This is a genomic window from Micromonospora arborensis, assembly GCF_003205615.1.
Classification (GTDB): Bacteria; Actinomycetota; Actinomycetes; order Mycobacteriales; family Micromonosporaceae; genus Micromonospora; species Micromonospora arborensis.
On record NZ_PYBV01000005.1, the window covers coordinates 174,069 to 231,739 of the forward strand.

A 57,671-nucleotide genomic window follows, 5' to 3' on the forward strand; every position below is an offset into this window, starting at 1 on the left:
CCCAGCAGCCGCAACCACACCGGCGTGAAGAGGCTGGCGTAGAGCGGGAACAGCCCGACCCGGGCCATTCCCATCAGCCGCTCGGTCGTCCAGACCTGCCACGCCACCCGCCCCTGCACCGGGTGGTACCCGGCGCGCAGACCGATGCTGAGTGCCCGGACCGCCCCGAGCACCAGCAGCGCGTAGCCCACGACGTAGGTGACGGTCGCCACCGCGACGGCGGCCAGCACCGCGCCGACCGTCGGTCGGACGACGAGCGTCCAGCCGAGCAGGGCCAGCGCCGGCAGTGCGGCGACGACCGGCAGCAGCCCCAGCAACTGGGCGGTCATTCCATACGCGACGGGCCAGAGGCGTGCCCGCGTCCGCGATCGCGGCGGACGCTGGCTGGGCCACCCGGCCGAATCCTTGGCAGCGGCGGGTGCGGCCGGTGACCCGGCCCACCGTTGGTTCGCCGGTACGGCGCCGGCCACCGTCGAGCCCGCGGCGATGCGCGCACCCTTGCCGATTCGAGCGCCCGGCATCAGGGTGCTGCGGGATCCGACCCGGGCGCCGGCACCGACGCGTACCTTGCCGATGTGGACGACATCGCCGTCGACCCAGTGGCCGGCCAGGTCGACCTCCGGCTCGATCGCCGCGCCGCGGCCGAGCTTGAGCAGACCGGTGACCGGCGGCGCGGAGTGCAGGTCGACGTCGTCGCCGATCTGCGCGCCGAGCGCCCTGGCGTAGGTGATCATCCAGGATGCTCCGGCGACGCTGGTGGCGCCGGTCAGCTCGGCGAGCCGTTCGGCGGCCCACAGCCGCAGGTGCACGCTGCCCCCGCGCGGGTAGCTGCCGGGGCGTACCCGGCGCAGCAGCAGCCGCGCTCCTCCGGCGGCGAGGGCGATGCGGCCGAGCGGGCTGAACAGCGCCGCCCAGCCCAGCGCCACCCACCACCAGGACACCGTCGGCGCCCAGGGCGCCGGAGCGAACAGGGCGAGGACGTTGCCGAGGGCGGCCAGGACGGTCAACCAGCGGAGGCCGACCAGCGCGAGCATCGGCACCATCAGCAGGGCCTGGATCAGCCCGGTGCGCCGCGGCGTCGGCCGGACCTCGCGGCGAACCTCCGCCGTGCTGTCCAGCGCGTCGAGTACGGCCGCGAGCTGCGACAGTCTCGGGTGAAGGTAGATGTCGGCCACCGAGACCCGCGGGTGCCGGCGTCGGATCCACGCCACCAGTTGCGCCGCGTTCAGGCTGCCGCCGCCATGGTGGAAGAAGTCCGCATCAGCCTCGGTGGGACGTACGCCCAGCACATCGGCCCAGCCACCGGCGAGCCACTCCTCGGTCGCGGTCAGCTCGCCCGCCGTGTCGTCGGCGTCGGCCAGCGGCCAGGGCAACGCGGCCCGGTCCACCTTGCCGGACGTCCGGGTGGGCAGCGCGTCCACCACGGCCAGCAGCGGAACGAGCGCGGCCGGTAGTTGCTCACGGATCCGCAGCGCCGCCGTCGCGGTGTCGAACGCGACGCCGTCGTGCGGGACCACGTACCCCACGAGCAGTTGGTTACCCGCAGCGGTCCGTTGCACCGCGGCGGCGGCACCGGCGACTCCCGGCAGAGCCTGCAGCGCGGCGTCGATCTCACCCAGCTCGATCCGGCGTCCGCCGAGCTTGACCTGCTCGTCGCCGCGACCGACGAACACGAGCCCCTCCGGGTCCGCCCGGACGATGTCCCCGCTGCGGTAGGCCCGTTGCCAGCCGAGCGCCGGCAGCATCGCGAACTTCTCGGCGTCCTTGCCCGGGTCCAGGTAGCGGGCGAGTCCCACCCCACCGATCACCAGCTCGCCAGTCTCGCCCATCTCGACGGGAACGCCGGAGCCGTCGACCACCGCGAGCTCCCAGCCGGCCAGCGGCAACCCGATGCGTACCGGGCCATCGCCGGTCATTCGCGCCGCGCAGGCGACCACGGTCGCCTCCGTCGGCCCGTAGGTGTTCCAGACCTCGCGGCCCTCGACGGCCAGGCGCTGGGCGAGCTCCGGCGGGCAGGCCTCCCCGCCGAAGATCAGCAGCCGGACCTCCTCCAGTGCCTCGACCGGCCACAGCGCAGCGAGCGTCGGCACGGTCGACACCACGGAGATGCGCTGCTCGGCCAGCCACGGACCGAGGTCGACGCCGCTGCGGACGAGCGACCGCGCGGCCGGCACCAGACAGGCGCCGTGTCGCCACGCCAGCCACATCTCCTCGCAGGAGGCGTCGAATGCCACCGAGAGCCCGGCCAGGACCCGGTCCTGCGGGCCGATCGCCTCACTGGCCTCGTCGGCGAGGAACAACCGCGCCTCGGCGTCCACGAACGCCGCCGCCGCGCCGTGGCGGACCGCGACGCCCTTCGGGGTGCCCGTCGAGCCGGAGGTGAAGATGATCCAGGCGTCGTCGTCCGGGCCGGGCCGGCCGGTCCGGCTCCCAGGGGTACGCCGCAGCGACACCGTCAGCTGGTCACCGAGGACCGCGGCGACGCCCGCCTCGGCGAAGACGAGTTCGGCGCGTTCCTCGGGATCGTCCGCGTCGACCGGAACGTAGGCCGCGCCCGCCGCGAGCACCCCGAGGATCGCCAGGTACAGCTCGGCCGTACCCGACGACATCCGTACGCCCACCCGGTCGCCGCGGCCGATCCCGTGTTGCGCGAGCGACACCCGTACGGCCTCGATCTCGTCGGCCAGTTCGCGGTACGTCAGGGCCGTGGCCCCGTCGTCGAGAGCATCGGCCGCCGTGTGTGCGCGTACGGTCTCGTCAAGAATGTCGACAAGCGTGCGGCGGGCCGGGGCCGAGGAGGAACGGTAGATCGCGGCGGCCGCCGGGGCGGTGACGAGTGGCGCAAGCGCGCCAGGCTGAGGATCAGTCGTCACGGTCACCGGGCGTGCACCATCTTCACCTCGCGGGTCAGCGTCAACCAGGCGTGCGGCATGCGGACCCGCCCTGGGCAGCCCTCAACGCTACGTCGCACCATCGGCAAAAAGACGGCACCGCAGCGGATTCGTGTCCACCACCACAGCGAATCGCTCGGAATACAGGGCATTCGCGGCGTGCCACCCCGGGGTGTCGTCAGGGGAGCAGGCCCTGGCCGCGGTACCACGCCACCGCGCTGGCCAGGCCGTCCGGTAGGCGGTATGCGGGGGTGAAGTCGAGGTCCGCCCGTGCGCGGTCGGTGGCGCACGTCCACGCCAACTGCCGGATCTCGTGAGCGCGGTCCCGGTTCATCGTCAGTGCCGGCCCACGACGCACCGGGCTCAGGTCGCACAGCCAGCCGGTCGCGTGGACGAGCGGGCCCGGCACCGGGACGAAGCGCGGGCGGGGGCGGCCGATCGCGGTGGCGAGCTCGCGGCAGAAGTCGCTCCAGCCGTACACCTGGCCGTCGCTGATGAGGTACACGCCTGCGTCCCCGCCGTCCGGTGGCAGCGTCTCGCCGCGGACGACGGCCGCGATCAGGGCGGCGCACAGGTCGTCCACGTGGACGAAGGAGTACTCGCGTTCCGGGCGGGTGGGACGCAGTTGGGTGCCCAGGCGGGCCATCGGCAGGAAGGACGGCAGGAAGTCGTGGTCGCCCGGGCCGTACACGATGGTCGGGCGGAGAACCACCGTGGGAACACGAGCGGCGCGGGCGATCTCCTCGGCGGCGAGCTTGCTGCGGCCGTACTCCGAGACCGGCGCGACCGGCGTGGACTCGTCCCGTGGCCGGCCCGGGTCCGACGGCCCGGCGGCGGCCAGGGACGAGCACAGCACCAGCCGGGGGAGCGGGTCGGCGTCGGCGACGGCCGCGACCAGCCGGCCGGTGGAGTCGGTGTTTCCGCGCCGGAAGGCGCTCGGGCGGCGGGCCTTCACCTGGCCCGCCAGGTGCACCACGGTGTCGACGCCATCGATGGCCGCGTGCACGCCCGCGCCGGTGTCCAGGTCGGCGACGGCGACGCGCAGCCCGGGGATGCCGGTCAGGAGCGTGCGGTCGGAGGTCGGTCGGACCATCGCGACGAGGGTGCAGCCCAGGGCCGCCAGTCGCCGCACGAGCCGCACGCCGATGAAGCCGGTCGCCCCGGTGACCAGGATGGTGCGCGATTCGATGCCGGGCCAGCGGTGCCGCTCGGTGGTCGTCATCGGCCCGAGCCGACACCGAGCGCCGCGAGGTCTCGCCGGCCCTCAGCGGCACGGTCGGGCAACAGCAGGAGCGTGCAGGCCCGTTCGAACCGGGCACCGATGCGCTCCCACCCCGCCACCGCGGCGGTGAGGGCGGCGGTGTCCCCGTACCGGCGGCCTCGGGCGCGGGCGGTGCAGGCGGCGGCCCACGCGCTCTCGTGCCGCTCGGCCGCCGACAGCAGGTCCGCGGCGTCCGGGAGTTCGGCGACGACGGCCAGCTCAGCGCCGACCGCCCGGGAATAGGGCGGAGACCAACTGCGGGTGCCGTTGAACGTCAGGCGGACCAGCGCGGCGGCGTCCTCGACCCGTCCGGCGTGTACGGCGAGCCGCGCGTCGACCATCGTCACGAACGTGGAGTGCGGGGGTAGCTCCCCGATGACCTCGATCGCCCGGGACCGCCACAGCGCGTACCCCTCGTCGTCGCCGCGCAGCCCATGGACGAGGGCGACCGCGGCCATCGGCGGCGACATCGTGCCGGTGCGCGGACGGCCGGCCCGCCGCCAACCCTCCCACGCGGTGCCGGCCATCCGCAGCGCCTCGTCGAAGCGCCCACTGAGCACCAGCGGCGTGATCAGGAGAGCGGCCGAGTAGTAGGAGCTGCCGGCGAGGTCGTCGTCCATGGTTCGCCGGCCGATCGACAGGGCGGCCGGCAGGTCACCGACGCCGAGGGCAGCCAGGTGGGCCATCCGGTACGTGTCGACGATCTCCGGGGCGGCGTTCGGATCGTGCCGGGACATCGCGGGCAGCAGAGTCAACCGTTCGTCCATGATCCGGCGAAGGTCCGCGCCCCGCCCAGCCACGAGGTCGGCGGTGGCCACCGTGTCCAGAGCCGCGCTGATCAGCACCGGATCACCGGTGGCCCGGGCGGCTGCCACCGCGGTCGCGGCGAGCTCCGGGTCGGCCTCGTGCCCGTCGGAGGTCGCGGCCCAGGCCACCGCCTCGGCGAGGCGGGCCGCCACCACGGCGTCACTCGACCCGTCCGCTGCCGACGCCGCCTCGTCGAGGAGGTCACACAGGCGGTCGTACGGAACCTCGGCGGCGAACCCGGCCGGGTGCCGCCGCGCGGTGGTGACCGCCTGCGCCAACGCGATGGCCGTGGCCCCAGGATCCCCGGCTGCCCGGGCCAGTCGCGCGGCGGCGAGCAGCAGGTCGAAGGGCCGTTGACCGTCGTCGCCGATCGCATGGGAAACGGCGGAGGCAGCGCGCAGGTCCGTCGCGGCCTCGCCCGGCGCGGGGGCCCGAACGGCTGCGGTCCGATAGTGGCCGAGCGATTCCATCAGGAACCGCCGCGTGTAGGCGAGGTGTGCCAGTGCCCGGGCCAGTCGGTGCGGCAGCTCACCCGGGCCGTCGGGGGCGACGGCGAGGGCAGCTCGCAGATCGTCGGCGACACCGTCGAACTCTTCGTACCACTCGTCGCCGTCCAGCCTCGTCTCCAGCTCCGAGGCGACCTCCGTCGCCCAACGCAGGTGCCGGTCCTGGACCTCCGGCCGCTCACCCGACACGTCAAGCTGCTCGACGGCGAACGCGCGCACCGTCTGCAGCATTCGCCACCGGGCCGCTCCACCCCAGCGGTGCACGCTGACCAGGCTCTTGTCCGCCAGCCTGCCGAGCACGTCGGCAACCACACCGCGGGTGCTCCCGGCCGGGCTCACCCCGGCGGCGGCGGTGAGGTCGAACGCCCCGGCGAAGACGGCGAGCCGCCGGAACAGCGCCCTTTCCTCGTCATCGAGCAGGTCGTGGCTCCAGCCGATGACCGCGCGCAGCGAGTGGTGCCGCTCGTCCACACCCCTGCCGCCGGCCACCAGCCGTAGCTGGTCGTCGAGCGCGGCCAGCAACCCGTCCTCGCCCAGGGTGGCACTGCGGGCGGCGGCCAACTCGATCGCCAGCGGCATGCCGTCCAGTCGCGCGCACAGCTTGGCGACCACCACGGGGTCCGCACCGAACCCGGGGTTCGCGGCGGTGGCGCGGTCGACGAAGAGCCGCTCGGCGTCGGACTCCAGCGGCAGCGGACCCAGCGGTACGGCACGCTCACCTCGTACGCCGAGGCGTTCCCTGCTGGTGGCGAGGATGTGGGTGCCCGGGCAGGCGGCCAGCACACGCTCCGCGAACGGTGCCACCACGTCGATCACATGCTCGCAGTTGTCCAGCACCAGCAGCGATCGGCTCTCTCCGAGTCGCTCCACCACCGCGTCCTCCAGCGACTGCTGGGGGCGCTCGCTGACGCCGAGCGCACTGGCCACCGCCTGTGCGACGTACCCGTCACGCGCCGCGACGAGGTCGACGAACGCCCCGCCGGCGGGAAAGGAGGGTCCGGCCGCCCCGGCGATCTGGCCGGCCAGGCGGGTCTTCCCCATCCCGCCTGGTCCCACCACGGTCACGAGTCGGACGCCGCGCAGCGTCTCCATCAGGTGCTCGCGTTCCGCGCTCCTGCCGACGAACGTGGTGAGCGCCGATGGAATCCCGGCCAGACGCCCCGGTACCGGCGCCCCCGCCTGCACCTGTACGGCGAGTTCGCCGAGCGCCCTCCGGTCGGCCACGCCGTACTTGCGCAGCAGTGAGGAGACGTGGTTCTCCACGGTCCGCACGGAGATGTGCAGCCGGCCGGCGATGTCGGCGTTGGACAGGCGCGCGCCGAGCATGACGAGCACCTCGATTTCCCGCTTCGACGCTCCGGCGGGATGGGTGACGTCCATCGCGCCATCATGCCCGACGCTCGATCACTGGTGCGTAGTCCAATGAGTGGTGGATTGCGTGGCCGCCACCGATGCCCGTCGTACCCGGCGTGTCGCAGGCTCTAGCTGAGCTACCGAGACCATTGGGAGACACCATGGGGCGCATCGTTCTGTCCATCTTCACCAGCGCCGACGGGGTCGTCGGCGACCCGCAGCGGTTCACCTTCCAGTTCGTCAGCGAGGACTCGATGCGGACCGGGCTGGCGCAACTGCGGGCCGCCGACGCGCTGCTGCTGGGCCGGGTCACCTATGAGGGGTTCGCCGCGTCCTGGCCGACCATGACCGACGAGGCCGGCTTCGCCGACAAGATGAACACCATGCCCAAGTACGTCGTCTCGACGACGCTGGACCGGGGCGAGTGGAACAACACCACCGTCATCAGCGAGAACGTCGCCGAGGCGATCGCCAAGCTGAAGGCCGAGGTGGACGGAGACATCCTGGTCTACGGCAGCGTCGCGCTGGTCAGGTGGCTGCTGCGCAACGAACTCGTCGACGAACTGCGTCTGGTCACCTACCCCGTCGTGATGGGCGGTGGCGTGCGCCTCTTTGCGGAGTCGAACGAGCCGGCAGTCCTCCGACTGGTCGACGCACAGGCGTTCGACTCGGGCGTGGTCGTGCTGACCTACGCCCCCACCAGGGACAAGCTCGTCGGGTGGGGGCAGGAGCCCGAGGCCCCGGGCGGTGAAGACTGAGGCGGGGTGGCGCTCGACCCTCGCCTACGACACGATCTGCAGGCCCGTGCTCTCCAGTGAACAGTGATGAAGGAGAAGACCGTGAACGACGATGTCACCCAGTACATCAACAAGACGCAGCCGTGGCAGATCGACGTCTGCGAGAAGCTACGGGCGATGATCGGACAAACCGTCCCAGGTGTCGAGGAACAGTTTCAGTACGGCAAGCCGCACTACGTCAAGAACGGCAACTACGCGGCGGTCATCGCGGTAGCCAAGTCCAAGATCTCATTCATGGTCTTCAACGCGAAGGACATCCCTGAGGTCAAGGGATTCCTGCGGGCAATGGGCAACGGCGAACGCAAGACCGTCGACATCACCGAGGGGCAGGACGTCGACTACGACGCACTCGCCGGCATCCTCGCGAAGACCTCTGCCGCGCTGTAGCCGCCAGCGGGTCTGCCGTGGCCGGGTCTGATCGGTCTGATCCGCGTCAGCCGGGGTCGGTGCCCACGAAGTCTGACCCGTCCGCGCTCGTGGCCGCCGCCCGGCAGGCCGACGTTCAGTCTGTGGCCGTCAGCCGGCCGGTCTCGTCGCCCTGGGCGTCAAGGAGCACCAGGACCTCACCGCCGAGGCCGGCCCGTCTGGCCGTCGTGAGCCACTGGCCGACCGGCACGCTGTCCGTGCAGAACGCCAGCGTGACCCCTCTCGCAGTGGCGAGCAGGGCACCGCCGGCACCGCTGATCCACCGACCGCTCTCGCCGTTGCACCCGTCGGAACCGCGCCACTCACCGTCTGCGGTGAACTCCACGTACGCCGCCTTGTGCCCGCTGAGGGGCACCCAGCGACCCACCAGCCGGCCTTGATCCGTGGGAACAAGCGTCACCGGTAGTGCGACAGCGGGTGCCAGGGCTCGCCGAGCCTCATCGGTAACCAGCGGTGGTGCCAGCACCGAGTCGGCCAGGTTCGGCTCGGGGGTCGGTGTCGCCCCGGGAACCAGCCGGGCAACCGGTTGCCTCCCCTCGTCCAACAGGACGGGTAGCCCCTTGCCGTCGAACTGGTACGCCGTCACACGCCGCAGCCACCCGGGCGTCTCCTGACTGGCCTTTTCGCAGCCAGGGATGCCTTCGACGGCGTCAGTGGAAGCCTGCCAGATGTCGGCGAGAAAGGCACCTTCGCTGTTGGCCCGCCAGGTCCCGCCCAGGGTGCCGCAGCGGGTGCCGACCAGGTGCAGCTCGCCACCTGCGAGGTGCAGGATCTTGCCCGCGCCGGGGTCGGCAACGTCAACGAGCGTCCAAGCCCCGATCAGCGACTCCGGCGCCAACGGCACCACGACACCCGCGGTGCCCGACAGCGGCGGCCGTGGAGCCACGGGCTCCGAGTTGCCCTGCCGACCGCATCCGCTGAGCAGCAGACTCAGCACGGCCAACGTCGCCAGGCGGCCCTGACCAGCCATCTCGGTTCTCCTTCCCGGTCTCCCGGCACCCCCGGCGGGGCCGTACGGCACACGCGGTGGGTGCCTGCACCTGCTCCTCCCAACGGCTCGTCGGGGCGTCGGATGCGCCGGCGAGTTCGTGGGACCGCCACTCCGTCACCTACCCAACGCGGCGGGAGCCTGGACGGGGGACGAGCCGGAAGTCGTCCGAAGTCGAACACCAGCCGTTCACGCTCAGGTCTCGCTGGTGATCGGCTGCCGGAGGATGGTGCGCCGCCTGTCGGGTGCGACCTTCCGAAAGTCGCTGAGATAGATCTCGTGGTGGGTGCCGGCCATGCGGAGGCGGTGTCCGGGGATGAACTCCTCATGCAGTCGTGCGAGCACGTCGGCCTCCTCGTCGAAGGAACCGACGTGCAGCGTCTGCACGCAGCGCCCCTCGGTCAGCGTCTGGAGGCGGACGTCGTCCAGGCGCGCTGGTCGGTGCTTCGCCCCGGCCTGCTCGACGGCGGCGGCGAACATGGTCTGGTCGATCCAGACCGGAACCATGAGCATCAGCGTCCAGTCCCACTGGGACTTGTCCCGGTCGGTGGTGAAGGAGGCCATGTCCTCGGCCCACCACAGGCCCTCCAACGGCGGGACGACGTAGTCCCGCATGAGGGTGCGCTTGCTGGCGAACTTCAGCTTGTACGCCACGGGGTAGAGCGTCTCGATCGCCTCGGTGAAGGCGGGCGAGGTATTCGGATCGCCGTGGCCGTCGACCATGAGGTACTGCAGATCGGGTACGTCGACCATCCGGAACTGGCCCCGATGCGCTTGATAGGCGTCGAGAGTTATCTTGAAGTCGATCTTCTCGTCGCCGGTCACGAGGTCTCCGGCCGCCGGGCGCCGGGGGGACGCCGGGGTGGGTCCTCCCGGGTTGGCACCGCCTGCTGGCCCCGCTCGGTCGACCGTGCCCCGGGCCGGGTCGGCATCCGTGGCGCCTCGCCGGTCTCCGTGGCCAGGTGCTCGGTCTCCTGCACCAGATAGTGCGGTCGGCGCTTGGTCTCGTAATAGATCCGGCCGATGTACTCCCCGATCACTCCCAGGATCGTCATCTGGATGCCGCCGAGCCCGATGACGCTGACGATGATGGTGGTGTAGCCGGGGACGTCGATGCCCTTCTCGACGGCGTCCGCGACGACCCAGATCATGTAGGCCAACGCGATGAGGGTGAGGAACAGGCCGCCGTAGATCGCCAGGCGCAGCGGCCGGTTGTTGAACGACAGCAGGCCGTCGAACGCGTAGTTGAAGAGCTTGCTGAAACTCCACCGGCTCTGCCCCGACTGCCGGGTCTCGTTGTGATGGGCCACCACCACCGTCCGGAAGCCGATCCAGGAGAACAGCCCCTTGGAGAAACGGTTGTATTCCGGCATCGCCAGGATCGCGTCCACCGCGAGCCGGGACAGCAACCGGAAGTCACCCGCCCCGTCCAGCAGGCGCACATCGATCCACCAGTTGATCACGCGGTAGAAGGACCGCGAAGCGACCATTCGCACGAACCGGTCACCGCGCCGGTCCCGGCGGGCGATCACCTGGTCGAAGCCCTGCTGGTACAGCGCCACCATCTGGGGCAGCATCCGCGGTGGGTGCTGCAGGTCGGCGTCCATGATGACGACCGCGTCGCCGGTGGCCCGCTGCAGACCGGCGAGCATCGCCGCCTCCTTGCCGAAGTTTCGGCTCAGCGAGGTGTAGCAGACAGCGGGGTCGGCGGCGGCGAGCCGGCGCAGCGCCGCGAGGGTGCCGTCCTCGCTGCCGTCGTCGACGTACACCACCTCGACGTCCACGTCGGGCAGGTCGGCGAGCGCGGCGCTCACGGTCTCGTGCAACCGCTCCACCGACGCTTCCTCGTTGAAGCACGGCACCACGACGGACAGTCGCACCCTCGTCACCCGGCCCGGCCCGTGGCCGGGCACCTGCCGCCGGCACGCCCGGCGCACCCCTGGTCAGAGGCGGTAGAGCAGCGTGCCATCGAGATCCTCCCGGGTGATGCCCAGTCCGTCGATGGAACGGGCCTCGATACCCTCCCACGGCGTGCCCCCGGCACGGCTCGGCACGACCATCACCGACCGCACGCCGATGCCCCGCAGGTATGCCACGCTGCCCTGGTCAGGGAACGATGCCACGGCCGTCCGGGTCTGCGCCTGGCTGACCGGCTCGAAACCGGCCAGCCCGTTGGTCACCCGTGGGAACCCGTCGGTCGACCACAACATGTACGTCAGGTCGCCCACACCGCCGGCGGGCAGCACCAGCAGCGGCTCCTGCGCCGCCCGCATCGCGGCCGGGGCCTGCGGCACGGTCGGGTGGGGTGTCCGGTTGACGCCCTCCAGAGTCACCATGGTCAGCGGCACCAGCAGGACCAGCGGCATGACGAACCGCGTCCAGCGGCGGGTCGAGGGCTGGCCCGACGACTCGGCCAGCGCCGTCACCGCTCCGGCGGCGAGCACCGCCAGCAGCAGGCTGGTCCAGTGCATCATCCGGCCCGGTGTGCGCAACGCGTCCCAGCCCGGCAGGTGCAGCGACAGAGTCAGATAGCCCGGATCCCCGTCACCGCCGAGGGTGGCGCCCAAGCCCAGCAGCACCGTGCCGAGCACGCCCAGCCCCAGCGCCACCTGGTGCCGAAGCCGGAACACCGAGAAGAACAGCCCCGCGGCAGCCAGCCCGATCAGCGTCATCCCCGGCAGCAGCGCCATCTCCGGGGGCCAGGACAACTGTTCGCGTGCGGCCGCGTGCGGCTCACCCCACAACCACGAGTCCGCCGGCGCGGTGACGAACCCGATCAGCGGAGGCGAGAACATCTTCGTCCAGTCCAGCGTCCGCTCGGCCTGCGGGTTGAGGTCGACGACGCGCAGGTAGACCAGGCCGAGCAACAGCGTCACCGCGCCGAACACGGCCCCACCGGCCAGATCCGCGAGCAGCAGCCGCCGGCCGAACGGCGGGCGTTCCCGCTTGCGCCACCAGGACCAGCCGTAGCAGCCGGCCGCCACCAGCACCGCGGCCAGCAGGAAATACACCAGCGGCAGGCCGATGCCGAAGCCGAGGGTGATCTGCCAGGCGGCGACAAGCCACCCGGCCAACGCCCAGCCGGGCCGTCGTCGCTCCGGCCGGTACCCGTGGCGCAACGACCAGCCGTGACCACGGGCCAGCATCGCCAGGGACAACGCGATTCCCGCGCTGGACAGGATGTTCAGGTGACCGGAGTGCGCCAACCGCCACGGCGCGTACGCCCACGCGACCCCCGCGACGGCCCCGCCCCACCGGTTCGCCCCGAGTTGCCGGGCCAGCGCGTACGCCCCGAGGGACGCCAGCGCGTGCAGCAACACGTACAGCACGTTGTATCGGATTATGGCGGCCTCGACGCCGGAGCCGAGCATCCCGATCGGGGCGTACCCGAGCAGGGTGTCGCTGTAGGCGTACGTGTACTTCTCGGGGTAGAACGTGTTCGAGTGCCAGAGGTCGAGCGGATTGCTGAGAAGCGCGTGCCCAGACCAGGCGACCTGCCACGCCTGCAACGTGGGGTCGCCGAGGTCGCCGGGGATCGTGCTCGCCGGATGCCGAAGCGTCGGCCAGGTCAGCACCACCGCCAGCAGCAGGCTCGCCAGTGCCGCCAACGTCCATTCGTGCCGGGCCCAGCGCCACCGGCCCCGCCCGCCCGGAGTCGGGTCGTCGGAGGTCTGTTCGGGGCTCGCGTTTTCGGCATCCTGCCGGGCGACGGTGGAGCGGGTATTCACGGAATAGATCCTCTCCGATGACCTGCACCTTGTCCACCGGTTGTCCGAACGGTGGATCCTCGCGCCGACCGTTCCGATGATGTCGGAGCGCCCTCCGCGGAACGAGGGATCTCCTGCCCCAGCAACGGCCGAGTGACTGTCCGGGTGACAACTGGTACGAGCAGCGGCGCGCAACCACCGTCGCTGGAGGCGGTCACTGCTGGAACACCAGGACCCAGTCGGCGACACAGGCGGGTCTGGTCTCGCCCTCGATCTCCACCCGCATCTGCACGACGACCCGGCACCCGCCGGCCATTCGGCGGGCCTCCAAAAGGGTCGCCGCGCCGCGCACCCGTGCGCCGGCCGGAACCGGAGCGCGGAGGCGCACCTTGTTCAGCCCGGCGTTGATGACCAGGCCGACGCCGTCGACCTCGACCAGTTCGGACAGGAAGGTGGCGCAGAGCGAGAGCGTGAGCATGCCGTGCGCGATTGTCGTCTGGAACGGGCTCTCCGCTGCCGCCCGCTCCTCGTCGACGTGTATCCACTGGTGGTCGCCGGTCGCCTCGGCGAACGTGTTGATCCGGGCCTGGTCGACGAGGTGCCATCCGGTCGTGCCGAGTGGTTGGCCGGCCCGTTGGAGCAGAGCGTCGATGTTGTCGTATCGGGTCATGCTGTCCACCTTTCCGGCAACGGCTGCCTGCCGTGACCCCGCCGCGGCACCCAGGCTTCGACAGTGGTGTCGCGGCGCCGCGGTCAGCTGACCGGCCCCGATGCCTCGTCTTCCCGGGAGAGGCGGCCACCCTTCCAGGTCACCGTGGTCAGCCGGGCACCGAGCAGCTTCCGCGCCCTGGCGACCTGACGCGCGTTCGCGTTGACCAACACCGCCTGCCCGGCGGCGGCAAGGACGGGCAGATCCGACAGTGAGTCGCTGTAGGCCACCCGCCAGGGCGGCGTCACACCCTGGGCGGCGAGCTGCACCACCTTGGTCGCCCCGTAGTTGTGCACGAGCAGCTTCGGCCCGTGGATGTGCGAGGCCACGAGTTCGACCTCGGCGAGGCCGATCGCGTCGAGCACCGCGCGCGCCAGGGTGTGTTCGCAGCCGGTGACCACGACGACCCGGTCGCCCGCGTCGAGGTGGGTGCGGATCATCTGCAGGCCGGGTGCAATGATCCGCTCGGGCTCGGCACCGAGGTCCGCTCCGAAACGCCCAAGTTCCGCCCGCAGCCGGTCCGCGCTGCGGCCCCGCAGGCCGATTCGGCTCATCCACCACGCCGCCCGCGGGCGGTAGGCGGGAATGGCGACCATGGGTGCGAGGAGGACAGCCAGGATGACGGCAACCGGCAATCGGGCACCCGCGAAAACAATGCGTCGCAGGAAAAGCCCGAACGCATCCCCGCGCAACAGTACGCCGTCGAAATCGAAGATGACGGTGGCGGCGGACGGTGCCCGCATTGGTCTATCGGCTCCCGCGCCACAGGTGATTCGACACGCGTCGATTGTACGGGTCGGGTTACGACAAGCGGTGGCCCGCGCAAGCAGGGGAGCGAGCGTGTGGATGGCTACCGGCTTGTTACCGGACCCGATGATGCCGACTTCTGCGCCCGTATCAGCGGCCTTCTCGACCACACGACGGTCGGAAACCGAGATGACGCGTGTCGCCCACTGGTGGACGGTGTAGTGGTGGCAACCGCGGATGACCTGAGCGACGACGAGAACTGGGCGGGCGGGTTCTACGAGGTCATTCTCGTCCTCGGCGCGACCGACGACGCCAGACTCGACCGAGCCGTGCGGTCTCTGTGGCGAGCCGCCGGTGTCCGCGAGTGCCGCGTAGGGCCGGAACTGGTCGACGTCGAGCCTGGTGCGGCCGCGTTTCAGGTGGGTGGGCACCTGCGCGGGACGCTGACCCTGCCGTCCGGCGGCCGGGTGGTCTGCGGTGGCTTCTCCTCCCGGTACGAGGGAATCGACAGCCTCGAGCTCTACCTACCGCTCGGTGCGCTGGCCCGGCTCGACGAGCGGATCGGCGGGTACCCCTTCGATGAACGGAGCGGGGTCGAATCACTGACCTGGCGTGCCCCGCTCGATCGGTGGCTCGCCGACGTGGCCGTCGCCGTGCACGCCGACGTGCCCATCCAACGTGCCGTCATCGGCTTCGAGGTCGACGAGGACGCGGACATCACCGCCGACGAGAGGTATGCCGCCGTCCTGCTGCCCGGTCTCGACGGCATGGACTACCGGCCAGCAACCGCGTGACCGTCTGACGAGGCCGTGCAGCGGTGCCGACGGCCACCGCCGCGACAACGCGGGCCGCGACGGCTCTGACACGGTGACGCCCACGCCGGTGCGCGCGGGCGGCACCGACCGTCATGCGACCGGGATGGCCTGTAGGGAAGTCACACCGATGGTGGTGACATTCTCCGTTGGGCCTGATGTCACCGCCGTGCGGGTGCCACCGTTGACTCGCCACACCTGGGGCGAGGCGCCCGACCGGACGAGCGTGCCGTCCTGTGGCTTGCTAAGGAGACCGAGGGCCCACCTGGTGGGGACCCCGATGCTCGGCACGGTGCCGTAACCGGCCTCACGGAGTTCCTCCGGAGTGGGGAACCACATCGCGGCGCCCCCCGCAACGACGGCGACGCCGCCGGTCTCGTTCCTGATGAGGGTGCCGTTCTGCGGTATACCGGGTAGAGATACAGCCCAGGCGGTCGGAACGCCGATACTGGGCGTCGTGCCGTACCCCGCGTTACGGAATTCGTCCTGGTTGGCGAACCAGACCGCCGCGCCGCCGGCGATCACGGCGACGCCGCCAGTCTCGTTCCGGATGAGCGTGCCGCTCTGCGGCATGCTGGGCAGAGAGGCGGCCCAACTGGTGGAGACCGGAACAACCGGCGTGGTGGCATAACCCGCTGCGGCGAGCTCCTGCGGGCTGGCAAACCAGATGGCCGCGCCGCCAGCGAGGACCGCGACGCCACCCGTCTCGTTCCGGATGAGGGACCCGCTGAGCAGGGTCCCGCTCGACCAGACCGGCGCCAGGTCGCTGTTGCGGTAGAGGACCAGGTTGCCGTCGTTCTGCAACCGCAGCGTCGACGGTCCGTTGCCGAAGGTGCCGGTACTCCAGACTGCGCTGCCGTCGGCACCGTAGAGCACCACGTTGCCGTCCGACTGGTTGGCCAGGCGTGCCCCGTTGGTGGTGCGGGTAGCCCAGATGGGGAGGCCACCCACGTACAGCACGAGGTTGCCGTCCGCCTGGAGTAGGAGCGAGAAGTGGTCGTTCGCGGAAGCCAGAGAGCGTGACCTCGAGCAGTTCCAGCACTCGCCACTCGGCATGGAGGACTGCGTCTCCGCAATCCTCTGGCGGACCCAGTAGCCGATGTCGTCCAGGCGAGTCTCGGTTGCGCCCTGCCGCGTCTCGGTTTCGCCGAGACACCCGTTCTGCCACGACAGGTGATTGAGGGCGACGAGTTCGACGCGTCCCGCGACCTCCCGTAGAGCCGGGCCGCCGGCATCGCCCTTGCACGGGCTGCTCTGGCCGGGCGCCTGTCCCTGAATGCCCAGTGTGCTGGCACCGACACTGGTCACCTCGAACGCCGCGACGTGCGCGCGATCCGGCAGCCATTCGGTGGCGGTGCGACCGTAGCCGCCGACGTGCAGCACGTCGCCCACGGCGGGAGCGGTGGACCCGATCGTCACCGGCGTGATGGTGGTGATCGGGGCCGACAATCTCGCCAGCACCAGATTCCGGTCCGGGTGCGGCACGAGTTCCATCACCGTGAGCACACGGCCCGTGTTGGTGGTGAGGTCCGTGCGGCCGATGGTGGCGGTGGTCGGCGCTGCGGGCGGACCTGCGGTGATCGGCTGGCCGTTCACCGCGAAACAGCTACTCGCGCTGGCCACCCACCGCGGCGAGATCAGCGCGCCGGTGCAGGCGCGACCGGAGGGTCCCCCACCGCCGACGTCAATCTTGGCGAGGTACGGGTACGCGCCGTCGGCGACCGCACCACCTCCCCCGACCGCGCCGGCCGGTACGGCGGCCAGCAAGCTTGTAAGGGTCACCACCGTGAGCGTGGCCAACCACTTGCCGGCCGGTTTTCGTGCCTGGGACATTTAGTTCGCTCCTATGCCTACGGACTCGCCTCGTGACTGTCACACTGCAGCTAGGCCTCCCCAGAACACGACCAGACGCCGGGTGGGCAGGCAGGTGTCTTGGGCTTCGGTAGGGAGTTCGGGGAGGTTGCGCGGCCACGTTCAGCAGTGCATTCGATCGCAGAGTGTAAATCAGGATGATCGTTTGCGATGGCCCCGGTCTGTCGGGGGCAGCAGGACCGCACGGGCCTCTGAGCCGCCGTTTTCTCCTGCGGGGACCCAGCAGTGCGGAAGACTGGCACCGTCAGCGGCGGTTCGCGTTCGATCTCGGTGCTACGACGATCGGATCGCGCGCCTCTCGGGCCATGGCTGACGGCGGAGCCAGCGCGCTCGCGGGCGGGCTGACAAGGAGTGGCGAGGGTGAGCAATACCGATCTTGGCGCCCGCAGTGACCGGGGCAGTGAATACGCCGACCTGTCCCGACTGGTCCGGGGCGCGGGTCTGCTCGACCGACGACCTCGTTACTACGCGGTGCGAGTGACGCTGGTGCTGGCGTGCCTCGTGGTCGTGGGCGTGGTTTTCGTTCGACTTGGGCCGTCGTGGTGGCAGACGGCCACCGCCGCTGCGCTCGCGGTGCTCCTCGCCCAACTGGCGTTTCTTGGTCACGACGCGGGACATCGACAGATCTTCCGCACCCGCCGGGCGAACGACGTGGTCGGCCTGGTCTGTGGAAACCTGCTGACCGGGATCAGTTACGGCTGGTGGGTCGACAAGCACAACCGCCACCACGCGCACCCGAACACCGAAGGCCGGGACCCCGACATCCTGGTGGTTCCGCTGTCCTTCACCCCGGGCCAGGCGGCGACGCAGCGTGGCCTGCGGGCGCTGTTCGTCCGGCACCAGGCGGCGCTGTTCTTCCCCCTGCTGCTGGTGGAGGGTCTGCATCTGCATGCCGCCAGCGTCCGGGCGATCGTCATCCGCGGCGGACTCCGGCACCGAGCAACGGAGGCGGGTCTGCTCGTCCTGCACCTCGCCGGCTACCTCGCGGCCGTCTTCGTGGTCCTGAGCGTTCCACAGGCGATCGTGTTCATCCTGGTCAACCAGGCCATCTTCGGCCTCTACCTGGGCAGCTCCTTCGCCCCGAACCACAAGGGGATGCCCATCCTGACCGAGGCCGACGACCTCGACTACCTACGCCGACAGGTTCTCACCTCCCGCAACGTGCGTGGCGGGCGGCTCGTCGACGCGCTGCTCGGTGGGCTCAACTATCAGATTGAGCACCACCTCTTCCCCAGCATGCCCCGGCCGAACCTGCGCGACGCCCAACCGTTGGTCCGCCAGTTCTGCGCCGACCACGGCATCGCCTACCACGAAACCACCCTGACCCAGTCCTGGGCGCAGGGCCTGGCACACCTGCGGGCGGTCGGGACCGGATCGACCCGACCGGGTGACGGCTGATCGTGGGACCGCCGACCGGCTGGCCATCGCCAGGGGGTGGCTGGCCCGGGTGAACAAGTAGTCGCCCCCTCAACGCTATGGTTGGGCCGGCCGTTGAGACTTTCGAGCGGTATTGGCAGGGCTGTGGGGCGAGACCTTCAAGACCGTGGACGGCTCAGGCCGGTCGACCTGGCGCGAGCGCACGGTCTGTCGACACAGGCGGTCAGGAACTACGAAGAGGTTGGCATCCTGCCGGCCGCTGAGCGCACCGCGCACGGCTATCGCACCTACACACCGCTGCACGCGCAGGCACTGCACGCGTTCCTCGCGCTCGTGCCCGGACACGGGCATCGGACGGCCACGGCGATCATGCAGGCGGTCAACCGGGACGCGACCGAGGACGCGCTCCAACTCATCGACGAAAGTCACGCACAGCTCGTCGACGACCGCCGCACCCTCGAGGCCGTCGAAGCCGCTCTTGGTGAGCTGGAGCCCGCGCCGCCGGAGCGAAGGGACATGTTCGTCGGTCCACTGTCGAGGAGGCTCGGTGTTCGCCCGGCCACGCTGCGCAAATGGGAGCGAGCTGGGGTGATTCAGCCGCACCGTGACCCGCGGACGGGCTACCGCGTCTACAGCGCGGCCGATGTGCGCGACGCCCTGCTGGCGCACCAGCTCAGGCGAGGCGGTTACCTACTGGAGCAGATCGCCCCGCTGATCGCCCAGGTCCGGTCGGCCGGCGGCATCGCGCCGATCGAGTCCATGCTGCGCGACTGGCGTGCCCGCCTCTCGGCCAGGAGTCGCGCCATGCTCAGCGGCGCCGGGGCGCTCGACGCCTACCTTCGTCGTGGAGCGTGACGGCCAAGTCGTCGACCGTTCGTCTCAGGGCTTGTGGAGTGCCTGCTCGGCGCCGTACATCGGATGTATGGGTGTCTGGAGCGGCGAGCGCCGACCCGTCTGCGGTGTTCGGCCGTGGCGGGTCGGGTGGGTCCACCGCTGACTTGCTGCTGATTCGCCCGGTCACCAGGGTCGGTAGGACAACTTCCACGTATCGATCGATCATTGCCTATTCTGTGGCTCCGGAGTAACCTTCCCGAAACACATCAGATGTCTGACTGTCTCAGGGCCCAGCGCCGGCCTGCGCAGCAAGGCCCCCCGGTTGGCCATCGAGCGGATCCCCAGGTCGGGTTTCGTTGTTGTCACGCTTCGGGGTGGCCGGATCGGTCACCGTTTGGAGGATCGATGTCAGACCTGACCCGACGGCAAGCCCTCAAGGTCGGCGCAGCCGGCGCGGGCGGTGCTCTCCTGCCACTGCCGTGGACCGCCGTGGCCCGAGCAGACTCGGTGGCGCCGCCGCAGGTGCTGGCCGCCGGGGACCTCGCGCTCTGGTACGACGAGGCAGCCGGCACCGACTGGCTACGAGCCCTGCCGATTGGCAACGGCCGGCTCGGTGCCATGGTCTTCGGCAATGTCGACACGGAACGACTCCAGCTCAACGAGGACACCGTCTGGGCGGGCGGTCCGCACGATCCCAGCAACCCCAGAGGCGCGGGAGCGCTGGCGGAGATCCGGCGGCTGGTCAACGCGAACCAGTGGACCCAGGCCCAGGATCTGATCAACCAGACCATGATGGGCAACCCCGGCGGCCAGCTGGCCTACCAGACCGTCGGCAACCTCCGGCTCGCCTTCGGCTCCGCCAGCGGAGCGTCTCAGTACAACCGGACGCTCGACCTCACCACCGCCACGGCCACGACGACGTACGTGCTGAACGGCGTTCGACACCAGCGTGAGGTGTTCGCCAGCGCACCGGACCAGGTCATCGCGATCCGGCTGACCGCCGACCGGAGCGGGTCGATCAGCTTCACCGCCACCTTCGACAGCCCGCAGCGCACCACGGTGTCCAGCCCGGACGGCACCACGATCGGCCTCGACGGCGTCTCCGGAAACATGGAGGGCGTCACCGGCGCGGTCCGCTTCCTCGCCCTGGCCAATGCGACAGTCAGCGGCGGCAGTGTGTCCAGCTCCGGCGGCACCCTGCGGGTGACGAACGCCACCAGCGTGACCCTGCTGATCTCCATCGGCTCGAGCTACGTCAACTACCGTAACGTCGGCGGCGACTACCAGGGCATCGCCCGTCAGCGTCTCTCCGCCGCGCGGGCCAGCAGCTACGACCAACTGCGCAGCCGGCACGTGGCCGACTACCAGGCGTTGTTCGGCCGGGTCAGCCTCGACCTGGGCCGCACCTCCGCCGCCGACCAGACGACCGATGTCCGGATCGCCCAGCACAACAGCGTCAACGACCCGCAGTTCTCGGCGCTGCTGTTCCAGTTCGGGCGGTACCTGCTGATCTCGTCCTCGCGGCCCGGCACGCAGCCGGCCAACCTCCAGGGCATCTGGAACGACTCGCTGGCCCCCTCCTGGGACTCGAAGTACACGATCAACGCCAACCTGCCGATGAACTACTGGCCGGCCAACACCACAAACCTGGCCGAGTGCCACAACCCGGTCTTCGACCTGGTCAGAGACCTTGCCGTCACCGGAACGCGGACCGCCCAGGTGCAGTACGGCGCCGCCAGTGGCTGGGTCACCCACCACAACACCGACGCGTGGCGGGCCACCGCGGTGGTGGACGGCGCGTTCTGGGGCATGTGGCAGACCGGCGGCGCGTGGCTGTCCACGTTGATCTGGGACCACTACCTGTTCAACGGTGACATCGAGTTCCTGCGGACGAACTACCCGGCCATGAAGGGCGCCGCGCAGTTCTTCCTCAACACCCTGGTGACCGAACCGACCCTCGGTTACCTGGTGACCAACCCGTCGAATTCGCCGGAGCTCAGCCACCACGCGAACGCCAGCGTGTGCGCCGGCCCCACGATGGACAACCAGATCCTGCGGGACCTGTTCGACGCCTGCGCCCGGGCGAGCGAGATCCTCGACGTGGACAGCACCTTCCGGGCCCAGGTTCGCGCCACCCGGGATCGCCTCCCACCCATGAAGATCGGCTCGCGCGGCAACATCATGGAGTGGCTCTACGACTGGGTGGAGACCGAGCCCAACCACCGGCACATCTCGCACCTGTACGGCCTGGCCCCCAGCAACCAGATCACCAAGCGCGGCACCCCACAGCTGTTCGAGGCGGCCCGCCGGACCCTGGCACTGCGCGGCGACGACGGCACGGGCTGGTCACTGGCCTGGAAAATCAACTTCTGGGCTCGGATGGAGGAGGGCAAGCGGGCCCACGACCTGATCCGCTACCTCGCCACCACCGCACGGCTCGCGCCCAACATGTTCGACCTGCACCCGCCGTTCCAGATCGACGGCAACTTCGGCGCCACCGCCGGCATCGCCGAGATGCTGTTGCAGAGCCACGCCGGTGAGCTGCACATCCTTCCCGCGCTGCCGCCGGCCTGGCCGAGTGGGCGGGTGACCGGCCTGCGGGGTCGGGGTGGACACACGGTCGGCATCACGTGGGCGAGCGGTCAGGCCACCGAGGTGCTCATCCGACCGGACCGCGCCGGCACCGTCCGCCTGCGCTCGCGGATCCTGACCGGCACCGTCACGGTGGTCGACACCGCCGACGGTACGGCCGCCCGGACGACCCGGATCGAATCCGACCTGATCGAGGTCACCGTGCAGGCCGGGCGCACCTACCGGGTCACCAGCACAGGTGTCGCCCTACCCACGTTGGAGCAGAGCTTCAGCAACGTCGGCATCACCAGCGACAGCAACACCAACGTCGGAAACTTCGACGGCGGCGGGGCGTCGCTCTCCGCGCAGGCCCTGGCGGCGGCCGGCGCGAGCCCAGGCGGCACGGTGAGCCGCAACGGAGTCAACTTCCGCTGGCCCAACGTCAGTTCCGGGGCCGCCGACAACGCCATCGCCTCCGGGCAGTCGATCAGCGTGACCGGCACGGGCAGGACCCTCGGCTTCCTCCTGACCGGCACCTACGGCGCTCCGTCGGGCACCGGAACGGTGGTCTACGCCGACGGCACCCGCCAGACGTTCACGCTGAGCACGCCCGACTGGTACGGCGGACCGAGCTCCGCCGGGACGGCCGCCATCGTCTCCGCGTACCAGAACCGGCCCAACAACCAGCGGCAGAACACCGCCGCCTGCGTCTACTACGTGGGTGTCGCGTTGCAGAGCAAGGCGGTCGCCTCGGTCGTGCTGCCCAACATCAGCGCCCGGCCGGCAACAAACGTGTCGACCATGCACATCTTCGCCATCGCCATCGGGGGCTGACGGCAGCGGATCCCGCTCGGGGGAGCGCGACCGGGCCCGTCCCAACCGGGGACGGGCCCGGTCGCGGCTTTCGTTGGTGCTGTGGCGGTACACGGCATCCGGCGCGGGCCGACGCGGCGGTATTGCTGGCGGCGACGACTCGTTCGGGTGTGCCGGCTCAGGCTGATGTTGGGTCGGCAATGATGCGCGCGAGGGTGCGTCGGCCCATCCGACTCATGGTGGCGTTGGTCTGGTGGTAGTACCAAACCACCCCCATTGCCTGCTGGAAGGCCCACGCTTTGCCACGCTCCCATTCGAGATCGTCGCAGCCGAGTTGCTGCCGAAATGCCTGACGTGGCTCGCGTTCCAGCAGGTGCCAGGCGCTGACGAGATCAAGGGCAGGGTCGGCAGGCCCCAGCCCGCCCACGTCGAGAACCCCGGCCAGCCGCCCACCGGAGACGAGGACGTTTCCCGGAATGAGATCACCATGGTTCATCCTGTCCGGGGCCTCGCCCCGCGGCAGTTCCCTCATGACCTCCCAGATCCGGCGGAGCAGCGGGACGTCCAGCAGCGCCTCGCTGCGCCCGAAGCAGGTTTCCATCCACCCGTCGTGCGCTGGTAGCTCGCCACCGCGACCCTCGCCGGTGAACGTGCGTCCCCGTGTGTCGATGGCTCGCACGCCACTGACGAAATCGGCCAGATCGTGCGCGAACGCGACGGAGTCGCCTGGGTCCTTGTCGGTGGCTACGACACCGGGTACCCACGTCTGTACCGACCACGGAAGCGGGTAGCCGGCGCCGGGTTCACCGAGGGCGACCGGCTCGGGGGTGGGAAATCGCGTACGACCCATCAGTTCCCGGGCCGCTTCCGCCTCGCGTTCCAGCCAGCCCTGCGCCGCGTCGACCTCGAGAGGCTGAAGGGGGAACCGGGCCGTGAACCGTTCCCCGATACGGAAGATGGCATTGACCGTTCCCTGCGAAGCGACGCGCCTGAGAGGCAGGCTCCGCCACTCGGGGAACTGCGCGTCCACCAGCTCACGCACCGCGTTGAGTGAGACTGTGAGCTGGCCATCGTGCATCGGCACATCCGGCGACAGGGATGGGCGGCGGGTAGAGGCTGGCACGACAATCATCCTTGGTCAGGTGTGCTGGGCGGCGACTGTGGTTCGAGGGTGGCCGGTGGCAGGGCTTGACGCCAGGTGGCGAGCAAGAGCGATCGCGGCGAGGAGCGCCAGGACCGCGGGTGCGGCGCTCGCGGCGAGCAGCCCCAGCCCGGTGAGGCCGAGCAGGGTGACGATCAGCGGGCGGTGCGGGAGCCGGTCGCCGAGCGGCACCAACAGGAAGATCCCGGCGGCATAGCCGAACTGCACCGCGGTCACCACCAGGGCGGCCGAGTCGGCGCCGACGTGCAGGCTGGCGGCGACCAGCGGGCTGGTCGTCTGGGGGAAGTAGATGTTTCCGACGGCGACCCCGCAGGTGAGGGCGAGGAGCACCAGCAGCCTGCGACTCATGTGCGAACCGCCTGTGCGAAAGCGTCGATCACGTCAGTCCACCGGCCCGCCGGCGACGTAGATGACCTGGCCGGAGACGAACCCGGCTTCGGGGCTGACCAGGTACGACGCGGTGTGCGCGATGTCCTCGGGCTGGCCGACCCGGCGCACCGGGATGGTCTGCGCCACGATCCGCTGGTGCTCCTCGAAGCTGCGGCCCCGCCGCTGGGCCCCGACCCTGGTCATGTCACTGACCACGAAGCCTGGCCCGATGGCGTTCGCCGTCACGCCGTGCTGCCCGAGTCGCAGCGCGAGCGATTTGGTGAAGCCGATCAGACCGGCCTTCGCGGCGGCGTAGTCAACGCGGCCGGAATCGCCGAGCGCGGAAATGCTCGACATGTTGACGATTCGTCCCCAGTTGGCCGCCATCATGTAGGGGGTCACGGCCCGGGTGAGGAAGAACGCTCCGCGCAGGCTGACCCCGGTGACCGCGTCCCACTGCTGGGTGCTCGTCTCCTCGACGCCGGCGTTGGGGCCGCCGATGCCGGCGTTGTTGATCAGCACCGTCGGTGATCCCAGCTCGGCCGCGATCCGAGCGACAGCGGCGGTCACGGCCGACTCGTCGCTGACGTCGGCGGCGAACGCCGCCGCTGTTCCGCCGTCGCGGGTGATGGCAGCCACGGTGCCGGCGCAGTCTTCCTCGACCAGGTCGACCACGGCGACCGCGAGGCCATCGCGCGCCAAACGCCTGGCCACCCCGGCGCCGATGCCGCGTGCCGCGCCCGTGACGATCGCCGTGCGCCGAATGGCCTGGTCTGTCATGTTGATCTGTGTCATGCCGGAGAGTCCACGGCACCTTGGCGGTGCTCGCCAAGCGATGTAGCGTGCAGCTTAATGATCAGCTTCATGCTCGGCGTCGAAGACCTCGCGGACACCCGCTTCGCGATCTCGCCGATCCACGAGGCCGTGCTCAGCCTGCGAGTGTTACGCGAGCCTGGCCTGTACGCGCTGCACCTGCCCTGGCGCAGGTCGGTTCTCGGCAGACTCGACGCGCTCGGTGCCGACCTGTTGATGTCCCTGGTCGGGCCAGACCGCTGCGTTCCGGACTTCCTCACGCCCCGACCGGCGACCTTCGCCGCGACCTTCGAGGACGAACTGGCCGCCGTACGCCGGACACCTCCGGACGTCGTACGCCGCGACGTGCTGGCCCTGTACCCACGTGGCGGGCTACCGGCCGTCGTTCAGGAAGTCACCGCGAGCGAGGATGAGCCGGTGCTCGCACTCCGCGACGCCATCTGCGACCGCCTGCACCGCTATTGGCAAGCAGCGATCAAGCCGACGTGGCCGCAGATGCGACTCGTTCTGGAGGCGGACACGACCTACCGCGCCCGACAACTGGCCGTAGGAGGCGCACGCCTGCTCTTCGCCGACATGCACCCGAATCTGCGCTGGCAGGACGGCGTCCTGCACATCGACAAGATGATCGGCAGGCACCACGTCGCGGCAGCCGGCCGAGGACTGCTGCTGGTGCCATCCATCTTCTCCCACCGGCCCGCCCCGCCAGTCAGCCCGGACGAGCCACCGATGCTGGCGTACCCCTGCCGTGGAGTAGCAACGCTCTGGGCGCCGACACCGACCGCCGACGCGACCGCCGTCACATCGCTCCTCGGCGCGCCCAGAGCGCGACTGCTCCAGCTCCTTGCCGAACCGCTACCGACCGTGGAAATGGCCCGCCGGCTCACCGTCACACCCAGCGCCGTGTCACAACACCTACAGGTCCTCCACGCGACAGGCCTGATCACTCGCGCCCGCGACGGACGGCACGTGCTGTACCGGCGCAGCCCTCTTGGCGACCAGGTGGTCGGCCAGTCGGCGGAGCAGTGATCCCAGTGGACCGAGACGCTGCCCCTCGGTGACTGTCGGTCACCTCCATGGGCGAGGATGCGGTAGTGAGCGGTATACCTCAGAGTCATATTCATACCTCTGAGGCATACCGCTCAACAGCACATCGACATGGCGGGCAGCCAAAGTGGATGGCGAGCGCCTTTCGCTGCGACCCCAGCCCCGTCTTGAGTCAGGACTCACTGATCTAGCGGATGCGCTCCCCTCGGCTCTCGATCCGGTAGTAGTCGAAGGCGACGTCGAGGTCGGTGCCGGTGCCCGCCCGGTTGAAGGCCGCCAGCCCGGCCTTCGTCGGCTCGGCGGTCAACGTCGTGGAGCCGATGTAGCGGTAGACGCTTCCGTCGCTGGAGTAGTAGGCGCGGTAACTGTTTCCGACCTTGGTCAGTCGAAGCCAGATGGCGCCGTCGGCCCCGACGATCCGCTGGGCGTCCGCGCCGGTGATCTCCAGCGTCGATGCCGCGCCGTTCTGTTCGCGCAGGAGGACGATCCGGACCTTGTAGGCGGCGGTCGCGTTGCCCATCTCCCAGGCGAGCTTCACATAGTTGTCGTCGTCGGCGTAGGCGAGCACACCGCCCTGTTCGTTGTTGTTGGCGAGTGGGCGGGAGAAGACGACCCTGGACTCGGCCGTCCAATCGCCGTCGACATCCTGCAGAGCCAGGTTCCGGGCGGTGTTGGTGTTGCCCTGCAGGTCACCCTGCTGCGCGGTGATGACCAGCGATCCGTCGGCCAGACGCCGCCTGCTTTCGTCCGGCCGTACCCACTGCCACTGGGAGCCGAGTTGGGCCGAGCCGAACTCGTCGCTGCCGGTGATCGTGGTGTTCAGGTCCACCGTGTAGACCGACGATGCCGCACCGTTCGTGACGGTGACCCGCGCCTGCCCGGTGGCGCTGGTCGCCTGCTCGACGGCGACCGAGGCAGCGGGGTCGGCGGCGCTGGCGGTGACCGTCGGCACGGTCGTGGTGCCGGCCGGCGCGAGGGCGTTGTAGCGCAGCACCGTCGGCGAGAAGGACGCCAGGCGCTTGCCGTCGACGCGCAGGGCCGTCAGCGTCGTGTCGGGCACCAGGTTGAAGACGTAGTTCTTCACGAGCGGCCCGAAGAAGCTCTCCGTCGTCACCTTGACGACCGCCTGTCCGGGCACGCCGGACGCTTGGGAGAGGATCTCGTAGCGCGCCTTCCGGTCGGCGGTCTTCACCTTCGTGATGGTCGGCGAGGCCCCGGCCGGCACCGGGATGGTGTACGAGTTGTCCGACAGGTTGAAGCCGCCGAACTCCTTCCCGTTCACGACGATCTTCGCCGAGAGCGGCGCGTCGTCGACCGGGATGTCGCGTCCGCTGAACTCCTTCCAGTAGTTCACCGAGGTGTCCCGCCAGTCGGCGGCGTCCGTCTCGTGCACGGCCAGCTTGGCGCGTACCTCGGCGAACCGTCGGGCGTCGATGTCGGGCTGCAGCGCGTCCCAGGTCTCCCGCATCCAGGTCACGTACTGGACGCCCATCTGGTAGCGGTAGACCAGCTCGTCCCAGAAGGTCCGGCCGCTGTCCATCCGATGGCCCCACGGCACATGGTGGAACCACATCAGCAGGTTCTCCGGGACCGAGTCGATGTCCCCGTAGCGCTGCTGGAGTCGGGGGAAGTACTGGGCGGCCAGGTTGCTGCCGGTGGGGGAGCGGTCGAAGCCCAGGCCGACGGTGTCGGCCTGGTTGTAGTAGACCGGGCTCCAGTCGTCGCGCCCTGCCCAGTCGGCCGGGTCGGGGCGGTAGTGCGCGCCCTCGGCGAACTGGTGACCGATGCCCAGCGGGGTCTGGTAGCTGACCAGGGCCTCCCACGAGCCCATCATCATCTTCCGGATGGTGTCGACGACACGCCTGTCGTTGCCCCAGGTCATCCGGATCCAGTCGGTGGCGATCTCGTCCGCGTCGAGCTCCCAGTCCCAGGCCTGCCGGCCGAAGGCGAAGAGGTTCGCCTGGGCGAAGTGGTGCCCGGTCAGGTTGTCGGCGTTGCCGAGGTTGGCGACACCGACGATGGCGGTGTCCGCGTGGTGCTGGGCGCTCCCGTCGACGATGTTGCCGACCAGGCGCTTCTTCAGCAACTTGCCGTTCTTGTCGGTCGCGTACGTGTCGGTCTTGAGGATCTCCTCGTACATCGGGCCGAGGTAGCTCAGCATCCAGTTCTGGCCCGTGTACTCCTGCGTGATCTGGAGTTCCAGGGCCTGGTTGGTGTTCTCCATCCGGCCGAACATCGGGTGGATGGGCTCCCGGGCCTGGAAGTCCAGCGGCCCGTTCTTCGTCTGCAGGAACACGTTGTCCGCGAAGCGTCCCCTGGTGCCGTCCGGCTGGACCTCGTCGTCGATCGGCCCGAACTCCAGGTAGGCCCGCTTGAGGCGATCGTTGTCGACCTCGGCGTTGTAGACGAACGTCCGCCAGTGCACGGTCATCCCGAGCGGCGCGACGGCGGCGCCGATGGCGTTGGCGCCGTCGCCGTGGTCGTACCCGAAGTCCTGTGGCCCGGGCTGACCCTCCGAGTTGGCCTTCACGGTGAAGCCCATGAAGTCCGGGATCGCGGTCTTGATCAGCTGGGCCCTGCGGTTCCACCAACCCCGGAAGTCGGTGCCGTACGGGTCGAGTTGGCTGTTGGTCAACGTGTCCGGCGCGAATCGGCTGTCCGTCGGCGCGGTGTAGCGGATCGACAGACCCAGCTTGATGCCGTACGGACGCAGGGCGTCGGCGAGGGCGGCCTCCTGCGCGATGCGGGCGCTCGTCAGGTACGCGTTGTCGGCGTTGACGTTGTTGATGGTGATGCCGTTGATGCCGAGCGACGCCAACGCGCGTGCCACGACGATGTAGCGGTCGAGGATGACGGGCAGATTCTTACCGGCGCTCGCTCCGGTGGCGGCGAAGTTGAAGATCGCCCCGTTCTCCCCGTTCAACCCGCCCAGTCCGGAGGCGTTGTTGCCGGCGTAGAGGCGCTCGGTCTCCCAGTTGTTCAACAACCGATGCTTGATCTTCGGTGTCTCCGAGATGCGGAGGTGGTCGATGGGCTTCTGCGTCTGCAGCAGCCGCAGGAAGGCGTAGGTCCCGTAGAGCGCGCCGAGGTCGCTGTTGCCGGCGATGACGGTGAACCTGTCCTGGCCGCGGGACACGGAGCGTACGAGGTAACCCTCGTCGCCGACCTGGGCCAGCTCGCGGGTCGAGACGGCGTGGCGCACCAGCGGTGAGCTTGCCGGCGTCCCCACCACGACCGAGCCGTCCGGGATCCTGTCGCCGTTCACCGCCGTTACCGGCGTCGCCTGGCCGAGGAGCCCACCCAGGCCGCGTACCAACTCGTCACGGGCGGCTCCGAGGGTTGTCTCGGCCAGCTTCTCGGTGGAGCCGGGTGCCATGGCGAGGTCTGCCGTGTGCCGGTGGACCTTGTCGGCGTCGGCGTTCTCGACCACGATCGCCGTGGCCGTCCGACGGTAGTCGCGCAGCAGCTTCGCGTCGCTGACCGGCACGTACCGCAGCCACAGGTCTGAGCCGCTGTAGTCGTCCGGCGACTGGGCCGCGGCGACGGGTGTGGTGGCGACCGTCAGGGTGGCCGCGACCATGGTGAGCGCCGTGCCCAGCACGATGAGACTTCGCCGCAGCCGGGGCACCGAACCTCGGTTCATTGCCTTCTCCTCCTTCGTCCGCTCGAGACGTCGATCGACCGTCTCGCGAACGCAGTGACGTAGATGGATGGGCGGGTGCGCCGATCCTGTCCGGCGCCGCCCGGCCCCGGCAACGAGTTGTCGTTTCTTGTCGCGGGCCTCCCGACCTCACGGCAGGGGCGCCGCCGGCTGGGTCGCGGGCCGCTGCCGTACCCATGGGGGGCGGACCCGACCCGGGCTCAGGTTGCGCGCGGCCGTCGAGTGGCGGACCACGAGGCGTACCGGCAGGACCATCGGCCGGCCGGTGTGCCCCGGGGCTCCCTCGATCATCGTGAGCAGGTGCCGGGCCGCGGCCGAGCCCGCCGCGTAGAACGGTGCCGCGACAGTGGTCAGCCCGGGCGTGACGAGGTCGGCGGCGAGGATGTTGTCGAAGCCCACGATGCTGACGTCGCCCGGAACGTCGACGCCCCTGCGGGTGAGGCCACGGATGAGGCCGATCGCCATCTGGTCGTTGAAGGCGAGGACCGCCGTTGCCGGACGAGCGGACAACTCCTCGGCGGCTCGCTCGCCGCCCTCGATGGTCGGGCTGTACGGGCCGATCTGGCGCACCTTGATCTCCAGCTCCATGCCCGCTTCGAGCAGCGACCGCCAGCGGATGCCGTTCGGCCAGGACGCCTCCGGCCCCGCGACGTACGTGATGTGGTCGTGCCCCAGCTCACCGAGGTGCTCGGCGGCCCGCCGGGTCCCACGGGGGTTGTCCGTCACGACGCAGGGCACGTCCGCGATGGCGCGGTTGAGGACCACCACCGGCCGCTGCTTGGCGAACATCCGGATGGCCGAGTCGGACATCCGGCTGCTGGCCAGCACGATGCCGTCGACTGTCGACATCGTGCGTTCGATCGCCGCCCGTTCCACCCGGTCGGACTCCTGGGCGTCGATCAGCACGGTGGTGTATCCGTCGCCGATCGCCGTCTCCTGCGCACCGCGAACGATCTCGGCGTACACCGGGTTGGTGATGTCGGCGATGACCAGCGCGATCATGTGTGTGCGGGCCGTGGTCAGGGCGCGAGCGAGGGGGTTGGTCCGGTAGCCCAGCCGCTCGGCGACCTGCCGGATCCGCTCGGCGGTCTCGGAGTTGACGCGGCTCGGTCGGGAGAAGGCGCGGGACACCGTGGACGGTGAGACGGCGGCTTCGAGCGCGACGTCGTAGATCGTGACCCTCTTGTCGGGCGGCCTGGTGTGGTCGGGCATCTTGATGCTCCTCCCGGCTACGCGCCGTGATCATGGTAAGTCGCCGGTGAGCACCCGGCAATGCCCGCGCAACATTCCGCCGGCTCGGACACATTCGCGCGAGGCAATACATGGCAACCCGTTGCCGTGACGCCGCGCCGGCTGTCTCAATGCTTCACGGACGGCGCAGGTAGGGCGACCCCGCCTGGGCGCAGCGTGGACCTACCTGGCCGGCCCGGGTAGTCGATGAAGGGAACGACTCATGGGTATGACGCGGCGCGGCGCTCTCATGGTCACGGCATCGTCGCTCTTCGCGGGCGCCGTCGGGTGTGGGGCGCCGGACAGCCCCGGCAAGTCCTCGGGCGACACCACGGGCGAGGTGCCGGAGCGGCCCGGTAAGGCCGTCACGCTCAACGTTCTCGACGTTGCCGGCAACCTGCAACTGACACAGGGGATGATCGACGAGTTCGTCTCCAAGAACTCCGGGGTGATCTCCCGGGTGACCTATTCGAAGGCGCCGGCACCCGAGCTGGCCGGCAAGATCAAGGCTCAGCAGGGCGCGGACCGGGTGGACATCGGTCTCGTGCTGACCGGCGTCGACGGTCTGGCCGCGGGGATCGAGCAGGGCCTCTGGATCGACGTGTTGCCGAAGTTCCAGGACCGCCTCAGCGGCATGGGGAACTACCTGCAACCGGCCGCCGCGATGCAGCAACTCGCCGGCAACGCCGGCGTCACGGTCACCTACTACCCGTCCGGTCCGCTGCTCGAATACCTGCCGTCCCGGCTGCCGACGCCGCCGACCAGCGCGGAAGCCCTGCTCGCCTGGGCCAAGGGCAACCCCAAGAAGTTTCAGTACGCCCGGCCGGCCAACTCCGGCCCCGGCCGGACGTTCCTGATGGGCCTGCCCTACATCCTGGGCGACACGAACCCCAAGGATCCGACGGCGGGGTGGGACAAGACGTGGGCCTTCCTCAAGGAGCTGGGCCAGTACGTCGACTACTACCCGTCCGGCACCACCGAGACGATGAAGAACCTCGCCAACGGCACCGCTCACCTGATCGTCAGCACGACCGGCTGGGACATCAACCCCCGAGTGCTGGGCACCGTGCCCAAGGAGGCCAGGATCGCCACGATCGACGGTTTCCACTGGGTCACCGACGCGCACTACGCCGTGCTGCCCAAGGGCATCTCGACCGACACGCAGGCCGCGGTGCTCGCCCTGCTCGCGTTCATGCTCACTCCCGAGCAGCAGGCGAAGGCGTACGACGAGGGCTACTTCTACCCGGGGCCGGCGGTGAAGGACGTCGGGCTGTCGTCGGCGCCACAGAAGAGCCAGGACGCGATCCGGGAGTTCGGCCGTTCCGAGTACGACGCGCTGATCGCCGGAAACCCGACCGAGGTCCCGCTCGACGCGAAGAGCCTCGTGGCGGCGTTCAACCGGTGGGACCGCGAGATCGGCGGCGGGAAGGTCAAGCAGGGATGAGCGCCTTCTCCCAGCTGCGGTTGGACGGTGTGTCCCGTCGGTTCGGCGGCCAGGACGCGCTCACCGAGCTGGACCTGACGATCGAGACGGGCGAGTTCATCGCCCTGCTCGGCCCGTCCGGCTGCGGCAAGTCGACCGCGTTGAACTGCCTGGCGGGGCTCCTGCCGCTGACCCAGGGGAGCATCTGGCAGGACGAGCGCCGGATCGACACGCTGCCACCGGAGCGCCGCGGCTTCGGCATGGTGTTCCAGAGCTACGCCCTCTTCCCCCACCTGACGGTCCGGGCGAACATCGCCTTCGGCCTGCGCATGCGGCGGCTGCCGAAGGAGGAGACGCGTCGGCGTACCGAGGAGGCGGTGCGGCTGGTGCGCCTCGAGGACCACGTCGACAAGCTGCCCGGCCAGCTCTCGGGTGGTCAGCAGCAACGGGTCGCCATCGCCCGCGCCGTCGTGTTCGAGCCGTCGCTCGTGCTGATGGACGAGCCGTTGAGCAACCTCGACGCCAAACTGCGTCTGGAGATGCGTACCGAGATCCGTCGGCTGCACCAGTCGTTGGGGCTCACCACCGTCTACGTCACCCACGACCAGGAGGAGGCGCTCTCCCTGGCCGACCGGCTGGTCGTGCTGCGGGAGGGGCGGGTGCAGCAGATCGGGTCGCCGCGTGAGTTGCACACCCGGCCGGCGAACTGGCACGTCGCCGACTTCATGGGCTACCGCAACCTGTGGCGGGGGCGGGTGGAGCAGGTGGACGGCACCCGGGCCGCGGTCGAGTCGTCCGGCCACCGGCTGCTCGGCGAGGCCATCGGGGACCTCCCCGCCCGGTCGGACGTGATGGTCGCGGTACGCCCCGAGGACATCCGCGTCGACGGCCCCGGCGAGACCCCGAACGCGATGTCGGCGACCATCGAGGTGGTGGAGTATCAGGGCCGCGAGTTGGCGGCCGAGGCGCGTACCGACAGCGGTCAGCTCGTGCACCTGCGTACCGAGCAGCGGGTCGCGCCGGGCGACCAGGTGAAGCTCTCCATGGATCCGCAGCGGCTTCTCGTCTATCCCGCCGGCGCGACGCGGGAGACCGACCGCCTCGTGGACGCCTCGGGGGCGGTGCGGTGAGCGGCTCCGGGCCCGGCAGACCGTTGGCGCACTGGCAGCACCGTCTCGCCGAGCGGGGCATCGATCGTCAGCTCTGGTTGCTGGTGCCAGCCCTGGTCTTCGTCATCGCCCTGTTCCTCTACCCGTTCTTCTACGGTCTGACGCTCTCGTTCCAGCCGACCGACGGCGGGCCGCTGAGCGACTACGCCCGGTTCTTCTCCGACTCCTACGAGCGGGGCACGATCTGGATCACGCTGCGGATCGCGTTGCCCGCCGCGTTGCTGAACGTCCTCGCCGCCGTGCCGATCGCCTACCGGATGCGCGGCCGGTTCCGGGGCAAGCGGCTGGTCACCACACTGCTGGTCGTCCCGATCACGCTCGGCACGGTCCTCACCGCCCAGGGGCTGCTGAACTTCCTCGGCCCGACCGGCTGGTTCAACCGGATCCTGCTCGCGGGGAACCTCGTCGACGAGCCGGTGCGGCTGACCCACAACTACTGGGGCGTGTTCTTCTCACTGGTGATCACCGGTTTCCCGTTCGCGTTCCTGCTGGTGCTCTCCTACCTCTCCGGGATCGACCCGACCCTGGAACGGGCGGCCGCGACGCTGGGAGCGGACTGGCGTCGCCGGTTCACCATGATCACCCTCCCGCTGCTGATGCCGGGCCTGGCCACGACCTTCTGCCTGACGTTCGTGCTGGCGTTCAGCGTGTTCCCGTCGGCCGTCCTGGTCGGCAATCCGGCCGGTGAGACGCGGGTCATCTCGCTCGCCGCCTACCAGGCGGCCTACGAGCAGTACGACTACCCGTACGCGTCGGCGATCGCGATGATCATGGGGTTCGTCGAGCTGGTCATCATCGCGCTGGTCCTGGCCGCGCGCAGCCGTTTCTACACAGGCTCCACCGGAGGCAAGGGCTGATGGCAACGATCACCCGGGCGCGACCATCGCCGCCCCCCGCCACCACCGACCGACGGCCGCGCATCACCGCGCGCCCGGCCGCCTGGGTCGTGTGGGGCGTCGTCATCTTCTTCTTCCTCAACCTGCTGGGCGTCGTGGCGTCCGTGCTGGTCAGCTCGTTCGGCCAGCGCTGGTTCGACACCTGGTTGCCCGACGGCTACACCACCAGTTGGTACGGCCGGGCCTGGGACGAGTTCGCGCTTCTGCAGGTCATCGTCGTGACCCTGGAAGTCTCCGTACTCGTCGTGGGAGTCTCGCTGCTGATCGGTGTGCCGGCGGCCTACGTCCTCGCGCGACGGTCGTTCCCCGGCAAGCGGCTGATCTTCCTCGTGTTCCTGCTGCCCATCCTCATGCCACCGATCACGTACGGCATCCCGCTGGCGACCGTCCTCTACAAGTTCGGCCTGGCGGGGAACATGTCCGGGGTCGTGCTCGCCAATCTCGTACCATCGGTGCCCTTCGTCATTCTCACCATGACCCCCTTCATCGAGCAGATCGACCCGCGGATCGAGAGCGCCGCGCGGATGTGCGGCGCGGGACTGCGGACGGTGTTCCTCCGGGTCCTCACGCCGCTGCTCGTGCCCGGCATCCTCGCATCCGCGATCCTCGTCCTCGTGCGGACCGTCGGCATGTTCGAGCTGACCTTCCTGACCGCGGGACCGGACTCACAGACCCTCGTGGTGGCGCTCTACTACTCGATGTCCGCGTCCGGGATCAGGGCGCAGCAGTCGGTCGACGCGATGGCGGTCATCTACACCTCGATGATGCTCGTCCTGCTCGTCGTCGCACTGCGCTACGTCAACCCGACCCAGCTCGTGGCCCAGGTCAAGGAGGATCCCGAGCACTGAGGCCCGGCGGCGCGCAGGCCCCTGCGGTCAACCGCCGACGGTGTCCCGTGGCGTCGTGCTGGCCCGCCAGTCGACGCCCGGACCGGCGGTGACCTCGTCGAGGATCTCGCCCAGGCGGCCCACGACCGTGACGAGGGTGGGCAGCTTCGCGCGCAGGCCACGGTAGGCCGTGGCGAGGCTCTCATCGACCGTGATCGGCTCGCTGTGGGCCCCCTCGGGGTCGAGCAGGGCGACCGCCTCCTTGAGATCGGAGGCGAGGCCGATCGCGAAGAGCCCGAGCGCGGCCGCACCGAGGGCGGCGTCCTCGGCCTCGCCCGCGACCTGGGCTGGACAATCCAGGACCGCGGCCATCACCTCGCGCCACAACGGCGCACGGAAGGCGCCGCCGGTCAGCCGTACGCCGCTGATCGGCGTCAGCTCGGCCAGACGGTCCCGGACACCGCCGAGTTGCAGGCAGACGCCCTCGACGGCGGCCCGCACCAGGTGGCCACGGGTGTGCTCGCTCCGCAATCCCAGATACGCGCCGGGTGGGCCGGACACACCGGCCGGTGCCCGGTCGGCCAGCAGATACGGCAGCATCACGAGGCCGTCGCTTCCCGGAGGAATCCGCTCGGCGAGGCGCAGGAGCGCGGGTACGAAACGGCCGTCCCCGGACGCCGGGTGCAGGTCGGGGGCGAGGGCGTGTCCGGCCCACCGTACGACGTTGCCGCCGTTGCTGACCGATCCGCCGACCACCCAGGCGTCCTCGGTCAGCGCGGCGCAGAAGAGGGACTCGGCCGGGTCCACGAGGGGAGCGGCGACGACCGTACGCAGCGCCCCGGTAGCCCCGAGCGTCAGGCCACCGACGGTGCTGTCGATCGCGGCGGCGCCCAGGCTGCCCGACGGGCTGTCTCCCGCGCCCACGACGACGGGTGTACCGGACGGCAGGCCGACGGCCCGTCCGGCCGCCGCCGACAACGGCAGCGACGCCGTCGTGGGCAGGACGGGGGGCAGTTGGCTCTCGGACACACCGACGAGGTTGAGCACGGCCGGGCTATAGACCCGACGGTGGACGTCGAACATCCCGGTGCCGGACGCCGAGGACAGCTCGGTCACCAGCCTTCCGGTGAGCCGGTGGAGCACGTAGTCCTTGAGGCCGATCCACCACCGCGTCGTCGTGCAGAGATGGGGCTCGTGGCGGGCGAACCACATGAGCTTGCAGAGCGGGCTCATCGGGTGCACGGGCGTCCCCGTCAACCGGTGCAGCTCCCGGCTCTGGCCGGAAGTCCACAGGTCGCGGGCTGCCTCCGACGACCGTGAGTCCAACGAGGTCAGCAGCGGCGTCGTCGGCGTCAGCGCCGAGTCCAGCCCGATCAGGCCGTACATGGCGGAACTCAGCGCGAGCGCGACCACCTCCGGCCCGGCGGTGTCGGCGACACAGGCGGCGATGGCCTCCAGCGTGGCCGCCACGAGCACATCCGGATCCTGTACCTGCCAGCCGGGCACCGGCTGAAGCATCGGGTACGTCCGCGTCGCGACGTGCCGCACGGTGCCGTCCAGGGCGAAAGCAGCCGCCCGGACAGCCGTGGTGCCCACGTCGACTCCGAGAATGACACGACGCCCTGGCCCCATGCGCACATGGTCAGGCGGCATTCCGCACACCGGCAAGCGGTTGCGCGCAGTTGTCGTCGCGGCCGTCCGGCGTCTCTCGTCACCGTCCGTCCGGCACCCTCAGACCAGGAAACTCTCTCGCATCCGCGCACCCAGATTGATCCCAGCCACGACCCGAGGGCCGGCCGGGTCGTGCACGGCGGTGGTGTTGTTGCGGCGCATCAGCTCACGGACCGCGGGTGGCAGCCGCGGCGGGTCGTCGACGGCCGCGAGGACCTGCCCGGCGCTCGTGATCAGTTGATCGGCCAGAGTGGCGGCGTCGGTGTCCACCCGCACCCGGCCGTACTCCCAGCCGGCGGTGGTGAGATCGAGCACCTCGAACACGCGGGTCAGCAGCGGGTTCGGGTCGGTCACCCGGTCGAGCCGGTGCGCCCGGCTGCCGACCACCGCGACGGCGGCAGCCACCTGCGCGTACGGGTGGAAGCCGGACGGCAACGCGAACAGCGGCCACCGCAGGGCCGGACCGGCCTCCTTCCACAGCGGCCGGTAGTTGCGGCGGTGCACCAGGAGCCGCCGGCCCGTCCGGCGGAGAATCTCCTGCGCCTGGGCCTGCAAGTCCAGGTGGGCCTCATCGGCGACCTGACCCACGACACGGGCCGCCACCACCAGGCCGTCGTCGCTGTCCAGGGTCGCGGTCAGCGTCTGGACCTGCTCGGTGAACCGGATCTGCGCATGGGCGCCGTACCGCTGCTGGACGTCGCGCAGCAGTGCCTGCTGTCGTTCCGGATCGAGCTGGACCCGCCTACCGCCCAGCAACCGCCGGAGCCAGCGCATGTCGCCTCGTTTCAGCAGAGCCGTCGTGGACGGCGGCAATGTTAGTGCGTCAGACCTCCGCCGTGTGCCGACGGGGGGTCCGGCGACCAACGGACCTCGCTGACGGTCACCGGCGGCGCGGAGTGACAAGTCCCGACTCGTACGCCCACACGACCAACTGGGCGCGGTCGCGGCAGTGCAGCTTCATCATCGCGCGGTTCACGTGTGTCTTGGCGGTCAACGGACTGATCACCATGCGCGCGGCGATCTCGTCGTTACTCAGCCCCCTCCCGACCAACTCGACGATCTCCTGCTCGCGCGTGGTCAGCACGTCGCGTCCGGCCGCCGGGTCGGCCGGCGGTGGGCCGGACACGAACTCGCTGATGAGCGTACGCGTGACGGTCGGCGCGAGCAGCGCGTCGCCGCGGGCCACGACGGCGATGGCCTGCAACAGGTCGGCGGGGTCGGCGTCCTTGAGGAGGAACCCGCTGGCGCCCGCGCGGAGAGCGGCGAAGACGTAGGAGTCGAGCCCGTAGTTGGTGAGGATGAGCACGTGGGTCGCGGCGAGGCCGGGATCGGCGGCGATGCGCCTCGTGGCTTCGATGCCGTCGAGCCCCGGCATCTGCACGTCCATGAGCACCACGTCCGGGCGCAGACGTCGCGACAGCTCGACGGCCGAGCTGCCGTCGGTGGCCTCGCCGACGACCTCCAGGTCGTCCTCGGCGTCGAGCAGAGCCCGGAATCCGGCGCGCATCAACGCCTGGTCGTCGGCGAGCAGGACCCGGATCATGCCGGCTCCCCCCTCCGGGCGGAGCCGCCACGATCCGCGGGCGACTGAGCTCGTCGGACCTCGCGCAGGCGATCGGTCATGCCGGGTCGTCCAGCGGGAAGGTGGCTCGTACCGTGAACCCGTGGTCGGCGTGCGCGGCGGCCCGCAACGTGCCGCCCAGTCCGGTCACCCGTTCCCGCATGCCGCGCAGGCCCACACCGGGTGTCATCGGCCGGGCCGGTGACGCCTGACCGTCGTCGGTGACCGAGACGGTGAGCTGGGCCGGGGCGTACTCGACGTGGATGTGCGCGGTGGCCAGGCCCGCGTGGCGGGCCACGTTGGTCAGCGCCTCCTGGACGACGCGATACCCGGCCTCGTCGACCTCGGCGCGCAGGTCCCGGGGCGGACCGCTGACGGTCAGGTGCACCGGCACCCCGGCCGCCCGGGTCCGTTCGGCGAGCTCGTCCACCCGGGCCAGGCCGACGCGGTCTTCGTCGGCGGGGGAGCGCAGGACGTCGAGCGTCGTGCGCAGCTCCCGCATCGCGGCACTGCTGGCCTCCTGGATCGCCAGCAGCGTGGCAGACGGCTCCTCGCCGTGTTTGCGCGCCAGGTGCACGGCGATCCCGGCCTGCACCTTGATCACGGAGATGCTGTGGGTCAGGGAGTCGTGCAGGTCACGGGCGATGCGCAGGCGCTCCTCCCCGGCGCGACGCAACGCCATCTCCTCGCGGGTGCGTTCGGCCTCGAGCGCCCGCTGCTCGACCTGTTCCAGGTAGGCGCGGTGCTGGCGCGCGACCAGCCCGGCGACGTTGGCCGCCAGGAACCAGCCCAGCAGCAGGGCCGTCCGCTCGACGATCAGTTGGCCGGGCTGGTCGGCCGGCGCCACCGAGACGTCCCGGGCCAGGAACCCGCCGAGGAAGACGAGGCTGGCCACGGCGGCGGCCGACCGGTGCCCCCGCCAGGCGGCGACGTAGACCGCGCCGAGGACGGGGAAGGCGGCGGACACCCCGGGGTGAACCCGGACGTGGAGCGCCAGCATGGCGGCGGTCACCACGCTCAGCGCCAGCACCGGGTACCGCCGGCACACCGCCGCGGCCACCACCATGGCGAGGACCAGGGCCACGTCGACCGCCCCGACCTGGGCGGCGTCCGGCGCGATGGCGGCGTTGCCGAGCAGGAGGGCGCCGAGGGTGAGGCCGCTGAGGGCGTACGGCAGGTCGCGACGCATGGTCGAACTGTAGAACGGGCCGTCAGCAGGCAGCATCCACCGGCCGCGGTAGGAGGGCGTACCGCGGACGCGGTATCGGCTGCCGCCCAAGTGCCTGCGGCGGCACGACGTATTCCCGGTTCGTCGAGACCAGCATCGAGCCCATGACATACCGCTTCTTCACCCCCGCGAGAGCGTCGACCGCGACCGGTCTGACCGCGGCGGTCTACCGCCAACTGTCGGACGACTTCCTCGGGCCGCTACCCACCTTCCAGGCGCTCTCGGCCGTACCGGAGGTGCTGGCCGCGACCTGGGCGCTGATGCGGGAGGCACTGCTCGCCGGTGACGCCTCCCGGGTCGACCGCGAACTCGTCGCGGCGGCGGTGTCCCGGGTCAACCGCTGTCAGTTCTGCGTCGACGCCCACGTGCTGCTGCTGCACGCGTTGGGCGAACCGAAGCTGGCCGAGGTCGTCGCCCGGGGCGGGACACCACCCGAACCGAGGCACGCCGAGCTCGTCGGCTGGGCGCAGGCCAGCCGCAGCCCCGTAGCCGCCGACTGGGCCAGCCCGTACCGCCCCGAGGTCACCGGCACACTGCTCGCCTTCCACTTCATCAACCGGATCGTGTCGGCGCTGCTCGATCCCGATCTGCTCCCCGGCGGCCTGCAACGGTCCCCGCTGGTGCGGTTGGTGGGCGGCCGGCTCTACGCCAAGACGGCCCGGGAGTCGAAGGAACCCGGCCGAAGCCTCCCGCTCCTGCCTGCCGGCACGACCGCGCCGCCCGGATGGGCGGGGGACAGCCCGGTCGGCGTCGCGTACGCGTCGTTGCGGGACGTCGCCGCGCAGGGCGGGGAGCTCCTGGGCGAGGTGGCGCGCCAGACCGTCACCGCCACCGTGAGCTGGGAGGACGGGCGGTTCCCCGCCAGGCCCGCGGACTGGGCCGTCGACCTGGTCCGGGACGTGCCCGGCCGGGATCGCGTCGGAACGCGCATCGCGCTGCTGGCGGCGTTCGCACCGAGCGCGGTCAGCGTGGGCGACGTGGCTCTGTGGCGGCTCTCCCATCCGGCCGACGCCGACCTCGTACGGCTGGTCGCCTACGGGGCGATCACGGCCACCGAGCATGTCGCCCGAGCCCTGGCTCCGGCCCACTTCTAGGAGGTCACCATGCGCAAGGCATTCGTCATCATCAGCGTTCTGCTGCTCGTCGCGTTCTCCCTGCAGTTCGTCCTCGCCGCGGTGGGCGCGTTCACGAGGCCCGCGGGCGACGACTCGTACGCCCTGCACAGCGTCAACGGCATGGCGGTCATCCCGGTCCTCACCCTGCTCACGATTCTGTTCGCCGCGCTGGCGAAGGCTCCGGGCCGGCTCATCGGACTGACGGTGCTGCCGGTCGGCCTCGTCGTGGTGCAGGCGCTCACCGCGATGCTCGCCAACGGGTCCACCGACGCCGCCGGCGTCAGCACCCCGCTCGGCCTGACCATCGCCGCGCTGCACGCGGTCAACGGAATCATCGCGGTGCACGTCGTCGTCGGCATCCTCCGGGCGGCACGCGAGCTGGCTCGGCAGGTGCCGGCTGGCGCTGCCCCGCTGAACGTCCGTGAAGGGGAGCCGGTATGACGACGGGCTCGCTGCTCGCGGCCGACCTGGTGATCGCGGTCCTCGCGGCCGGTGGATGGCTGGGCGGCGGTGCGGCGTCGGCCGCCCGGCGCCGCCCGCTCGCACGGGGACTGGCGGCCTTCGCGCTGCTCGCCACGCTGGCCCGCGCGATCACGATCACCGCGCTCGCCCGCGCCGGCTGGTGGTTCGCGGCGGAGAAGGTCCTCATCGCCGCCCCACTGTCGCTCGCGGCGGTGGCCGTCGCCGGGCCGCGGTTGCTGCGGGCCGCCGGTGACATCCGGTCCGTCGCGGTCCCGCTCCTCTTCGCCGGGTACGCCACGAGCGGCGCCCTGCTCGTGACGGTCCTGCACGGCTATCCGGCGTCGGCGGGAGCGGGGCTGCTCACGGTCGCCGGGGTCGTCGCGGCGACGGCGGTCTCGTGGCGTGCCCTCGGTGCGCGTCCGTCCCGGACGGTGTCCCGGGCGACCCTCGTGGTGGCGGTCGCGGCGCTGGTCACCGGAACCGGGCTGACCGTCGCCCCGGACGGCGTGCCCGACGTACCCCATGATCATGGGTATCGGGATGCGCGGACCGTCGGCGAACCCACCAGGCGGTTCACCCTGACGGCCGGGACCGCCACGGTGCGGGTGGGTGGCCGTGACGTCGCGGCGTGGGCGTTCGACGCGCAGGTACCCGGACCGGAGTTGACCGCCACCGTCGGCGACGTCGTGGAGGTGACGCTGCGCAACCGGGATATCGGGCGAGGCGTCACGCTGCACTGGCACGGGTACGACGTGCCGAACAGTCAGGACGGGGTGCCCGGCGTGACGCAGGCGGCGGTGCTGCCCGGACAGGAATTCGTCTACCGGTTCCGCGCCGATCAGGCCGGTACGTACTGGTACCACACGCATTCGGTCTCCGACGTCGGCGTGCGGATGGGCCTCTACGGTGTGCTGGTGGTCCGTCCGGGGCCGATGACCGGCCTCGACGTCACGGTGCCGGTGCACACCCTGGGCGGCCGGCCGCTGCCCGCGCCGAGAACGGAGCGGGTCGAGGCGGGCACCCCCGTGCGGCTACGGCTGATCAACACCGACAGCACGACGCACCGCTACGCCCTGGCCGGGACCGCGTTCCGGGTCGCCGCGATCGACGGCTTCGACCTGCGGGGCCCGACGTCGCTCGTGGACACCGCCGTGCTGATCCCGGCGGGGGGCCGCTACGACCTGGTGTTCAACGCGCCCGCCACGCCGGTGGCGTTGTTCGTGGACGGACGGGTGGTGTATTCGACCGGAGAGGTGTCGACCGCGACGACCACCTGGCCGGTGCTGGACCCGCTCCACTACGGCGTCGCCTCCCCGGCACCGTGGTCCCGGATCGACAGGAAGTTCACCCTCGTTCTCGACCGGGGCCTCGACCTGCACGAACTGCTTCCGCGCTACGCCCACACCGTCAACGGCGCGGCCGACCCGGACATCCCGCCGCAGGTCGTACGCCTCGGTGACATCGTCAGGTTCACGATCGTCAACCGAGCTCAGGTCGTACACCCGTGGCATCTGCACGGCCAGCACGTCCTGGTGCTGTCGCGCGACGGGAAGCCGGCGTCCGGAAGTCCGCTGTGGCTGGACTCGTTCGACGTCCGACCGGGTGAGGTGTGGGAGGTGGCGTTCCGGGCCGACAACCCGGGAATGTGGGCCAACCATTGTCACAATCTGGGGCACGCGGACGCCGGAATGACACTGCACCTGATGGTCTCTTGAGGGTGTGGGAGCGCTCCCGTAACATATCTGTCGCGGCCTGTTAACGCTCACAAAAGCACCCGCACCAACGACCACCACCAATGTGTAGGCCGCCGTCCCGTCAGGAGGATGTTGTATGAACAGATCCAGAGCTGCCAATGTTGGTCTGGTGTCGGCCGGTGTCGCTCTACTGGTGTCGTCGACGGTTGTCGCGGCGTTGCCGGCTGGTGCCGCCGCCGAGGGCTGCTCGGTGAACTATGCCGTGTCGTCGCAGTGGCAGGGCGGCTTCGGCGCCAACGTGTCGATCACGAACCTGGGTGATCCGTTGAGCAGTTGGACGTTGACCTGGTCGTACGGCGCCGGGCAGACGGTCACACAGGCGTGGAACACGACGCTGACCCAGAGCGGTGCGTCGGTGACGGCGAGGAACGTGAGCTACAACGGTTCGGTCCCGACCAACGGCGCGGTGTCGTTCGGGTTCAACGGGTCGTGGACGGGCAGCAACCCGGCGCCGACGAGCTTCGCCCTGAACGGTGTCACGTGCACCGGCGGAACGACGCCGACGACACCGCCGCCGACGACCGCACCGCCGACGACCGCACCGCCGACGACGCCGCCTCCGACGACCCCACCTCCGACCACGCCGCCGCCGAACACGTGCAACCTTCCATCGACGTACCGCTGGTCGTCGACCGGCCAGTTGGCGACGCCGAGGTCGGGCTGGGTGTCGCTGAAGGACTTCACCGTCGCCCCCTACAACGGCCGGCAGTTGGTCTACGCGACGACGCACGACACCGGGACCAGGTGGGGCTCGATGAACTTCAGCCTCTTCACGAACTACTCGGAAATGGCGTCGGCCAGTCAGAACGCGATGAACTCCGCGACCGTCGCGCCGTCCCTGTTCTACTTCGCGCCGAAGAACATCTGGGTGTTGGCGTACCAGTGGGGTGGGCCGGCGTTCTCCTACCGGACGTCGACTGATCCGACCAATCCGAATGGCTGGTCGGCGGCGCAGACGCTGTTCACCGGAAGCATCACGGGTTCGGGGACCGGGCCGATCGACCAGGCGGTCATCGGTGACGGCACGAACATGTACCTGTTCTTCGCCGGGGACAACGGCAAGATCTACCGGGCCAGCATGCCGATCGGGAACTTCCCGGGCAACTTCGGCTCCAACTACACGACCATCATGAGCGACTCGACGAACAACCTGTTCGAAGCCGTTCAGGTCTACAAGCTCCAGGGCCAGACCCGGTACCTCATGATCGTCGAGGCGATCGGCTCGCAGGGCCGCTACTTCCGCTCCTTCACGGCCACCAGCCTGGGCGGCACGTGGACGCCGCAGGCCGCCAGCGAGAGCAACCCGTTCGCCGGCAAGGCCAACAGCGGCGCCACCTGGACCAACGACATCAGCCACGGTGAGCTGTTGCGCACCAACGCCGACCAGACCATGACCATCGACCCCTGCAACCTGCAACTGCTCTACCAGGGCCGTTCCTCCAGTTCCGGCGGCGACTACGGCCTCCTGCCGTACCGGCCGGGTCTGCTGACCCTGCAGCGCTGAACGCACGGGCGGGCTCGGCATCGTGCCGAGCCCGCCCGAGCCGCGGTCTGTCCCGGCACCGGCGTGTCCGGGCTGCCTCCGCCTGGAGTTGATTGACCGGTGGGCCCTGGCGGCTGGCCTGCCTGGCCATGCCTGTCTCGGTGAGCCATATACCTCTGAGTCATAGCTATGACCCAGAGGTATATGGCTCATCGGCACGTGTCCGGTCGGACGGGACATGCCCATGCTCTCGCGGGGCACGGATGCGAAACGCCGACATTCTCTTCGGGACGGACTGTGGCTGGAGAGTTTGGGATGATGCGCCGGTCTACCCAGCGAAACCATCTGACCCGAAGGGATCCTGCGATGGCAAAGGTCATCTCCACGCTGTTCATCTCGGCCGACGGCGTGGCCGAGATCGACCCGGACTGGCACTTCCCGTACTTCGACGAGAACATGGGCCGCGCCGTCACCGAGGACTACGACGCCGCTGACGTGCTTCTGATCGGCCGCGAGACCTACGACAGCTTCGCCGGCGCCTGGCCCGACCGGGAGGCCGCCGGAGGGGAGGACGCCGGGTTCGCCAAGCAGCTCGGGGACGTGCGCAAGGTCGTCGTCTCGCGGCAGTCGCTGGAGTTTGCCTGGCGCAACTCGGAGCTGATCACGGGTGATCTCCTCGGTGCCGTCACCGCCCTCAAGGCTGACGCCGGCGTCCGGGGCATCCTCATCCCCGGGTCGATCTCGGTGGTGCAGCAGCTGCTCGCCGCGGGGCTGGTCGACGAGTTGCGCCTGCTGGTGCACCCGGTCGCGGCGCGCAAGGGCCGCCGGCTGTTCGACGAGGGTGACACGGCCTACCACCTGCGCGTGCTGGCGACCGAGGCGTTTCCGACGGGCGTGCTCCGGGTGATCTACGCGCCGGGTGAGGCACCCGGAAAGGCCGGTTACGACGACGTCAAGGACCAGGTGCCGGCCGGCAACTAGCCGCCGTTGGTCTGCGCACCACCGCTTTATCCCACACCTCGGAACAGAATTTAGTGAGTCTCATCGATATTGACGTCCGGCGTCGGCAGCGGCAGGATCTCGGCACCACCACCACCGTGATCCCCTCTGGGAGGCGTCATGACCCGTCCCCGCCTGCCCCGTCTGCGGGCCGCCAGCCGGTTGGCCGCACTCGCTGTGGCCACCGCCGGCGTGCTGCTCACCGTCGCCACGCCCGCCAGCGCCGCTGTGCCCACCGGTCGATACGTCGCGCTGGGCGACTCGTACGCCGCCGGTCCGCTGATCCCCACCCAGGTCGACCTGAACTGCCTACGGTCCAACCGCAACTACCCATCGCTGGTGGCCGCGTCCGCCGGCTCGTCGTCGTTCGCCGACGTGAGCTGTTCCGGCGCGACCACGGACGACATCCTCTACGGCGGCAGCGGCCAGTTGGGCGTCACGGTGCCACCACAGCTCAGCGCGGTCACGTCGAACACCGCGCTGGTGACGGTGCAGATCGGCGGCAACGACATCGGCTTCTCCGGCATCATCGGCGACTGCGCTGAGGCGAGCCTCAGCAGCCCGCTCGGTTCGCCGTGCAAGAACCGGTACACCGCCGGAGGCGTCGACCAGTTGCAGGCGAGGATCGTCGCCGCCACGCCGAAGGTGACCGCCGTGCTGCAGGCGGTCCGTCAGGCCGCGCCGGGCGCGCGGGTGGTGGTACTGGGGTACCCGGCGATCCTTCCGGACACCGGGTACGGCTGCTGGCCCGTCGTGCCGATCGCCTACCAGGACGTGCCGTACCTGCGCGGCATCGAGAAGTCACTCAACGCGATGCTGGCCAGCACCGCGAGCGCCAACGGCGCCACCTACGCCGACGTCTACACCCCGTCGATCGGCCGCGACGCCTGCAAGAGCAGCGGCACCCGCTGGGTCGAGGGACTGGTGCCACAGAACTCGGCCGCTCCCTTCCACCCGAACGCCCGCGGCGAGCAGGGCATGGCATCCGCCCTGCTCACCAGACTGAACAGCTGACCGAGCCGCGATCGGTCGAGCCGGGCCCGTCGAGCAGCGGCGGGGCCGGCCGCCGGTGGCTCGTCGCCTGTGCGGTGCTTGAGATCGGCGAGTCCGGGGTACCGGAAGCTTTATGACGAGCGTGGGGCAAGTCATCGGAAACCGTTACCGCCTGGTCGAGAGCATCGCCAGCGGCGGGATGGGTGATGTGTGGCGGGCGGTTGACGAGACCCTGGACCGCTGCGTGGCTGTCAAGATGCTGCAGGCCCGGCTGGTCAGCGACGCCGGCTTCTCCGAGCGGTTCCGCCGCGAGGCGCGCGCGATGGCGGCCCTGCGTCACCCGGGTGTCGCCCAGGTCTACGACTACGGTGAGGTGTCCCGCTCCGGCGAGCCGGTCCTCGCCTACATCGTCATGGAGTGTGTGCAGGGCCAACCCTTGTCGGAGCGGATCGCCGAGGTCGGCCGGCTGGACGTGGCCGAGACGATGTCGATCGCCGCGCAGACCGCTCGCGCCCTGCAGGCCGCCCATGACGCCGGCGTCGTCCACCGGGACGTCAAACCCAACAATCTGATCATCGAGCCCGACGGGCACGTCGTACTCGTTGATTTCGGGGTTGCCGTGACCCAGGAGGCGGCGAGCCTGACCGGGACGAACCAGGTCGTCGGCACCGCCCTCTACATGGCACCGGAGCAGGTCTCGAAGAACGAGACCGCACCGGCGATCGACATCTACGCGCTGGGTGCCGTCGTCTACCACTGCCTCGCCGGTCGACCCCCGCACCAGGGCGAGAACGCTCTCGCGGTGGCGTTACGGCATCTCGAAGAGGAGCCGCCGCCGCTGCCCGAGGACGTCCCGGCGGCGGTACGGCGGTTGGTCGCCACCGCGATGGCCAAGGATCCCGCCCACCGCTTCCCGACGGCGGAGGCCATGGCCGCCGCCGCGCAGGCACTCGCGGACCCGTCCGACCAGGCCACCGAGGCGATCTCGATCGGGGTACGAACCGAGCGCATCGCTGGCCGGCGGTCGGCGCTCGGTGGTGCGGTGGGTCGGGCGGCCGGCCCTGGACCCAAGGCGCTCGCGGTGCTTCTCGGATCGTTGGCCGCCGCGGCTGCCGTCCTGGTGCTCGCCGACCCCATCGGGATGATGCCGGGCCCGTCCGGGCGACCCACGGTGCCTCCGACGGTGCCTCCCGGGGTGCCGCCTGCGGTGTCGCCTTCGGTGCCGGCAAAGGGTGACCCTGGCCCGGGCGCCGGTGGCGGCGAACCGGCCACGCAGGGTCCTGCGGGCATGCCGGTGCGAGCGTCCGGATCCCCGACCCCGACGCCAACGCTTCCACCGAGCGCAGGACCGACAGGTCAGGCCACGCCGTCGGGGGAGAGCAGCGCGGAGCCCGCCCCCAGCACCTCGGGGAGCGCCCCCTCGACACCGACGGAAGCTCCGACGGGCGGATCGACGCCGAGCGCGGAGCCGACGGAGGAACCAGCGGCCGACCCGACCGAGGAGCCGACCGAGGATCCGACCGAGGAACCGGCGGCGGAGGAGTCGACAGCCGGGGGGACCGGGGCGCCGCAGGTCTAGGTCTAGCAGCGGAGGCCAGGTTCACGCCACTGGCCGGCACCGCGTCGACCGTCCGGCCCTTTCCTGAATGCCGAGGTCGACTGCTCGGAACGTCTCGCAGAACCCGGTCTGGCGTGGCGGCCGAAGCCGCCACGCCAGACGTGTCGTGTCCGGAGCTGGTCGGGGGTCAGCCGGTACGGCAGGTGATCGTCGGCCAGTTCCAGTTGCCATTGGCCATGATCGTCACCCCGAAGTTGTTTCCGTTGCCGTTCGGTCTGGCGGTGACGGTGCCGCTCGTGCCGCTGACGGAGGCGTTCCAGCTGTTCTGGATGCTCTGGCCGCCGCCGAGGCCAAGGCTGACCACCCAACTGTTGGTGCCGCTGACCGCGACGTTGAGATTGAACCGGTCGCCCCACTGCTCGCCGGCGGAGATCGTCGCGTTGCAGTTACCGGTCCCGGGGTTGCCGGTGGTGGGACCGGAGGTCGGGTTGCTGCCACCGCCGCCCTCGCGGACGGTGATGTCGGAGCTTCCGGCGCTCTGGTAGCCCTCGGTGGCCATGATCTGGTAGCTGTGGTTGGTGCCGAGGTTCAGGCCAGCGCGGGCCCAGGCGTCGAAGTGGTTGGCGGTGGTGATGGTGCCACTCGAACGCTTCTGCTGGCGGACGCTCCAGAACTGGTAGAACGTCTGGGTGCCGTCGATCGACGGGGCGTTGACCCGCTGGCTGCGGAGGATGTCGTAGGTGCCGCCGTCAGTGGTGACCGTGCCCATCCGGGTGGCGCCGCTGCTCGGGTTGTAGCTGCCGAAGTTCTCCACCACGTAGTACTCGATGAGCGGGTTGCGCGTCCATCCGTACAGGGCGAGGTAGGTGTTGTTGTTGCCCGGGTTGTAGGTGCCCGAGTAACTGACCGTCCGGCGGTTGCCGGTGGCCCAACCCTTGCCGCCGACCCAGTTGTTGGTGCTCCTGTCCCAACTGCTGGAGTAACGGCCGTCGGCACGCAGCGTCATGCTGGCGTTGCCGCTGTCCTTCCAGAACGAGAAGTAGTACCCGTTGTGCGTGCCGGTGGTGCTCGAGCTGACCGTCCGGTCGGCCTCGGCGTACGCGTTGGTGGCCGTCATCGTGCCGGCGACGGCCAGGACGGCGGCGCAGGCGGCGCCGAGGAACAGCCGCATGCGGCCGCGCCTCCTCGGTCTGGTGGGGGTGTCTTTGTCGATCATGAACGTGTTCCTCCTCGTGGCGGCTGGCGGGGGCCAGCGGTGCGTACGACCCAGCAGGCTGGCGGTGGCCGAGTGACGGGTCGGCGTCGTAGCGCGTGGTGGTGGTCGGCCGGTCGTCCTGCACGACGACCGGAGGAGTGGGTCGCGGTGACTGCATCGACGGTAATAGAGCACCGTCGATGGCGACCGTATTGACCCGGTCGTCGACTTGTCAACAATTTCCGGAAGTGCCGCGGCGTCCGCGTTCCGACGGCTGGCCTCGCGCGGGCCGGCATCCATCCTGGTCAGTAGTTGATCAGGGTTCGGTATGTGGTCGCAGCGGTGCCCCGCCCGAAGATCGGGGGCCAGTGCGGGGTCGCCGAAAGTTCCGGATAGTTTCCGGACCGCGGTCGGCCGGCTGTCGGCAGTGACCGATTTGGCGTCGCTGGCGGGCGGGAGGGTCTCGCCTCGCGCGGGTGAACCGGGGGTGGATCGTCCGCCACGGCGACGCGCGGACCTTCGTAAAACTTGATCCGTTCCAGAATAGTGAGCTAGTGTCCGTCACGTGATGTCCGACTTCGAGGCGCAACTGCGGGCCGCCTCGCTGCGCGTGACCCGGCCCCGACTGGCGGTGCTCGCGGCGCTGCGCGACCACCCCCATATCGGCACCGACGCGGTGATCGCGCTGGTACGGGCGAATCATCCCACGGTCTCCCACCAAGCGGTGTACGACGTGCTGCGTGTGCTCACCGGCGCCGGTCTGGTGCGGCGCATCCAGCCTGCCGGCGCGACCGCCCGCTACGAGTCCCGGGTCGCCGACAACCACCACCATGTCGTGTGCCGCTCCTGTGGCGTGATCGCCGACGTCGACTGCGCCGCCGGCCACGCCCCCTGTCTCACCGCCTCGGTCGATCACGGGTTCGTGATCGACGAGGCGGAGGTCGTCTACTGGGGCATCTGCCCCGACTGCGCGACCGAACGCACGCCCCAGAGATCCGCAAGCTCGGAAGGAAGCAAATGAGCGACACCCAGAACAACGGCCCCACCAGTGCGCAGGGCGCGGGCTGCCCGGTCGCGCACGACTCGGTGACCGCGCAGGGCAGCGAGAGCGAGAACCCGGCGATCGACTCGCCGACCCCGAAGACCGGCGGTCGTCCGCGTACCAACCGGGACTGGTGGCCCAACCAGCTCGACCTCTCGGTGTTGCACGCCCACTCCTCCAAGGGCAACCCACTGGGGGAGAGCTTCAGCTACGCCAAGGAGTTCGCGAAGCTCGACGTCGACGCCCTCAAGCGGGACATCGTCGAGGTGCTCACCACCTCGCAGGACTGGTGGCCGGCGGACTTCGGCCACTACGGCGGCCTGATGATCCGGATGAGCTGGCACGCCGCCGGCACCTACCGCATCCAGGACGGTCGGGGCGGGGCCGGCGACGGCGGGCAGCGTTTCGCTCCGCTCAACAGCTGGCCCGACAACGCGAACCTCGACAAGGCCCGCCGACTGCTGTGGCCGGTCAAGCAGAAGTACGGCCAGCAGATCTCGTGGGCCGACCTGCTCGTGCTCGCCGGTAACGTCGCCCTGGAGTCGATGGGGTTCAAGACCTTCGGCTTCGGCTTCGGCCGTGAGGACGTGTGGGAGCCCGAGGAGATCTTCTGGGGTCCGGAGGACACCTGGCTCGGTGACGAGCGCTACGTCTCCGAGGCGCAGATGGCCGAGGGCGTCGGTTCGACGGAGATGGGGCTCATCTACGTCAACCCCGAGGGGCCCCGCGGCAGCGCGGACTTCCGGGCCGCGGCGCACTTCATCCGCGAGACCTTCGGCCGGATGGCGATGAACGACGAGGAGACCGTCGCCCTCATCGCCGGCGGCCACACCTTCGGCAAGACCCACGGCGCCGGCGTGGCCGACAGTCACGTGGGCCCGGAGCCCGAGGGCGCCCCGCTGGAGTCGCAGGGCCTCGGCTGGCTGAGCACCCACGCCAGCGGCAAGGGCGCGGACACGATCACCAGTGGCCTCGAGGTGACCTGGACCGACCAGCCGACGCAGTGGAGCAACCGCTTCTTCGAGATCCTCTTCGGCTACGAGTGGGAGCTCACCCGCAGCCCGGGCGGCGCCAAGCAGTGGGTCGCCAAGGACGCCGAGGCGATCATCCCGGACGCCTTCGACCCGGCGAAGAAGCACAAGCCGACGATGCTCACCACGGACCTGTCGCTGCGCTTCGACCCGACCTACGAGAAGATCTCGCGCCGCTTCCTGGAGAACCCGGACGAGTTCGCGCTGGCCTTCGCGAAGGCCTGGTACAAGCTGCTGCACCGCGACATGGGCCCGGTCAGCCGTTACCTCGGGCCGTGGGTCGCCGAGCCCCAGTTGTGGCAGGACCCGGTGCCGGCCGCCAGCGGCGCACTCGTTGGTGACGCCGACGTCGCCGCCCTCAAGGCGAAGGTCCTGGAGTCCGGCCTCACGACCGCTCAGCTGGTCTCCACCGCCTGGGCGTCCGCCGCGAGCTTCCGGTCGACGGACAAGCGCGGTGGCGCCAACGGTGCCCGGATCCGGCTCGAGCCGCAGCGCAGCTGGGAGGTCAACCAGCCCGAGCAGCTCGCGAGCGTCCTGGACACCCTCGAGGGCATCCAGCGGGAGTTCAACGCCGCGGGCGGCGCGACGATCTCGCTCGCCGACCTGATCGTGCTGGCCGGCTCGGCCGCCGTCGAGAAGGCGGCGCGCGACGCTGGCGTCGAGGTGACCGTGCCGTTCCGGGCGGGCCGCACCGACGCCACCCAGGAGCAGACCGACACCGAGTCGTTCCGGGTCCTGGAGCCGCGGGCCGACGGTTTCCGCAACTACCTGCGTCCGGGTGAGAAGACCCAGCCGGAGGTGCTGCTCGTCGACCGCGCCTACATGCTCAACCTGACCGCGCCCGAGATGACCGTCCTCGTCGGCGGTCTGCGGTCGCTCGGTGCCAACACCGGCGGCAGCCAGCACGGCGTTCTCACCGACCGGCCCGGCGTGCTCACCAACGACTTCTTCGCCAACCTGCTCTCCCCGGGCACCCGGTGGAGCGCGTCGAAGTCCGACGAGCACGTGTACGAGATCCGCGACCTGGCCACCGACGAGGTGAAGTGGACCGCCACCGCGGTCGACCTCATCTTCGGCTCCAACTCGCAGCTGCGAGCCCTCGCGGAGGTCTACGCCAGCCAGGATGCTCGCGACAAGTTCGTGACCGACTTCGTGGCAGCCTGGACCAAGGTCATGGAGCTCGACCGGTTCGATCTCGCCTGACGGTTCCGCTCGACGAGCCCCGGTCAATCCACCGCGATTGATCGGGGCTCGTCGCCGTGCGTGGTTGTTCACGGAGTGTCGGGTTTGCCGACGGTGATGCTGCTCGCACTGGGCGCAACGACCCGCTGGGGTCTGGGGTGCGGCTCGTTGATCAGGTACCGTCGCCTGTCACAAAGCCTTTGCACTACTGGCTTCCTGCGACTAGGAAGTCGAACCGGAGGGACACAGCCGTGAGGTTCCAAAGCGCCGTCCGCCAGGCCGGTCTCGTCGTGGCGGTCGCCGCCCTCGCGGTGACCGCGGGATGTGCCAAGAAGGACGACAGCGAGGTCCAGGCGAGCGGGGTCAAGCTGGTCCAGGCGGGCAAGCTGACGGTCTGCACCCACCTGCCGTACCCGCCGTTCCAGTCCAAGGACACCAGCGGCAAGGTCACCGGCTTCGACGTCGAGATCATGGACCTGGTGGCCAAGGACCTGGGCGTCGAGCAGACGATCATCGACACCCCGTTCGAGGGGATTAAGTCCGGCCAGGACCTGAACACCGGCAAGTGCGACGCGGCAGCCGCCGGCATGACGATCACCGAGGAACGGCAGAAGGTGATGAACTTCTCCGACCCGTACTTCGACGCCACGCAGGCGATGCTGGTCAAGGCCGGTAAGCCCTACAAGTCGCTCGACGACCTCAAGGGCAAGAAGGTGGGCGTGCAGGCGGCCACCACGGGTCGTGACTACGCCAAGAAGTTCGAGAAGGAGAAGGGCCTGCAGATCGTCGAGTTCGAGGATCTCGCCGCCGAGCAGCAGGCTCTCGCCAACGGCCAGGTCGAGGCCGCCATCAACGACCTGCCGGTCTGGACCGAGTACCTCAAGTCGAACCCGGGAGGGTTCCAGGTGTCCGCCGAGTTCGACACCGGCGAGCAGTACGGCTTCTCGGTCAAGAAGGACGGCAACCCGGAACTGCTCAAGAAGATCAACGAGGCGCTGGCCAAGGCCAAGCAGGACGGCACGTACAACACGATCTACGAGAAGTGGATCGGCAAGCGGCCGAGCGCGTGATCGAGGCTCACAACTGGAGGGCGCGCGTCTCGCGCGCCCTCCTCGTCGGTAATCTCCGGGAAGGCAACGAGCGAACGTGAAGCTGCGACGCCGCCAGCGGGAGCGGTTGTCCCTCGGGCTCCAGTACCTGGTCTTCATCGCCATCATCGCCGCTGTGCTGTTCGCCGCGGACTGGGACAGGCTGAAGGACGCGTTCTTCCGCGTCGACATCATCAAGTCGATGTTCCCGACGATCATCACCGTCGCGCTGCGCAACACCATCCTCTACACGCTGGGTGCGTTCGCCTTCGGCCTCGTGTTCGGCACCATCCTCGCGTTGATGAAGCTGTCCCGGGTGGCGCCGTACCGCTGGGTGGCGACGGCGTACATCGAGCTGTTCCGGGGTCTGCCCGCGCTGCTGGTGCTGTTCCTCGTCGGGTACGGCATTCCCATCGCCTTCCCGGAGCGGGAGATTCCCGGCGGCGTGTTCGGTTCGATCGCGATCGGTCTCGGGTTGACTGCCGCCGCCTACATGGCGGAGACCATCCGGGCCGGCATCCAGGCCGTCCCCAAGGGGCAGATGGAGGCGGCGCGCACCCTCGGCATGTCGCACTTCACCGCGATGCGCACGATCGTCATCCCGCAGGCGTTCCGGATCGTGATCCCGCCGCTGACGAACGAGTTGATCCTGCTGACCAAGGACTCGTCGCTGGCCTACGTGCTGGGCGTGACGGCGCAGACCATCGAGATCACCAAGTTCGGCCGGGACATGCTGAACGACCGGGTGAACGCCACGCCGCTGCTGGTGGCCGGCCTCGCCTACCTGATCATCACCCTGCCCCTGTCCCAGGTGGTACGACGCCTCGAACTCCGCTACGCCAAGGCTCGGTGACCCGCATGACGACCACCCCATCCCGCCCTGCCGTCGAGATCCGCGATCTGCACAAGTCCTTCGGCTCGCTCAAGGTGCTCAAGGGCATCGACTTCGAGGTCGGCCAGGGCGAGGTGGTCTGCGTCATCGGCCCGTCCGGCTCCGGTAAGTCGACGTTGCTGCGCTGCGTCGACCTGCTGGAGGAGCCCACGGCCGGCAAGATCTGGGTCAACGGGGTCGAGATGACCGACCCGGACGTCGAGATCGACGCCGCGCGCCGTGGCATCGGCATGGTCTTCCAGTCGTTCAACCTGTTTCCGCACCTGACCGTCCTGAACAACCTCACCATCGCGCAGCGTCGGGTGCTGCGGCGCAGTCGTGCCGAGGCCGAGCGCGTCGCGCGGGTCAACCTGGAGCGCGTCGGGCTGACCGACAAGGCCGACGCGTTCCCGGCGCAACTCTCCGGTGGGCAGCAGCAGCGTGCGGCGATCGCCCGGTCACTGTCGATGGAGCCGAAGCTGATGCTCTTCGACGAGCCGACCTCCGCGCTCGACCCGGAACTGGTCGGTGACGTGCTCACCGTCATGCGCAAGCTGGCCGAGGACGGCATGACGATGATGGTGGTGACCCACGAGATGGCGTTCGCCCGCGACGTCGCCGACCGGGTCGTGTTCATGGATGGCGGCGTGGTGGTCGAGCAGGGGTCGCCGCAGGAGGTGCTCGGCGCGCCGAAGCACGAACGGACCCGCGCGTTCCTGTCCCGGGTCCTCGACCCGACCCATGTCGCGCAGCTCGGTCAGCCCGACCAGTCGCCCGAGCCGCCGCAGGCCACCGGCCTGCCGGCCGACGACCGCCACAACCTCTGACCAACTGATTCCGTACGTCGGGCCGCCTCAGCGATGAGGCGGCCCGACGTCGTTCTGCCGGCCTGCGTGTCAGGTTCATGTCAATCGAAAGACGTCGTGATGTCAAGGTAATCTTCTTGCAATCAGACCTGGACTTTCGTCGATGGATTACATAAGTTGCTGTCATCCATCGAAAGTTCTGAGTCTTCCGAGCAGAGTCCGCGACGAGCCTCACCTCAGTCGTGCTGCCGCCGCCTGTGCTCGGCGGTCGACGCACCCTGCCCTCGTCGCGTCTTCGCCCGGTTGGGAACGGAGACCCATGGACGATCACGCTGGTGGCTCCCACCGCCACCTGTCCCGCAGATCCCTGATCGCCACCGGGGCGCTCGCCGCCGGGGCGCTGGGCGCGTCCGCCCCGACGATCGGCGCCGCGTTCGGCGGCAGCCCCGCACAGGCCGCCGCTGGCGTCACGAAGAAGGTCACCATCTACGCCGAGCAGTTGCCCGACGGCCTGTTCGGCTACGGTCTGGCACCCGGCCAGGCGACCGTGCCGGGGCCGATCCTGGAGATCTACGAGGGTGACACCCTGGAGATCACCCTGGTCAACACCACCAGCCAGAGGCTGTCCATCCATCCGCACGGGGTGGACTACAGCACCGAGTCGGACGGCAGCCCGTTGAACGCCTCGTTCAACAATCCCGGTGAGACGCGGACGTACGTCTGGCGCACGCGGGAGATGTTCGCCGCGGCCGGCCGGCGGTTCATGCCGGGCAGCGCCGGCTACTGGCACTACCACGATCACGCCATGGGCACCGACCACGGCACCGCCGGGGTGGCGAAGGGCCTCTACGGGGCGCTGATCGTCCGGCGGCGCGGCGACATCCTGCCGGAGAAGCAGTTCACCGTCGTGTTCCACGACATGACGATCAACAACCGGATGGCGCCGGCGACCCCGATGTTCGAGGCGAACCTGGGCCAGCGCGTGGAGTGGATCGCCATCGGGCACGGCAACCTGTTCCACACCTTCCACCTGCACGCGCACCGCTGGGCGGACAACCGCACCGGAATGCTGGAGGGGCTGAGCGACCCGAGTCTGGTGATCGACAACAAGGACCTCAACCCGGGCAGCTCGTTCGGGTTCCAGGTGCTGGCCGGGGAGGGCGTCGGGCCCGGCGCGTGGATGTACCACTGCCACGTGCAGAACCACTCCGACGGCGGCATGTCGGGGATCTTCCTGGTGCGCAACGCCGACGGCAGCATGCCGCCGGGCGCCGAGGAGGCGATCCACCGGTTCCAGGGCCACACCCACACGCACGGAAGCTGACCGAACCGAAAGTGGGGACGGGGATGACCAGAAAATCACGACGAACCCTCGCCGCGATAGCGGCCTTCGCGGCGCTGATCCCGGCAACGACGGCAGCAGCCGCGCCGAGCACGGCAGCCGCACCACGAACGGCAGCCGCCGCGCAGCCGCAGAAGACCGCGGTCCTGGTGTTTCACGGGCCGGTGGCCGAGCAGCAGGACCCGGTTTCTCGCGCGGTGGACACCATCAAGCAGCTTGGTGCCGCTCATGACATCGATGTCACAGCCACCACGGACCCGGCTGTCTTCACCACGGCCGGGCTGTCGGCGTACCGCAGCGTGGTCTTTCTCTCCGCGACGGGCGCCGCGCTCAACCGCGACCAGGAGTCGGCGCTGCAGAGCTACATGAAGGCCGGCGGCGGTTTCGTCGGCATCGCCGACGCCGCCCGCGCCCAGGTCGATTCGGCCTGGTTCACCGGCCTGATCGGCACCCGCCCGGCGGGCGCGATCCCGGTGGCCGAGCCGGTGGCCGCGGTGACCGCCAGCGGCGAGAACCCGCCGACCGAGTCCAAGGAGAAGCTGTCCGACGGCGACGCCAACACCAAGTGGCTGGTCCGCACCCCGACCGCGTGGGTGGCCTACCAACTGGCCGCGCCCAAGCGGATCACCGGGTACGCGCTGACGTCGGCCAACGACTTCGTCGGGCGGGACCCGAAGGACTGGACCCTGCAGGGCTCCAGCGACGGCCAGAGCTGGTCCGATCTGGACCGGCGCACCAACCAGACCTTCGCGGAGCGGTTCCAGACCCGCCGCTTCGACATCGCCACGCCGCAGGAGTTCACCCGCTACCGGCTGAACATCACCGCCAACAGCGGTGAGCCGCTGATCCAGCTCGCCGACCTGCGCCTGTTCACCGGCGCGGCCACCGCGCCGCCGCCGACCCCCGTGAACCGGGCGGTGGTCGACATCCTGGACCGCAAACACCCGGCGACCGCGTCGCTGCCCCTGACGATCACCCGGTCCGACCGCTGGGACAACTGGGACCCGAACCCGATCGGCACGGTGCACACGCTCGCCCAGGTCGAGGAGCGGCACTACAACCCGGGGGCGGCCGCGAACGGCGCGTTCCACCCGGTGTCCTGGTGCCGGGACTACGACGGCGGCCGGTCGTTCTACACCGGCATGGGCCACACCGAGGGCAGCTACGGCGAGGAGGCGTTCCGCGCGCACCTGACCGGCGCTCTCAACTGGACCACCGGCCG

The 57,671-nt window shown here is 70.0% G+C and carries 45 protein-coding genes (2 of these 45 cut by a window edge); 25 read left to right on the top strand and 20 right to left on the bottom strand.

All coding sequences use genetic code 11. The features are described 5' to 3' along the window. The 3 genes from C7C45_RS03865 to C7C45_RS03875 all read right to left on the bottom strand — a co-directional run. Positions 1 to 2,879 carry the 5' portion of a Pls/PosA family non-ribosomal peptide synthetase gene (locus C7C45_RS03865; RefSeq protein WP_110562242.1) on the bottom strand. It extends 1,039 nt beyond the left edge of the window, so only the first 2,879 of its 3,918 coding nucleotides appear in the window; it begins with the start codon at positions 2,877 to 2,879; the stop codon falls past the left edge of the window. Between the two features lie 190 nt (positions 2,880 to 3,069). Then, positions 3,070 to 4,113: an NAD-dependent epimerase/dehydratase family protein gene (locus C7C45_RS03870; RefSeq protein WP_110562243.1), complete on the bottom strand. Its 1,044-nt coding sequence runs from the start codon at positions 4,111 to 4,113 to the stop codon at positions 3,070 to 3,072. Next, on the bottom strand, positions 4,110 to 6,845 hold the full coding sequence (locus C7C45_RS03875) for an ATP-binding protein (RefSeq protein WP_110562244.1): 2,736 nt from the start codon (positions 6,843 to 6,845) through the stop codon (positions 4,110 to 4,112). Before C7C45_RS03875 ends, C7C45_RS03870 begins: the two co-directional genes overlap by 4 nt. Positions 6,846 to 6,979: 134 nt before the next feature. Here C7C45_RS03875 and C7C45_RS03880 point away from each other — a divergent pair, with 134 nt between their 5' ends. Next, a complete protein-coding gene (locus C7C45_RS03880) occupies positions 6,980 to 7,576 on the top strand; it encodes a dihydrofolate reductase family protein (RefSeq protein WP_110562245.1) in 597 nt (198 codons plus the stop codon). Positions 7,577 to 7,657: 81 nt separating this feature from the next. Continuing rightward, a complete protein-coding gene (locus C7C45_RS03885; protein ID WP_110562509.1) occupies positions 7,658 to 8,002 on the top strand; it encodes a DUF1801 domain-containing protein in 345 nt (114 codons plus the stop codon). A gap of 115 nt (positions 8,003 to 8,117) precedes the next feature. Here C7C45_RS03885 and C7C45_RS03890 read toward each other — a convergent pair whose 3' ends face one another. The 6 genes from C7C45_RS03890 to C7C45_RS03915 form a co-directional block, all read right to left on the bottom strand. Then, on the bottom strand, positions 8,118 to 9,011 hold the full coding sequence (locus tag C7C45_RS03890; RefSeq protein ID WP_110562246.1) for an META domain-containing protein: 894 nt from the start codon (positions 9,009 to 9,011) through the stop codon (positions 8,118 to 8,120). 213 nt (positions 9,012 to 9,224) lie between these two features. After that, positions 9,225 to 9,854, bottom strand: coding sequence for a GyrI-like domain-containing protein (locus tag C7C45_RS03895; RefSeq protein WP_244200232.1), 630 nt, complete (start codon positions 9,852 to 9,854; stop codon positions 9,225 to 9,227). Then, complete coding sequence (locus C7C45_RS03900) at positions 9,851 to 10,918, bottom strand: glycosyltransferase family 2 protein (protein WP_110562511.1); 1,068 nt, start codon at positions 10,916 to 10,918, stop codon at positions 9,851 to 9,853. The genes C7C45_RS03895 and C7C45_RS03900 overlap by 4 nt, the downstream gene beginning before the upstream one ends. A gap of 54 nt (positions 10,919 to 10,972) precedes the next feature. Beyond that, positions 10,973 to 12,757, bottom strand: a complete 1,785-nt coding sequence (locus C7C45_RS03905) for a hypothetical protein (RefSeq protein ID WP_208641057.1) — start codon at positions 12,755 to 12,757, stop codon at positions 10,973 to 10,975. A gap of 193 nt (positions 12,758 to 12,950) precedes the next feature. Continuing rightward, positions 12,951 to 13,406 carry a MaoC family dehydratase gene (locus tag C7C45_RS03910; RefSeq protein WP_110562247.1) on the bottom strand — a complete coding sequence of 152 codons (456 nt, stop codon included), beginning with the start codon at positions 13,404 to 13,406 and terminating at the stop codon, positions 12,951 to 12,953. A gap of 83 nt (positions 13,407 to 13,489) precedes the next feature. Further along, on the bottom strand, positions 13,490 to 14,362 hold the full coding sequence (locus C7C45_RS03915) for a haloacid dehalogenase-like hydrolase (RefSeq protein ID WP_146247261.1): 873 nt from the start codon (positions 14,360 to 14,362) through the stop codon (positions 13,490 to 13,492). A 54-nt stretch (positions 14,363 to 14,416) separates the two neighbouring features. On the opposite strand from C7C45_RS03915, the gene C7C45_RS03920 reads away from it, so the two are divergent. Beyond that, entirely contained in the window at positions 14,417 to 14,986 is a 570-nt protein-coding gene (locus tag C7C45_RS03920) for a hypothetical protein (RefSeq protein WP_146247262.1), read from the top strand. A 111-nt stretch (positions 14,987 to 15,097) separates the two neighbouring features. Here C7C45_RS03920 and C7C45_RS03925 read toward each other — a convergent pair whose 3' ends face one another. Continuing rightward, positions 15,098 to 16,837 carry a trypsin-like serine protease gene (locus C7C45_RS03925; protein ID WP_110562250.1) on the bottom strand — a complete coding sequence of 580 codons (1,740 nt, stop codon included), beginning with the start codon at positions 16,835 to 16,837 and terminating at the stop codon, positions 15,098 to 15,100. A 399-nt stretch (positions 16,838 to 17,236) separates the two neighbouring features. Between C7C45_RS03925 and C7C45_RS03930 the strand changes: the two genes are divergently transcribed. The 3 genes from C7C45_RS03930 to C7C45_RS03940 all read left to right on the top strand — a co-directional run bounded on the left by C7C45_RS03930 (position 17,237) and on the right by C7C45_RS03940 (position 22,492). Continuing rightward, positions 17,237 to 18,274, top strand: coding sequence for a fatty acid desaturase family protein (locus tag C7C45_RS03930; protein ID WP_110562251.1), 1,038 nt, complete (start codon positions 17,237 to 17,239; stop codon positions 18,272 to 18,274). Positions 18,275 to 18,397: 123 nt separating this feature from the next. Continuing rightward, positions 18,398 to 19,108 (top strand): TioE family transcriptional regulator, encoded by a 711-nt coding sequence (locus C7C45_RS03935; RefSeq protein ID WP_110562252.1) that lies wholly within the window; start codon positions 18,398 to 18,400, stop codon positions 19,106 to 19,108. Between the two features lie 384 nt (positions 19,109 to 19,492). Beyond that, entirely contained in the window at positions 19,493 to 22,492 is a 3,000-nt protein-coding gene (locus tag C7C45_RS03940; protein WP_110562253.1) for a glycoside hydrolase family 95 protein, read from the top strand. 157 nt (positions 22,493 to 22,649) lie between these two features. Here the strand turns inward: C7C45_RS03940 and C7C45_RS03945 are convergent, their stop codons facing one another. From C7C45_RS03945 to C7C45_RS03955, 3 genes are read right to left on the bottom strand one after another with little or no spacing between them, the layout of a single operon-like run. Beyond that, a complete protein-coding gene (locus C7C45_RS03945; RefSeq protein ID WP_244200234.1) occupies positions 22,650 to 23,594 on the bottom strand; it encodes an aminoglycoside phosphotransferase family protein in 945 nt (314 codons plus the stop codon). A gap of 15 nt (positions 23,595 to 23,609) precedes the next feature. After that, positions 23,610 to 23,981: an MFS transporter gene (locus C7C45_RS03950; protein ID WP_244200235.1), complete on the bottom strand. Its 372-nt coding sequence runs from the start codon at positions 23,979 to 23,981 to the stop codon at positions 23,610 to 23,612. A 33-nt stretch (positions 23,982 to 24,014) separates the two neighbouring features. After that, on the bottom strand, positions 24,015 to 24,797 hold the full coding sequence (locus C7C45_RS03955) for an SDR family NAD(P)-dependent oxidoreductase (RefSeq protein WP_110562255.1): 783 nt from the start codon (positions 24,795 to 24,797) through the stop codon (positions 24,015 to 24,017). 57 nt (positions 24,798 to 24,854) lie between these two features. Here C7C45_RS03955 and C7C45_RS03960 point away from each other — a divergent pair, with 57 nt between their 5' ends. Beyond that, positions 24,855 to 25,844 (top strand): ArsR/SmtB family transcription factor, encoded by a 990-nt coding sequence (locus C7C45_RS03960; protein WP_110562256.1) that lies wholly within the window; start codon positions 24,855 to 24,857, stop codon positions 25,842 to 25,844. A 205-nt stretch (positions 25,845 to 26,049) separates the two neighbouring features. Here C7C45_RS03960 and C7C45_RS03965 read toward each other — a convergent pair whose 3' ends face one another. Together C7C45_RS03965 and C7C45_RS03970 are read right to left on the bottom strand one after the other, a co-directional pair. Further along, complete coding sequence (locus C7C45_RS03965; protein WP_110562257.1) at positions 26,050 to 29,505, bottom strand: alpha-glucuronidase family glycosyl hydrolase; 3,456 nt, start codon at positions 29,503 to 29,505, stop codon at positions 26,050 to 26,052. Positions 29,506 to 29,652: 147 nt separating this feature from the next. After that, positions 29,653 to 30,735, bottom strand: coding sequence for a LacI family DNA-binding transcriptional regulator (locus C7C45_RS03970; protein ID WP_110562258.1), 1,083 nt, complete (start codon positions 30,733 to 30,735; stop codon positions 29,653 to 29,655). A gap of 241 nt (positions 30,736 to 30,976) precedes the next feature. Between C7C45_RS03970 and C7C45_RS03975 the strand changes: the two genes are divergently transcribed. Genes C7C45_RS03975 through C7C45_RS03990 form a run of 4 tightly spaced genes read left to right on the top strand, consistent with a single transcriptional unit; the run spans position 30,977 to position 35,089 of the window. Continuing rightward, positions 30,977 to 32,197 carry an extracellular solute-binding protein gene (locus C7C45_RS03975; RefSeq protein ID WP_110562259.1) on the top strand — a complete coding sequence of 407 codons (1,221 nt, stop codon included), beginning with the start codon at positions 30,977 to 30,979 and terminating at the stop codon, positions 32,195 to 32,197. Next, on the top strand, positions 32,194 to 33,306 hold the full coding sequence (locus tag C7C45_RS03980; RefSeq protein WP_110562260.1) for an ABC transporter ATP-binding protein: 1,113 nt from the start codon (positions 32,194 to 32,196) through the stop codon (positions 33,304 to 33,306). Before C7C45_RS03975 ends, C7C45_RS03980 begins: the two co-directional genes overlap by 4 nt. Then, positions 33,303 to 34,202 carry an ABC transporter permease gene (locus C7C45_RS03985; protein WP_110562261.1) on the top strand — a complete coding sequence of 300 codons (900 nt, stop codon included), beginning with the start codon at positions 33,303 to 33,305 and terminating at the stop codon, positions 34,200 to 34,202. The genes C7C45_RS03980 and C7C45_RS03985 overlap by 4 nt, the downstream gene beginning before the upstream one ends. Continuing rightward, a complete protein-coding gene (locus C7C45_RS03990; protein WP_110562262.1) occupies positions 34,202 to 35,089 on the top strand; it encodes an ABC transporter permease in 888 nt (295 codons plus the stop codon). Before C7C45_RS03985 ends, C7C45_RS03990 begins: the two co-directional genes overlap by 1 nt. Before the next feature lie 27 nt (positions 35,090 to 35,116). Here the strand turns inward: C7C45_RS03990 and C7C45_RS03995 are convergent, their stop codons facing one another. The 4 genes from C7C45_RS03995 to C7C45_RS04010 all read right to left on the bottom strand — a co-directional run bounded on the left by C7C45_RS03995 (position 35,117) and on the right by C7C45_RS04010 (position 39,489). Next, positions 35,117 to 36,721, bottom strand: coding sequence for a gluconokinase (locus C7C45_RS03995; protein ID WP_341866467.1), 1,605 nt, complete (start codon positions 36,719 to 36,721; stop codon positions 35,117 to 35,119). Between the two features lie 78 nt (positions 36,722 to 36,799). After that, complete coding sequence (locus C7C45_RS04000; protein WP_110562264.1) at positions 36,800 to 37,513, bottom strand: hypothetical protein; 714 nt, start codon at positions 37,511 to 37,513, stop codon at positions 36,800 to 36,802. A gap of 106 nt (positions 37,514 to 37,619) precedes the next feature. After that, on the bottom strand, positions 37,620 to 38,282 hold the full coding sequence (locus C7C45_RS04005) for a response regulator (RefSeq protein WP_110562265.1): 663 nt from the start codon (positions 38,280 to 38,282) through the stop codon (positions 37,620 to 37,622). 76 nt (positions 38,283 to 38,358) lie between these two features. After that, on the bottom strand, positions 38,359 to 39,489 hold the full coding sequence (locus C7C45_RS04010; RefSeq protein WP_110562513.1) for a sensor histidine kinase: 1,131 nt from the start codon (positions 39,487 to 39,489) through the stop codon (positions 38,359 to 38,361). A 143-nt stretch (positions 39,490 to 39,632) separates the two neighbouring features. Between C7C45_RS04010 and C7C45_RS04015 the strand changes: the two genes are divergently transcribed. The 7 genes from C7C45_RS04015 (at position 39,633) to C7C45_RS04045 (ending at position 47,913) form a co-directional block, all read left to right on the top strand. Beyond that, entirely contained in the window at positions 39,633 to 40,622 is a 990-nt protein-coding gene (locus C7C45_RS04015) for a carboxymuconolactone decarboxylase family protein (RefSeq protein ID WP_110562266.1), read from the top strand. Between the two features lie 9 nt (positions 40,623 to 40,631). Continuing rightward, positions 40,632 to 41,084: a DUF6220 domain-containing protein gene (locus C7C45_RS04020; protein ID WP_110562267.1), complete on the top strand. Its 453-nt coding sequence runs from the start codon at positions 40,632 to 40,634 to the stop codon at positions 41,082 to 41,084. Continuing rightward, entirely contained in the window at positions 41,081 to 42,820 is a 1,740-nt protein-coding gene (locus tag C7C45_RS04025; RefSeq protein ID WP_110562268.1) for a multicopper oxidase family protein, read from the top strand. Before C7C45_RS04020 ends, C7C45_RS04025 begins: the two co-directional genes overlap by 4 nt. Positions 42,821 to 42,935: 115 nt before the next feature. Continuing rightward, positions 42,936 to 44,363 (top strand): glycoside hydrolase family 62 protein, encoded by a 1,428-nt coding sequence (locus C7C45_RS04030; RefSeq protein WP_110562269.1) that lies wholly within the window; start codon positions 42,936 to 42,938, stop codon positions 44,361 to 44,363. Between the two features lie 345 nt (positions 44,364 to 44,708). Beyond that, positions 44,709 to 45,323, top strand: a complete 615-nt coding sequence (locus tag C7C45_RS04035; protein ID WP_110562270.1) for a dihydrofolate reductase family protein — start codon at positions 44,709 to 44,711, stop codon at positions 45,321 to 45,323. A gap of 138 nt (positions 45,324 to 45,461) precedes the next feature. Next, positions 45,462 to 46,355 carry an SGNH/GDSL hydrolase family protein gene (locus tag C7C45_RS04040; protein WP_110562271.1) on the top strand — a complete coding sequence of 298 codons (894 nt, stop codon included), beginning with the start codon at positions 45,462 to 45,464 and terminating at the stop codon, positions 46,353 to 46,355. A gap of 121 nt (positions 46,356 to 46,476) precedes the next feature. After that, on the top strand, positions 46,477 to 47,913 hold the full coding sequence (locus tag C7C45_RS04045) for a serine/threonine-protein kinase (protein ID WP_244200236.1): 1,437 nt from the start codon (positions 46,477 to 46,479) through the stop codon (positions 47,911 to 47,913). A gap of 166 nt (positions 47,914 to 48,079) precedes the next feature. Here the strand turns inward: C7C45_RS04045 and C7C45_RS04050 are convergent, their stop codons facing one another. Beyond that, entirely contained in the window at positions 48,080 to 49,063 is a 984-nt protein-coding gene (locus tag C7C45_RS04050; RefSeq protein WP_244200237.1) for a glycoside hydrolase family 11 protein, read from the bottom strand. Between the two features lie 589 nt (positions 49,064 to 49,652). On the opposite strand from C7C45_RS04050, the gene C7C45_RS04055 reads away from it, so the two are divergent. The 7 genes from C7C45_RS04055 to C7C45_RS04085 form a co-directional block, all read left to right on the top strand. Further along, positions 49,653 to 50,108, top strand: a complete 456-nt coding sequence (locus tag C7C45_RS04055) for a Fur family transcriptional regulator (protein ID WP_280101366.1) — start codon at positions 49,653 to 49,655, stop codon at positions 50,106 to 50,108. Continuing rightward, entirely contained in the window at positions 50,105 to 52,363 is a 2,259-nt protein-coding gene (gene katG, locus C7C45_RS04060) for a catalase/peroxidase HPI (RefSeq protein ID WP_110562274.1), read from the top strand. Before C7C45_RS04055 ends, katG begins: the two co-directional genes overlap by 4 nt. A gap of 230 nt (positions 52,364 to 52,593) precedes the next feature. Continuing rightward, a complete protein-coding gene (locus C7C45_RS04065; protein ID WP_110562275.1) occupies positions 52,594 to 53,412 on the top strand; it encodes a basic amino acid ABC transporter substrate-binding protein in 819 nt (272 codons plus the stop codon). Between the two features lie 76 nt (positions 53,413 to 53,488). After that, positions 53,489 to 54,283 (top strand): amino acid ABC transporter permease, encoded by a 795-nt coding sequence (locus C7C45_RS04070; protein ID WP_110562276.1) that lies wholly within the window; start codon positions 53,489 to 53,491, stop codon positions 54,281 to 54,283. Positions 54,284 to 54,288: 5 nt separating this feature from the next. Beyond that, positions 54,289 to 55,128: an amino acid ABC transporter ATP-binding protein gene (locus C7C45_RS04075; RefSeq protein ID WP_110562515.1), complete on the top strand. Its 840-nt coding sequence runs from the start codon at positions 54,289 to 54,291 to the stop codon at positions 55,126 to 55,128. Positions 55,129 to 55,426: 298 nt separating this feature from the next. Next, positions 55,427 to 56,431: a multicopper oxidase domain-containing protein gene (locus C7C45_RS04080; RefSeq protein ID WP_110562277.1), complete on the top strand. Its 1,005-nt coding sequence runs from the start codon at positions 55,427 to 55,429 to the stop codon at positions 56,429 to 56,431. A gap of 23 nt (positions 56,432 to 56,454) precedes the next feature. Beyond that, positions 56,455 to 57,671, top strand: the start of a protein-coding gene (locus C7C45_RS04085; protein ID WP_110562278.1) for a ThuA domain-containing protein. The gene runs 2,728 nt beyond the window's last position; the window shows 1,217 of its 3,945 coding nt (coding positions 1-1,217); it begins with the start codon at positions 56,455 to 56,457; its stop codon lies beyond the right edge, outside the window.

What these genes read in the sequence shown, in the direction of transcription:
- C7C45_RS03870 (WP_110562243.1), bottom strand. Translation starts at nt 4,113, where the DNA reads ATGACGACCACCGAGCGGCACCGCTGGCCCGGCATCGAATCGCGCACC.
- C7C45_RS03875 (WP_110562244.1), bottom strand. Translation starts at nt 6,845, where the DNA reads ATGGACGTCACCCATCCCGCCGGAGCGTCGAAGCGGGAAATCGAGGTG.
- C7C45_RS03880 (WP_110562245.1), top strand. Translation starts at nt 6,980, where the DNA reads ATGGGGCGCATCGTTCTGTCCATCTTCACCAGCGCCGACGGGGTCGTC.
- C7C45_RS03890 (WP_110562246.1), bottom strand. Translation starts at nt 9,011, where the DNA reads ATGGCTGGTCAGGGCCGCCTGGCGACGTTGGCCGTGCTGAGTCTGCTG.
- C7C45_RS03910 (WP_110562247.1), bottom strand. Translation starts at nt 13,406, where the DNA reads ATGACCCGATACGACAACATCGACGCTCTGCTCCAACGGGCCGGCCAA.
- C7C45_RS03925 (WP_110562250.1), bottom strand. Translation starts at nt 16,837, where the DNA reads ATGTCCCAGGCACGAAAACCGGCCGGCAAGTGGTTGGCCACGCTCACG.
- C7C45_RS03940 (WP_110562253.1), top strand. Translation starts at nt 19,493, where the DNA reads ATGTCAGACCTGACCCGACGGCAAGCCCTCAAGGTCGGCGCAGCCGGC.
- C7C45_RS03950 (WP_244200235.1), bottom strand. Translation starts at nt 23,981, where the DNA reads ATGAGTCGCAGGCTGCTGGTGCTCCTCGCCCTCACCTGCGGGGTCGCC.
- C7C45_RS03955 (WP_110562255.1), bottom strand. Translation starts at nt 24,797, where the DNA reads ATGACACAGATCAACATGACAGACCAGGCCATTCGGCGCACGGCGATC.
- C7C45_RS03960 (WP_110562256.1), top strand. Translation starts at nt 24,855, where the DNA reads ATGATCAGCTTCATGCTCGGCGTCGAAGACCTCGCGGACACCCGCTTC.
- C7C45_RS03965 (WP_110562257.1), bottom strand. Translation starts at nt 29,505, where the DNA reads ATGAACCGAGGTTCGGTGCCCCGGCTGCGGCGAAGTCTCATCGTGCTG.
- C7C45_RS03970 (WP_110562258.1), bottom strand. Translation starts at nt 30,735, where the DNA reads ATGCCCGACCACACCAGGCCGCCCGACAAGAGGGTCACGATCTACGAC.
- C7C45_RS03975 (WP_110562259.1), top strand. Translation starts at nt 30,977, where the DNA reads ATGGGTATGACGCGGCGCGGCGCTCTCATGGTCACGGCATCGTCGCTC.
- C7C45_RS03980 (WP_110562260.1), top strand. Translation starts at nt 32,194, where the DNA reads ATGAGCGCCTTCTCCCAGCTGCGGTTGGACGGTGTGTCCCGTCGGTTC.
- C7C45_RS03990 (WP_110562262.1), top strand. Translation starts at nt 34,202, where the DNA reads ATGGCAACGATCACCCGGGCGCGACCATCGCCGCCCCCCGCCACCACC.
- C7C45_RS03995 (WP_341866467.1), bottom strand. Translation starts at nt 36,721, where the DNA reads ATGCCGCCTGACCATGTGCGCATGGGGCCAGGGCGTCGTGTCATTCTC.
- C7C45_RS04000 (WP_110562264.1), bottom strand. Translation starts at nt 37,513, where the DNA reads ATGCGCTGGCTCCGGCGGTTGCTGGGCGGTAGGCGGGTCCAGCTCGAT.
- C7C45_RS04005 (WP_110562265.1), bottom strand. Translation starts at nt 38,282, where the DNA reads ATGATCCGGGTCCTGCTCGCCGACGACCAGGCGTTGATGCGCGCCGGA.
- C7C45_RS04010 (WP_110562513.1), bottom strand. Translation starts at nt 39,489, where the DNA reads ATGCGTCGCGACCTGCCGTACGCCCTCAGCGGCCTCACCCTCGGCGCC.
- C7C45_RS04015 (WP_110562266.1), top strand. Translation starts at nt 39,633, where the DNA reads ATGACATACCGCTTCTTCACCCCCGCGAGAGCGTCGACCGCGACCGGT.
- C7C45_RS04020 (WP_110562267.1), top strand. Translation starts at nt 40,632, where the DNA reads ATGCGCAAGGCATTCGTCATCATCAGCGTTCTGCTGCTCGTCGCGTTC.
- C7C45_RS04025 (WP_110562268.1), top strand. Translation starts at nt 41,081, where the DNA reads ATGACGACGGGCTCGCTGCTCGCGGCCGACCTGGTGATCGCGGTCCTC.
- C7C45_RS04030 (WP_110562269.1), top strand. Translation starts at nt 42,936, where the DNA reads ATGAACAGATCCAGAGCTGCCAATGTTGGTCTGGTGTCGGCCGGTGTC.
- C7C45_RS04035 (WP_110562270.1), top strand. Translation starts at nt 44,709, where the DNA reads ATGGCAAAGGTCATCTCCACGCTGTTCATCTCGGCCGACGGCGTGGCC.
- C7C45_RS04040 (WP_110562271.1), top strand. Translation starts at nt 45,462, where the DNA reads ATGACCCGTCCCCGCCTGCCCCGTCTGCGGGCCGCCAGCCGGTTGGCC.
- C7C45_RS04050 (WP_244200237.1), bottom strand. Translation starts at nt 49,063, where the DNA reads ATGCGGCTGTTCCTCGGCGCCGCCTGCGCCGCCGTCCTGGCCGTCGCC.
- katG (WP_110562274.1), top strand. Translation starts at nt 50,105, where the DNA reads ATGAGCGACACCCAGAACAACGGCCCCACCAGTGCGCAGGGCGCGGGC.
- C7C45_RS04075 (WP_110562515.1), top strand. Translation starts at nt 54,289, where the DNA reads ATGACGACCACCCCATCCCGCCCTGCCGTCGAGATCCGCGATCTGCAC.
- C7C45_RS04080 (WP_110562277.1), top strand. Translation starts at nt 55,427, where the DNA reads ATGGACGATCACGCTGGTGGCTCCCACCGCCACCTGTCCCGCAGATCC.